This is a genomic window from Amycolatopsis kentuckyensis (assembly GCF_002155975.1).
In the GTDB taxonomy this organism is placed as follows: domain Bacteria; phylum Actinomycetota; class Actinomycetes; order Mycobacteriales; family Pseudonocardiaceae; genus Amycolatopsis; species Amycolatopsis kentuckyensis.
On record NZ_MUMI01000171.1, the window covers coordinates 1 to 56,019 of the forward strand.

Annotated in this window: 54 protein-coding genes and 1 riboswitch; of the genes, 38 read left to right on the top strand and 16 right to left on the bottom strand. The window is 70.9% G+C overall.

From position 1 onward, the window contains the following. The 10 genes from CCN39_RS17295 to CCN39_RS17340 form a co-directional block, all read right to left on the bottom strand. A partial coding sequence (locus CCN39_RS17295) for an MCE family protein (protein ID WP_086843203.1) occupies positions 1-1,093 on the bottom strand: 1,093 nt, incomplete at its 3' end. Continuing rightward, positions 1,093-2,172, bottom strand: coding sequence for an MCE family protein (locus tag CCN39_RS17300; protein WP_167455110.1), 1,080 nt, complete (start codon positions 2,170-2,172; stop codon positions 1,093-1,095). The genes CCN39_RS17295 and CCN39_RS17300, both read right to left, overlap by 1 nt. Next, entirely contained in the window at positions 2,169-3,203 is a 1,035-nt protein-coding gene (locus CCN39_RS17305) for an MCE family protein (RefSeq protein ID WP_086843205.1), read from the bottom strand. The genes CCN39_RS17300 and CCN39_RS17305 overlap by 4 nt, the downstream gene beginning before the upstream one ends. Further along, positions 3,200-4,192: an MCE family protein gene (locus CCN39_RS17310; protein WP_086843207.1), complete on the bottom strand. Its 993-nt coding sequence runs from the start codon at positions 4,190-4,192 to the stop codon at positions 3,200-3,202. Before CCN39_RS17310 ends, CCN39_RS17305 begins: the two co-directional genes overlap by 4 nt. After that, the gene (locus CCN39_RS17315; RefSeq protein WP_086843209.1) at positions 4,189-5,193 is read right to left on the bottom strand and encodes an MCE family protein; all 1,005 of its coding nucleotides are present in this window, start codon (positions 5,191-5,193) and stop codon (positions 4,189-4,191) included. The genes CCN39_RS17310 and CCN39_RS17315 overlap by 4 nt, the downstream gene beginning before the upstream one ends. After that, positions 5,190-6,464 (bottom strand): MCE family protein, encoded by a 1,275-nt coding sequence (locus CCN39_RS17320; protein WP_086843211.1) that lies wholly within the window; start codon positions 6,462-6,464, stop codon positions 5,190-5,192. Before CCN39_RS17320 ends, CCN39_RS17315 begins: the two co-directional genes overlap by 4 nt. Beyond that, positions 6,461-7,312, bottom strand: coding sequence for an MlaE family ABC transporter permease (locus CCN39_RS17325; RefSeq protein ID WP_086843213.1), 852 nt, complete (start codon positions 7,310-7,312; stop codon positions 6,461-6,463). Before CCN39_RS17325 ends, CCN39_RS17320 begins: the two co-directional genes overlap by 4 nt. Position 7,313: 1 nt before the next feature. Next, positions 7,314-8,108 carry an MlaE family ABC transporter permease gene (locus CCN39_RS17330; protein WP_086843216.1) on the bottom strand — a complete coding sequence of 265 codons (795 nt, stop codon included), beginning with the start codon at positions 8,106-8,108 and terminating at the stop codon, positions 7,314-7,316. Positions 8,109-8,583: 475 nt separating this feature from the next. After that, positions 8,584-9,576 carry an LLM class flavin-dependent oxidoreductase gene (locus CCN39_RS17335; RefSeq protein WP_208630255.1) on the bottom strand — a complete coding sequence of 331 codons (993 nt, stop codon included), beginning with the start codon at positions 9,574-9,576 and terminating at the stop codon, positions 8,584-8,586. A gap of 8 nt (positions 9,577-9,584) precedes the next feature. Then, a complete protein-coding gene (locus tag CCN39_RS17340; RefSeq protein WP_086843220.1) occupies positions 9,585-10,943 on the bottom strand; it encodes an FAD-dependent monooxygenase in 1,359 nt (452 codons plus the stop codon). A 58-nt stretch (positions 10,944-11,001) separates the two neighbouring features. Here CCN39_RS17340 and CCN39_RS17345 point away from each other — a divergent pair, with 58 nt between their 5' ends. From CCN39_RS17345 to CCN39_RS17355, 3 genes are read left to right on the top strand one after another with little or no spacing between them, the layout of a single operon-like run. Beyond that, a complete protein-coding gene (locus CCN39_RS17345) occupies positions 11,002-11,205 on the top strand; it encodes a hypothetical protein (RefSeq protein WP_086843223.1) in 204 nt (67 codons plus the stop codon). A gap of 1 nt (position 11,206) precedes the next feature. Then, positions 11,207-11,677, top strand: coding sequence for a Clp protease N-terminal domain-containing protein (locus CCN39_RS17350; RefSeq protein WP_086843224.1), 471 nt, complete (start codon positions 11,207-11,209; stop codon positions 11,675-11,677). A gap of 55 nt (positions 11,678-11,732) precedes the next feature. Next, complete coding sequence (locus tag CCN39_RS17355) at positions 11,733-15,524, top strand: nSTAND1 domain-containing NTPase (protein ID WP_434781110.1); 3,792 nt, start codon at positions 11,733-11,735, stop codon at positions 15,522-15,524. 184 nt (positions 15,525-15,708) lie between these two features. Here CCN39_RS17355 and CCN39_RS17360 read toward each other — a convergent pair whose 3' ends face one another. Continuing rightward, positions 15,709-17,823, bottom strand: coding sequence for a HelD family protein (locus CCN39_RS17360; RefSeq protein WP_086843228.1), 2,115 nt, complete (start codon positions 17,821-17,823; stop codon positions 15,709-15,711). A 123-nt stretch (positions 17,824-17,946) separates the two neighbouring features. Between CCN39_RS17360 and rsmD the strand changes: the two genes are divergently transcribed. From rsmD to CCN39_RS17430, 14 genes are all read left to right on the top strand, one after another. Beyond that, positions 17,947-18,507 (top strand): 16S rRNA (guanine(966)-N(2))-methyltransferase RsmD, encoded by a 561-nt coding sequence (rsmD, locus tag CCN39_RS17365; protein WP_208630256.1) that lies wholly within the window; start codon positions 17,947-17,949, stop codon positions 18,505-18,507. Between the two features lie 43 nt (positions 18,508-18,550). After that, on the top strand, positions 18,551-19,036 hold the full coding sequence (gene coaD, locus CCN39_RS17370) for a pantetheine-phosphate adenylyltransferase (protein ID WP_086843232.1): 486 nt from the start codon (positions 18,551-18,553) through the stop codon (positions 19,034-19,036). Between the two features lie 142 nt (positions 19,037-19,178). Beyond that, positions 19,179-19,880: a ribonuclease domain-containing protein gene (locus CCN39_RS17375; protein ID WP_086843234.1), complete on the top strand. Its 702-nt coding sequence runs from the start codon at positions 19,179-19,181 to the stop codon at positions 19,878-19,880. Between the two features lie 63 nt (positions 19,881-19,943). After that, positions 19,944-20,444 carry a SigE family RNA polymerase sigma factor gene (locus tag CCN39_RS17380; protein WP_086843236.1) on the top strand — a complete coding sequence of 167 codons (501 nt, stop codon included), beginning with the start codon at positions 19,944-19,946 and terminating at the stop codon, positions 20,442-20,444. Continuing rightward, positions 20,444-21,136, top strand: a complete 693-nt coding sequence (locus CCN39_RS17385) for a hypothetical protein (protein WP_086843238.1) — start codon at positions 20,444-20,446, stop codon at positions 21,134-21,136. Before CCN39_RS17380 ends, CCN39_RS17385 begins: the two co-directional genes overlap by 1 nt. A 113-nt stretch (positions 21,137-21,249) precedes the next feature. After that, positions 21,250-21,978 carry a DivIVA domain-containing protein gene (locus CCN39_RS17390; protein WP_013223687.1) on the top strand — a complete coding sequence of 243 codons (729 nt, stop codon included), beginning with the start codon at positions 21,250-21,252 and terminating at the stop codon, positions 21,976-21,978. Between the two features lie 78 nt (positions 21,979-22,056). Next, positions 22,057-22,644, top strand: a complete 588-nt coding sequence (locus tag CCN39_RS17395; protein WP_167455111.1) for a YceD family protein — start codon at positions 22,057-22,059, stop codon at positions 22,642-22,644. An 83-nt stretch (positions 22,645-22,727) separates the two neighbouring features. Further along, positions 22,728-22,910, top strand: a complete 183-nt coding sequence (gene rpmF, locus CCN39_RS17400) for a 50S ribosomal protein L32 (RefSeq protein ID WP_013223689.1) — start codon at positions 22,728-22,730, stop codon at positions 22,908-22,910. A gap of 13 nt (positions 22,911-22,923) precedes the next feature. Next, positions 22,924-23,673 carry a ribonuclease III gene (gene rnc, locus CCN39_RS17405; RefSeq protein WP_208630257.1) on the top strand — a complete coding sequence of 250 codons (750 nt, stop codon included), beginning with the start codon at positions 22,924-22,926 and terminating at the stop codon, positions 23,671-23,673. Between the two features lie 87 nt (positions 23,674-23,760). Then, positions 23,761-25,116 carry a polysaccharide lyase 6 family protein gene (locus tag CCN39_RS17410; RefSeq protein WP_086843243.1) on the top strand — a complete coding sequence of 452 codons (1,356 nt, stop codon included), beginning with the start codon at positions 23,761-23,763 and terminating at the stop codon, positions 25,114-25,116. Positions 25,117-25,161: 45 nt separating this feature from the next. Continuing rightward, positions 25,162-26,034 carry a bifunctional DNA-formamidopyrimidine glycosylase/DNA-(apurinic or apyrimidinic site) lyase gene (gene mutM, locus CCN39_RS17415; RefSeq protein WP_086843245.1) on the top strand — a complete coding sequence of 291 codons (873 nt, stop codon included), beginning with the start codon at positions 25,162-25,164 and terminating at the stop codon, positions 26,032-26,034. Positions 26,035-26,089: 55 nt separating this feature from the next. After that, a complete protein-coding gene (locus tag CCN39_RS17420) occupies positions 26,090-26,524 on the top strand; it encodes a helix-turn-helix domain-containing protein (protein WP_013223693.1) in 435 nt (144 codons plus the stop codon). 261 nt (positions 26,525-26,785) lie between these two features. After that, on the top strand, positions 26,786-27,271 hold the full coding sequence (locus CCN39_RS17425) for a hypothetical protein (RefSeq protein ID WP_086843246.1): 486 nt from the start codon (positions 26,786-26,788) through the stop codon (positions 27,269-27,271). Next, positions 27,268-28,446: an MAB_1171c family putative transporter gene (locus CCN39_RS17430; RefSeq protein WP_086843248.1), complete on the top strand. Its 1,179-nt coding sequence runs from the start codon at positions 27,268-27,270 to the stop codon at positions 28,444-28,446. The genes CCN39_RS17425 and CCN39_RS17430 overlap by 4 nt, the downstream gene beginning before the upstream one ends. A 242-nt stretch (positions 28,447-28,688) precedes the next feature. Here the strand turns inward: CCN39_RS17430 and CCN39_RS17435 are convergent, their stop codons facing one another. Beyond that, positions 28,689-29,591 carry an SMP-30/gluconolactonase/LRE family protein gene (locus CCN39_RS17435; RefSeq protein WP_086843250.1) on the bottom strand — a complete coding sequence of 301 codons (903 nt, stop codon included), beginning with the start codon at positions 29,589-29,591 and terminating at the stop codon, positions 28,689-28,691. Between the two features lie 61 nt (positions 29,592-29,652). Between CCN39_RS17435 and CCN39_RS17440 the strand changes: the two genes are divergently transcribed. The 4 genes from CCN39_RS17440 (at position 29,653) to CCN39_RS17455 (ending at position 32,737) form a co-directional block, all read left to right on the top strand. Further along, complete coding sequence (locus CCN39_RS17440) at positions 29,653-30,099, top strand: Lrp/AsnC family transcriptional regulator (protein ID WP_244210830.1); 447 nt, start codon at positions 29,653-29,655, stop codon at positions 30,097-30,099. 84 nt (positions 30,100-30,183) lie between these two features. Further along, entirely contained in the window at positions 30,184-30,507 is a 324-nt protein-coding gene (locus CCN39_RS17445; protein ID WP_086843254.1) for a PadR family transcriptional regulator, read from the top strand. Next, a complete protein-coding gene (locus tag CCN39_RS17450) occupies positions 30,504-31,700 on the top strand; it encodes a DUF1700 domain-containing protein (protein WP_086843255.1) in 1,197 nt (398 codons plus the stop codon). Before CCN39_RS17445 ends, CCN39_RS17450 begins: the two co-directional genes overlap by 4 nt. 74 nt (positions 31,701-31,774) lie before the next feature. Next, on the top strand, positions 31,775-32,737 hold the full coding sequence (locus CCN39_RS17455) for an alpha/beta fold hydrolase (RefSeq protein WP_086843257.1): 963 nt from the start codon (positions 31,775-31,777) through the stop codon (positions 32,735-32,737). A gap of 239 nt (positions 32,738-32,976) precedes the next feature. Here CCN39_RS17455 and CCN39_RS17460 read toward each other — a convergent pair whose 3' ends face one another. Beyond that, positions 32,977-33,498, bottom strand: coding sequence for a YflT domain-containing protein (locus CCN39_RS17460; protein WP_086843259.1), 522 nt, complete (start codon positions 33,496-33,498; stop codon positions 32,977-32,979). Between the two features lie 211 nt (positions 33,499-33,709). On the opposite strand from CCN39_RS17460, the gene CCN39_RS17465 reads away from it, so the two are divergent. Genes CCN39_RS17465 through CCN39_RS17480 form a run of 4 tightly spaced genes read left to right on the top strand, consistent with a single transcriptional unit; the run spans position 33,710 to position 37,986 of the window. Continuing rightward, entirely contained in the window at positions 33,710-35,074 is a 1,365-nt protein-coding gene (locus CCN39_RS17465; RefSeq protein ID WP_208630258.1) for a glutamine synthetase family protein, read from the top strand. Beyond that, on the top strand, positions 35,055-35,762 hold the full coding sequence (locus tag CCN39_RS17470) for a gamma-glutamyl-gamma-aminobutyrate hydrolase family protein (protein WP_086843262.1): 708 nt from the start codon (positions 35,055-35,057) through the stop codon (positions 35,760-35,762). The genes CCN39_RS17465 and CCN39_RS17470 overlap by 20 nt, the downstream gene beginning before the upstream one ends. 35 nt (positions 35,763-35,797) lie before the next feature. Further along, a complete protein-coding gene (locus CCN39_RS17475) occupies positions 35,798-37,219 on the top strand; it encodes an aldehyde dehydrogenase family protein (protein ID WP_434781111.1) in 1,422 nt (473 codons plus the stop codon). Continuing rightward, positions 37,219-37,986 (top strand): 3-oxoacyl-ACP reductase, encoded by a 768-nt coding sequence (locus CCN39_RS17480; protein WP_086843264.1) that lies wholly within the window; start codon positions 37,219-37,221, stop codon positions 37,984-37,986. The genes CCN39_RS17475 and CCN39_RS17480 overlap by 1 nt, the downstream gene beginning before the upstream one ends. Here the strand turns inward: CCN39_RS17480 and CCN39_RS17485 are convergent. Further along, positions 37,983-38,180 (bottom strand): hypothetical protein, encoded by a 198-nt coding sequence (locus tag CCN39_RS17485; protein WP_086843266.1) that lies wholly within the window; start codon positions 38,178-38,180, stop codon positions 37,983-37,985. The two genes, CCN39_RS17480 and CCN39_RS17485, sit on opposite strands and share 4 nt — an antisense overlap. Positions 38,181-38,252: 72 nt before the next feature. Between CCN39_RS17485 and CCN39_RS17490 the strand changes: the two genes are divergently transcribed. From CCN39_RS17490 to CCN39_RS52890, 9 genes are all read left to right on the top strand, one after another. Beyond that, the gene (locus tag CCN39_RS17490; protein ID WP_086843268.1) at positions 38,253-39,563 is read left to right on the top strand and encodes a helix-turn-helix domain-containing protein; all 1,311 of its coding nucleotides are present in this window, start codon (positions 38,253-38,255) and stop codon (positions 39,561-39,563) included. A 78-nt stretch (positions 39,564-39,641) separates the two neighbouring features. Continuing rightward, positions 39,642-39,735: riboswitch (glycine riboswitch) on the top strand. 134 nt (positions 39,736-39,869) lie between these two features. Beyond that, positions 39,870-42,701, top strand: a complete 2,832-nt coding sequence (gene gcvP / locus CCN39_RS17495; protein ID WP_086843310.1) for an aminomethyl-transferring glycine dehydrogenase — start codon at positions 39,870-39,872, stop codon at positions 42,699-42,701. A gap of 1 nt (position 42,702) precedes the next feature. Then, entirely contained in the window at positions 42,703-43,794 is a 1,092-nt protein-coding gene (gene gcvT / locus CCN39_RS17500; protein WP_086843270.1) for a glycine cleavage system aminomethyltransferase GcvT, read from the top strand. Positions 43,795-43,807: 13 nt separating this feature from the next. Continuing rightward, positions 43,808-44,185, top strand: a complete 378-nt coding sequence (gene gcvH / locus CCN39_RS17505; RefSeq protein ID WP_086843272.1) for a glycine cleavage system protein GcvH — start codon at positions 43,808-43,810, stop codon at positions 44,183-44,185. Beyond that, a complete protein-coding gene (gene glyA / locus CCN39_RS17510; protein ID WP_086843274.1) occupies positions 44,185-45,459 on the top strand; it encodes a serine hydroxymethyltransferase in 1,275 nt (424 codons plus the stop codon). The genes gcvH and glyA overlap by 1 nt, the downstream gene beginning before the upstream one ends. Continuing rightward, positions 45,456-46,457 carry a lipoyl synthase gene (gene lipA / locus CCN39_RS17515; RefSeq protein ID WP_086843276.1) on the top strand — a complete coding sequence of 334 codons (1,002 nt, stop codon included), beginning with the start codon at positions 45,456-45,458 and terminating at the stop codon, positions 46,455-46,457. The genes glyA and lipA overlap by 4 nt, the downstream gene beginning before the upstream one ends. Before the next feature lie 14 nt (positions 46,458-46,471). Beyond that, entirely contained in the window at positions 46,472-47,839 is a 1,368-nt protein-coding gene (locus tag CCN39_RS17520) for an L-serine ammonia-lyase (RefSeq protein WP_086843278.1), read from the top strand. A gap of 316 nt (positions 47,840-48,155) precedes the next feature. Beyond that, a complete protein-coding gene (locus tag CCN39_RS17525; RefSeq protein WP_086843280.1) occupies positions 48,156-49,265 on the top strand; it encodes a DUF262 domain-containing protein in 1,110 nt (369 codons plus the stop codon). A 2-nt stretch (positions 49,266-49,267) separates the two neighbouring features. Beyond that, positions 49,268-49,918 (top strand): MAE_28990/MAE_18760 family HEPN-like nuclease, encoded by a 651-nt coding sequence (locus CCN39_RS52890; protein WP_353526784.1) that lies wholly within the window; start codon positions 49,268-49,270, stop codon positions 49,916-49,918. Between the two features lie 248 nt (positions 49,919-50,166). Here the strand turns inward: CCN39_RS52890 and CCN39_RS17530 are convergent, their stop codons facing one another. After that, positions 50,167-50,355, bottom strand: coding sequence for a hypothetical protein (locus tag CCN39_RS17530; protein ID WP_244210832.1), 189 nt, complete (start codon positions 50,353-50,355; stop codon positions 50,167-50,169). Positions 50,356-50,481: 126 nt separating this feature from the next. Between CCN39_RS17530 and CCN39_RS17535 the strand changes: the two genes are divergently transcribed. Together CCN39_RS17535 and CCN39_RS17540 are read left to right on the top strand one after the other, a co-directional pair. Continuing rightward, positions 50,482-51,201: a FadR/GntR family transcriptional regulator gene (locus tag CCN39_RS17535; RefSeq protein WP_167455112.1), complete on the top strand. Its 720-nt coding sequence runs from the start codon at positions 50,482-50,484 to the stop codon at positions 51,199-51,201. 79 nt (positions 51,202-51,280) lie between these two features. Then, positions 51,281-53,137: a transglycosylase domain-containing protein gene (locus CCN39_RS17540; protein WP_167455113.1), complete on the top strand. Its 1,857-nt coding sequence runs from the start codon at positions 51,281-51,283 to the stop codon at positions 53,135-53,137. A gap of 15 nt (positions 53,138-53,152) precedes the next feature. On the opposite strand, the gene CCN39_RS17545 is transcribed toward CCN39_RS17540, so the two are convergent. Then, complete coding sequence (locus CCN39_RS17545; protein WP_086843285.1) at positions 53,153-53,809, bottom strand: O-methyltransferase; 657 nt, start codon at positions 53,807-53,809, stop codon at positions 53,153-53,155. Positions 53,810-53,879: 70 nt separating this feature from the next. On the opposite strand from CCN39_RS17545, the gene CCN39_RS17550 reads away from it, so the two are divergent. After that, positions 53,880-55,202: an aminotransferase-like domain-containing protein gene (locus CCN39_RS17550; protein WP_167455114.1), complete on the top strand. Its 1,323-nt coding sequence runs from the start codon at positions 53,880-53,882 to the stop codon at positions 55,200-55,202. 95 nt (positions 55,203-55,297) lie between these two features. Beyond that, positions 55,298-56,019: FAD-dependent oxidoreductase (locus CCN39_RS51755; RefSeq protein ID WP_341867708.1), on the top strand; the 722-nt coding region annotated here is incomplete at its 3' end.

Consider the following 56,019-nt stretch of genomic DNA (forward strand, 5'->3'; position numbering starts at 1 on the left):
TCTGCGCCCCGCGCACCGACGACGGGTTCCCGTACGGCAGCGTGCAGGCCGCGTCGGTGTTGAACGGCAACGGCGAGAGGTCGTTGCTCGGCCGGTGCGGCGTGTCCTCGTAGCCCTGGGTGCACGGCGGCGGGCCGTTGAAGTTCAGCACCAGCCCCATCCGCAGCGCGTCGCCGGAGTCGTTCAGCGCCGAACCCACCGCCGCCACCGCCCTCGGGGTGTCGGCGAAGAACTGCTGTTCCGCTTCGGTGCGGGTGCCGAACACGCGCGCCGTCGTCAGCAGGTTGGCCAGCAGGATCGGCAGGCCCGGGTCGTTCTCCTTGAGCAGCCCGCCGAGCTCGGACGCCGCCGGCGGGGCGGTCGCGATCAGGCGCCGCAGGTCGCCGTCGGAGTTCGCCAGCTGCTGGGCGAACACCTTGGCGTTGCTGCTGAACGAACGCCACTCCGCCGACGACCCGAGCTGCGTCCGCAGCACCGTCGCGCCGTCGTCGATCAGCTTCGACGTCTGCGGCAGGTGGCTGCCCGCCTCCTGGGTGAACGTCGTCGCCGAGTCCATCAGCGTCTGGAGGTCCGGGCCGGTGCCGCGCAGGGCGTCGTCGAGCTCGTTCACCACCGTGCGCAGGTCCTGGGTCGGCACCGACGCGGTGAACGAGTCCAGGTCCGTCAGCAGGTTGTTCACCGGCAGCGGCAGCGTCGTCGACTCGCGCCGGATGACCGAGCTGCCGTCGAGGTAGGGCGCGTTGGCCGTGCGCGGCTGCAGGTCGACGTACTGCTCGCCGACCGCCGAGCGGTTCGCCACCACGGCCCGCGAGTCCGCCGGGATCGGCGGGGCCGCGTCGTCGATCAGCAGGTCCGCCTCCATGCCGGTGACGGTGAGCCGCAGCTCGCCGACCCGGCCGACGGCGACCCCGCGGTAGGTCACCTCGCCGTTGGTGAACAGCCCGCCGCCCTCGGCGAGCTCGAGCTTCACCGTGTAGCTGCCGGAGCCGAACAGCCGGCCCAGCCCGGCGTAGTTGGCGCCGACGAACGCGGTCGTGGCCAGGGCGATCACGACGAACAGGACGACCTGGACGCGTACTCTGCGGCTCAGCATCAGCTGCCTCCGGAGACCCGGGTCCCGCTGCTCGGCAGCGGAAGCGTCGGCAGGCCGGGCGGGACACCCTGGCCGGGCGGGGGCAGCGGCACACCGGGTGCCGGGATCATCGAGGCGTAGGCGTTGACGTAGTCGCCCTTGATCGCGCCGAGCACCGAATCCGGGAACGGGAACGTCGGCAGCATCTGCAGCGACTGCGGCAGGTCCTGCCCGGCCGCGGCCAGCTGCCCCAGGATCGGGGCGAGCGCACGCAGGTCGGCGACCATGTCGTCGCGGGTGCGGTCGACGACGTCGGTGGCCACCGTGCCGAGCCGGTCCAGCGCCTGCAGCATCGACACCAGCTGCGTGCGCTGCTCGGTGAGCGTCTGCAACCCGGGCGTCAGGTCGGTCAGCGCCCCGGAGACCTGCTCGTGGCGGTTCGCCAGCGTGGCCGACAGGCGGTTCAGCCCGTCGAGCGCTTCGGTGATGTCCGAGCGGTGCGCGTCCAGGTCGGTCACCAGGGTGTTCACCCCGGAGAGGAACGACCGGATCTGTTCTTCGTTGCCGTCCATCACCTTCGACAGTTCACGGTTGATCGTCTGCAGCTGCCCGATCCCGCCGCCGTTGAGCAGCAGGGAAAGGGCGCCGAAGATCTCTTCGAACTCGGGGTTGCGGTTGGTGCGGTCCAGGGTGATCGTGGCGCCGTTCGCCAGCCGTCCGCTGCCCGCGGTCTTCGTGTCCGCGTCCGGTGGGGCCAGCTCGACGAACTTCTCGCCGAGGAGGCTGGACTGGCGCAGCCGCGCGACCGCGTTGGCGGGCAGCACGACGTCGCCGTTGACCTCCAGGACCGTTTCGGCCGTCCAGCCGTCCCCGCCCAGCCGGACTTCCCGCACCCGGCCGACCGGGACGTCCCCGACCTTCACCGCGGCCTGCGGCACCAGGTCGAGCACGTCGGCGAACTGCACGGTCACCGAGTACGGGTGGTCGCCGACGTCGGCGCCGCCCGGCAGGGGCAGGTCGTAGACGCCCTTGAACTCCCCCGCCGAGCAGCCGGCGAGCGTCAGGCACCCGACGGCCACGGCCGCGACGATGCGTTTCATCGGCCGCCTCCGTTCGTGTACACGTCGCCGGTGACCGGCAACGGCAGCGGCTGGAGGTAGTAGTCGAAGTTGCCGCGGCCGAGCAGCCGGCCGGTGGCCGGGTCGACCGCGTTGAGCACGTTGGTCACCGCGAGCGGGACGTCGTCGAGCGTTTCGGCCAGCGACGCGCGCTGCTCGACGAGGGTCCGCGTGGTCGTCACCAGGTTGTCCACATTGGCCTTGAGTGCGCCCCGGTTGTCGCGGATGAACGCCTGGACGTCGGCGAGCGCGCGGCCGAGGCCTTCGAGGGCCTTGGCCAGGTCGCCGCTGTTGGCGGCGAGGGTGCCGGAGATCTGCGCCAGCTGCTGGTTGACGTTGCTCACCTGGCCGTCGTTGGTGGCCAGCATGGTGGTGAACTGCTGGAGTTCGCTGACCGTGCCGAACAGGTCGCTCGAGTTGCCGGCCAGCGTGCGGGCCAGCTGGGCGAAGTTGCGGACGCTGTCGTTGAACGCGCGGCCGTTGCCCTGCAGGGTCTGCGCGCCGGTCTTCAGCAGGTCGGAAAGCGCGCCCTGGGAGTTGGCGCCGTTCGGGCCGAGTGCCTTCGAAATCGTGTCGAGGCTGGCGTAGAGCTGGTCGAGCTCCACCGGGGTGGCCGTCCGCTGGATCGGGATCGTCGCCCCGTCCGGCAGCCGCGGCCCGCCGCGGGCCGGCTTGGCGAACTGCAGGTACCGGTCGGCGACGACGCTGGGGGCGATCACCAGGAGCGTGGTGTCCTCGGCAACGCCGACCGAGCCGTCGACGCTCAGGTCCACCTGCACCTGGTCGCCGCGCGGGGTCACCTTGTCGACCTGGCCGATCCGGACGCCGAGCACGCGGACGTCCGAACCGGGGTAGACGCCGACCGCGCGCGTGAAGTACGCCGTGACGTGGTGCTGGCCGGAGCCGGAGAACACCCACCACAGCGCCGCCGAGACGACGAGGGCGAGCAGCAGGGCGGCGGCGACGAACCGGCTCGCCAGGACGCCGGCGCGGGTTGTGGTCAGCGCACTCACTTGGCCCCTCCCGGGTTCTTCGGCGGGGTGCAGGGGTCGTGGTTCTCGGGCAGCAGCCCGCAGAGGTAGGCGTCGATCCAGCGACCGTTGCCGGTCGTGTTGGTGAGCACCCGGAAGTACGGGCCGGCCAGCTGCAGGCCCCTGGTGAGGTTGGCGTCCTGCCGCTTGAGCAGGTCGGTGACCTGGTTGAGCGATTGCAGGGCCGGCTTCAGCGCGTCGGTGTTGTCCCGCACCAGCCCGCTGAGCTGGTCGGCCAGCCGCGCCGAGCCGTCGAGCAGGTCCCGGATCGCGTCGCGGCGGCTGTTCAGCTCGGTGAGCAGGAGGTTGCCGTCGCCGATCAGCTTCTCGAAGTCGTCGTTCGAGTTCGCCAGCGTCGTGGTCAGCTTCCGGGCGTTGGCGAGCAGTTCGGCGATCTGGCTGTCCCGGCTCGACACCGTCTTCGACAGCTGGGACAGCCCGTCGAGGGCGCTGCGCACGTGCTCGGGGGAATTGCGGAAGGTGTCCGACAGCGTGGTGAAGCTGTCCGCGAGCTGCTTGGTGTCGATCGCGCCCACGGTGTCGGCGAGGCCGTTGAAGGCGTCGGTGACGTCGTAGGGCGTGACCGTCCGGCTCCGGGGGATCGGCCGGTCCGGGTCCTGGACGGCGTCGCCGGTGGGGTTCAGCGCGAGGAACTTGCGGCCCAGCAACGTCTTGATCTTGATCTCGGCGGACGTGCGGTCGCCGATCCAGGCGTTCTTGACCCGGAAGGACACGAGGACGTGGTCGTCGGCCAGCTGCACCCGCCGGACCTCGCCGACCTTGATGCCGGCGATCCGGACCTCGTCGTCCTGCTGCAGGCCGGCGGCTTCGGAGAACTCGGCCTCGTAGGTGGTGCCGCCGCCGACGACCGGGAGGTTGTCGTAGTTGAGCGTCACGGTCAGCAGCGCGGCCAGCGCGACGCTGCCGATCACGCCCATGACGATCGGGTTGCGCTCCTTGAAGGACTTCACGATTCGCACCTCGGCGTGGGGACGAACACGCCGCGCGGGGGCGTGGTTTCGAGCGTGGCGCGGCAGAGGAAGAAGTTCATCCACGAGCCGTAGGTGGCGGTCCGGCCGATCTCGTTGAACTTCACCGGCAGGTTGGTCAGGAAGCTGTCCACATCGGACTGGTTCTGGGCCAGCGTGCCCGCGACGTCCTTCAGGCCGGCGATGCTGTCCTTCAGCGGCGGCCGGGCCTGCTCGAACAGCCCGGCGGTGGACTCGGTCAGCGCGCCGATCCCGCTGATCGCGTCGCCGATGGCCGCGCGGTCGCCGGCCAGCCCGGACACCAGCCGGCGCAGGGTGGAGACGAGGTTCGTGAGCGCGTCGCCCTTGCCGTTGACCGTCTTGAGCACGGTGTTGAGGTTCCCGATCACCTCGCCGATCACCTTGTCGCGTCCGGCGAGCGTGGTGGTCAGCGAACCGGTGTGCTGCAGGAGGCTCTCGACGGTGCCGCCTTCGCCCTGCAGCACCTGGACGATCTCGCCGGAGAGCTCGTTGACGTCGTTCGGCGACAGCGCCTGGAACAGCGGTTTGAAGCCGTTGAAGAGATCGGTGAGGTCCAGCGCGGGTGTCGTGCGGTCCAGCGGGATCTCGGCGCCCTCGGGCAGCTGCTCCCGGGTGGCGGTGTTCCCGCGTTCCAGGGCGACGTACCGCTGGCCGACCATGTTGCGGTACTTGATGACCGCGCGGACGTCGGCGGGCAGCCGCCGGCCCTGGTCGAGGGAGAACCCGACCACCGCCCGGTTGCGGTCGCCGATGTCGAGGGACTCGACCTGGCCGACGCGGACACCGGAGATGCGCACGTCGTCGCCGACGTTGAGCGAGGTGGCGTCGAGGAACTTGGCCGTGTAGCGCTCGGCGGCGCCGACGCCGGAGTTCGTGATGGAGATGGCCAGCAGGGCCGTCGCCAGTGCCGTGACGGCGATGAAGACGAGGCTCTTGATCAGCGGGGCGGCGATGTTCCTCACTTGAGCGTCACCTCCGTGCCGCGGAAGAGCGGGCCGACGAGCACGCTGCTCCAGGCCGGGACCTCGGCCGTCGGCACCCCGATCGACGGCGCGACCAGCGTGGACAGCAGCTGCTGCTCCTGCGGCGAGTTCGCGAGCCCGAGGTCACCCTGCCCGCCGGTGAGCAGGGGGTGCCCGGTGGTGCCCGGGGCCGCCGCGGCGGTGCCGATCGTCGGGGAAACACCCGAGGGGTAGCACCGCGGCTCGCCGCCGCCGGTGAAGCGCGGGTCGTCCCGGCCGGGCAGGTACTGGCCGCTGTCGGGGACGACCGCGACCTCGGCGTGCATGCCCGGTTCGTTCGTGCCCGCGCCGAGCACCTTGTCCATGGATTTCCTCAGTGCGTTGAGCGAGCCGATCGTGCAGGCGAAGCTGGGGGAGTACTTCGCCGCGATCTCCAGCGGCGCACGGCTGTCGGCGGCCAGGGAGATGAGGTTGTCCCGGTTGTTGGCCAGGAAGGTGGAAATCTCCTGCGACGACGACGTCACCTGCTGGTACACCCCGGCCAGGTCGGCCTGTTTCTCCTTGACCGTGCCGAGCGTGACCGCGGAGTCGGTGAGCGCGTCCAGCAGGTCGGGCGCGATGTCGCCGTAGAGCCGGGAAACTCCGGCCAGGTCCCGGATGTCCGAGGTGAGCTGCGGGAGGTCGGGGTTGAACTCCTTGAGGTAGTCCGAGGCGGCGCCGATGGTCTTCCCGAGCTGCTCGCCGCGTCCCTCCAGCGCCGTCGAGACCGCGGTCAGCGTCGTGGCCAGCTTCTGCGGCTGGACCGCCTGCAGGACCGGCAGCAGGTTGTCGAAGACCCGTTCCAGCTCGACCGCGTTGGCCGACCGGTCCTGCTCGATGACGTCGCCGGCGACCAGGTGCGGGGCCCGCTCGCCGTCCGGGATGGACAGCTGGACGTACCGTTCGCCGAACAGCGTCTTCGGCACGAGCAGCGCGGAGACGTTGCGGGGCAGCATGTCCACCTTGCCCGGTTCGAGAGCAAGCGCTATCTCGGCGCCCTGCGGCGTCGCCCGGACGTCGCGGATCTCGCCGACGAGCACGCCGCGGGCCTTGACCTGGCCGCCCGGGGAGAGCTGGTTGCCGATGCGGCTCGCCTTGAGCGTCACCGGGACCGTGGTGACGAAGTCCTTGTCGTACACCTTGATGGACAGCGTCACGAGGACGCCCATCACCACCAGGAACAGCACACCCGCGGTGCGGACCCCGGCCTTGTGGCGGGTTTCGCGTCTCATCCGGCCACCTGCACGGTCGTCGTCGCGCCCCAGATCGCCAGGGACAGGAAGAAGTCGAGGACGCTGATCGCGACGATCGCGGTGCGCACCGCGCGGCCCACCGCGACGCCGACACCGGCCGGGCCGCCGCTCGCGCGGAAGCCGTAGTAGCAGTGCGCCATGACCACCACGACGCTGAACACCAGGACCTTCCCGAACGACCACAGCACGTCGCCGGGCGGCAGGAACAGCAGGAAGTAGTGGTCGTAGGTGCCCGCGGACTGGCCGAAGAACAGCACCGTGACCTCACGCGAAGCGAGGTAGCTCGACAGCAGCCCGATCGCGTAGAGCGGGATGACGGCGAGGAAGCCGGCGATCACCCGGGTCGTCACCAGGTACGGGACGCTGGGGATGCCCATGACCTCGAGGGCGTCGATCTCCTCGGAGATCCGCATCGCGCCGAGCTGGGCGGTGAAGCCGCAGCCGACCGTGGCGCTCAGCGCGAGCCCGCTGACCAGCGGCGCGATTTCGCGCGTGTTGAAGTAGGCGGAGACGAACCCGGCGAACGCCGACGTCCCGACCTGGTTGAGCGCGGAGTAGCCCTGGAGGCCGACGACCGTTCCGGTGGCGACGGTCATCCCGATCATCACGCCGATCGTGCCGCCGATGACGGCCAGCGCGCCGCTGCCGAAGCTGACCTCGGCCAGCAGGCGGACGACCTCGCGCAGGTAGCGGTGCAGGGCCCGCGGGGTCCAGGCGATCGCGCGGAGGAAGAAGAGGATCTGGTCGCCGAGCGTGTCGAGGAAGCCGAACCGGCGGTCGACGGCCTCGCGTACCCGAGCTGTTCTCGGGAGGTCCGTGGTCGTCACTTCAGCTCCCCTTGGGCGGCACGAGTTGCAGGTAGACGGTGGTGAGGATCAGGTTCAGCACGAACAGCAGCAGGAACGTGATGACCACGGACTGGTTGACCGCGTCGCCGACACCCTTCGGGCCGCCCTTGGGGTTGAGGCCGCGGTAGGAGGCGACCACCCCGGCGACGAAGCCGAAGATGAGGGCCTTGATCTCGCTGATCCACAGGTCCGGCAGCTGGGCCAGCGCGGAGAAGCTGGCCAGGTAGGCGCCCGGGGTGCCGTGCTGCATGATCACGTTGAAGAAGTAGCCGCCGAGCACGCCGACGACGCTGACCATGCCGTTGAGGAAGACCGCGACCCCCATCGCGGCGAGCACCCGCGGCACGATGAGCCGCTGGACCGGCGAGACACCGAGCACCTCCATCGCGTCGATCTCTTCGCGGATGGTGCGGGAGCCGAGGTCGGCGCACATCGCGCTGCCGCCGGCGCCGGCGATGAGCAGCGCCGTCACGATCGGGCTGGCCTGCTGGATGATCGCCAGCACGCTCGCCGCGCCGGTGAACGACTGCGCGCCGATCTGCGTGGTCAGCGAGCCGATGTGCAGCGCGATCACCGCGCCGAACGGGATCGAGACCAGCGCGGTCGGCAGGATCGACACGCTCGCGATGAACCAGAACTGCTGGATCAGCTCGCGTACCTGGAACGGGCGGCGGAAGGTCAGCCGGACGACGTCGAAACCGAGCCCGTAGAGCCGGCCGGTCTGCCGCAGTGCGGCCGCCCCCGGGAACGACGCCGTCGTCGTCCGTTCGGCCATTCGTGTGCCTCCAGCGGTTTCGGCGGCACGACGAATACGCCCGAATTGACCAAGGGGAAATGGTCCGAATGGGGTAACAAATTCCGGCCATTCACGGTCTCGGGGGTACCGTGCCGTTTCCTACTGGTCGGTACGCTAACGACGGCCTTGCTGGGAGACAAGAACTTGAGCAGGATCACGGGGTCACGGGCTGGTAACCCCACATTTCTTGTCCGGCGCTGACAAACGGACCCGATCTTGTTGTCAGCGGAGGAAAAGAAACTTACCTCCCGGCCGCACCCCGGCTTGACGATGCCCGCCGGTTTGTCAATTCCCGCGCACCGGGCTCGCGTGCTGGAGGAGCCGGCACGCGTGATCGGGGAGCCGGCACGCGTGATTGCGGAGACGACACGCCGCGGAGCCTGGGCGGCGCCGTGTCGACCCTTCCATCACGCGTGCCGACCCTCGAATCACGCGTGCCGACCCTTCGGGCACGTCAGGACTTGAGGGCGGCGAGGAGTTCGTAGGAGCGGACGCGGTCGGCGTGGCCGTGGACCATCGTGGTGACCATCAGCTCGTCCGCGCCGGTGTCGGCGAGGAGCTGCTCTAGTCCCTTGTGGACGGTTTCCGGCGAGCCGATGATGCTGGAGCCGAAGCGCTCGGCCAGGAACGCGCGGTCCATCTCGGTGTACGGGTACTCCGCGGCCTCTTCCGGTGTCGGCATCGCGATCGGGCGGCCGCGGCGGAGGCTGAGGAACGTCAGCGCGCTCGGGCCGGCCAGGAAGCGGGCGCGCTCGTCCGTTTCGGCGGCGACCACGGACACGCCGAGCATCACATACGGCTCGTCGAGCACGCCGGGCCGGAAGTTCTCGCGGTACAGCTGCACGGCCGGGATCGTGTTCTCGGCGGCGAAGTGGTGCGCGAAGGAGAACGGCAGCCCGAGCCGTCCGGCCAGCTGGGCGCTGAAGCCGCTCGAGCCGAGCAGCCACACCGGCGGCTGGTTGCCCTCGGCCACCACCGCGTTGACCCCGCGGGCCTCCGAGTGGGTGAAGTAGCCGATCAGCTCCTGCAGGTGCTCCGGGAAGTTCTCCGCGGACAGCCCGCCCGGGCCGCGCAGCGCCAGCGCCGTTCGCTGGTCGGTGCCGGGCGCGCGGCCGATGCCGAGGTCGATCCGGCCGGGGTGGAACGCCTCCAGGGTGCCGAACTGCTCGGCGACCACCAGCGGCGCGTGGTTGGGCAGCATGATCCCGCCCGAGCCGACGCGGATGCGCTCGGTGGCGTCGGCGACGTGCCCGATCAGCACGACGGTGGCCGAGCTGGCGATGCCGGGCATGTTGTGGTGCTCGGCCAGCCAGTAGCGGTGGTAGCCCAGCCGTTCCGCGGCGCGGGCGAGGTCCAGGGTGTTGCGCAGTGTCTCGCCGACGGTGTTCCCCTCCGAAACGGGGGACAGGTCGAGCACGGACAGCGGCACGTCAGGCAGTGAGCTCACAACCGGGGTCAACGCCCCGGTGCCGCCATTGCTTCCCGCAGCGCCGCCGGATCACCGCCGCGGAAGGTCACGACGCCGTCCGGACGCACGAGCAGCGCGTCGGCCGGGGCGTCCGGGCAGGCGGCTGTGACGATCTTCACGCCCGGCGCCGCGGCTTCCCGCAGGTCGGCGCGGTCGGCGAAGTCGAACAGCACGGTCCGCGCGGCCCGCATGATCTCCGCCACCCGGGTCGGCTCGCCGCCGACCGTCAGCGGCAGGTCGGGCACGTACGGCAGTTCGTCGGCGTCCCGCAGGAGCTCGCCCAGGTGCCGGGTCGCCTCGGGAAACGCGGCCAGCTCGCCGAAGAGCGTCCGCAGGGCGTCGCCGTCCTCGCCGGTCAGGCGGTCGAGCAGGGCTTGGACGCGGGTCTGCGTCAACGTCCGCGCCGCCACCGGGCGCCGCTCGCTGTGGTAGCTGTCGAGGAGGCTTTCCGGCGCCGAACCGCGCACGACGGCGGCGAGCTTCCAGCCGAGGTTGACCGCGTCGAGCAGTCCGACGTTGAGCGAAGACCCGCCGGCGGGAAAGACGTGTGCGGCGTCGCCGGCCAGGAGCACGCGCCCGGCCCGGTACCGGTCGGCGAGCCGCGCCGAACTCGTCGTCCGCGACAGCCAGAGCGGTTCGCCGAGCGGCAGATCGGTGCCGAGCACCCGCTTCACGGCGTCGCGGAACTCCGCCAGCGTCGGTTCGCCGGCCGGCTCGGGGGCCACCTCGCGGACGCCGGCGATCACCACGCCGGGCGTCAGCGACGTCACCAGCACGCGGCCGCCGGGACGGCGGTTCCAGCCGCGCGCCAGCCCGGAGCCGAACAGCGGAAGGGTGCCGCGGAAGTGCCCGAGGCGCATCAGCTCGCCGTCGGTGGTGCCGGGGAACCCGATGCCGGCCAGCTCGCGGACCCGGCTGTGCGCGCCGTCGCAGCCGACGACGTACCGCGCGTCCAGGCGGTGTTCGCCGTCCGGGCCGCGCACGGTGCCGAGATCGACGAGTTCGTGCCCACGCCGGATTTCGGCGCCGAGTTCGCGGGCGCGCTCGGTCAGCAGCGCCTCCATCCGCGGCTGCTGCAGCATCAGCCCGGGCACGGGCGTGGTCAGCGGCACCGGCCCGAACGGGAGGCCGGGGAAGGGGCCGGTGAACGCGGCCTCGGCCCGGAACCGGTCCAGGAGCCCCCGGTGGTCGAGCTGCTCGACGATCCGGCCGACGAGCCCGTTCGCCCGCGGCCGCTCGTCCGGCGCGGCCCGCCGGTCGAACACCACCACCTCGGCCCCGCCGAGCCGCAGCTCCGCCGCCAGCATCAGGCCCACCGGGCCCGCTCCGATCACCGCGATCTCCATGACACTCTCCCCGCTGTCAGTTCAAACTGACGACCATGTCAGGCTAGACTGACACACCGTGGAAGCGGAAGAGCTTTCGGGACGCGTCTCGGAAACGGACCCGGCGGTGGCGTTGCGGGCGGTGGGGGCCCTGCACCGGCTCGCCGAGCAGGTCGAAGCGGCGGCCGTCGCGCACGCGCGCGGGCAAGGCTGGTCGTGGGAGCAGATCGGGGACGCGCTCGGCGTCGCCCGCCAGTCCGTGCACGCGAAGTACGGGAAATGAGGTGCTCGTGCTCGACCGGATGATCGCCAAGAGCCCGTTCGCCGCGGTGGTGACGGCGGCCCTGGCGGAGTCCCGCCGCCGCGGCGACCGGCGGCTCGGCACCGAACACCTGCTGCTCGGCCTGCTGCACGACCCGGACAGCGCGCGCTCGCTCGGCACCGGCCTGGCCGAAGCCCGCGCGGCCCTGGACCGCCTGGACCGGGCGGCCCTGGCGGCGCTCGGCATCGAGGTCGAAGGCCTCCGCCCGGCCGAAGTCCCGATGCGGCGCGGAAAGCTGACCCCGGGCGCGCTGACGTCCGGGGCCCGCGCGGTCGTCAACGAGGCGATCCGCGGGACACCGCGGCCACGGGATCCAGTGCGGCTGCTGCGGGTGCTCGTGAAGCTGACGCCGCCCGATCCGGCGGCCGATCTGCTGGTCGAACTGGGCGTGGATGCCGAAGCTGTTCGCCGGCAGCTGGATTCGCCTCCGTGAACTCGCGGGATTGGCTACGGTGGGCGAATCGGAAAATGAACAACAGGAGGACCGGTTGCCGCGTCCCGAGCGCCCCTTGGATCCCGGAGACGATCTGCTGATCGAATTCGCCGCCGATCTCCGGCGGTTGCGCGAGAGCGCCGGGAATCCGACCTACCGCGAGCTCGGGCGGCGGGCGCACTACTCGGCCGGGACGCTGTCGGAAGCCGCCGGTGGGCGGAAACTTCCCAGCCTGGCGGTCACCTTGGCCTACGTCCGGGCCTGTGGCGGGGTGCCGGGGGAATGGGAGGAACGCTGGCACGCCGTCGCCGAAGAGTCGCGCGCCGAGGGTGCCGATTCACCGCCGGAGCCGGAATCCGGCGAAATTCCGCCGTACGTCGGGCTCGCCGCTTTCACCCCGGCCGACGCGGGCCGATTCTTCGGCCGCGAACGGCTCGTCGAAAAACTTGTCGAACGACTCGCGAGACAACGTTTTCTCGCCGTACTCGGCGCGTCCGGCTCGGGGAAGTCGTCCCTGCTGCGGGCCGGTCTGCTGCCGTCGGTGAAGGGGCCGGTCGTGCTGCTCACCCCGGGGCACCGGCCGCTGCAGGAGTGCGCGGTCAAGTTCGCCGCCGCGCTCGGGGTCGCACCGGGCGCCCTGCTCGACGACTTCGCCGCGCACCCGCGCAACCTCGGGCTTGCCGGCCGTCAGCTGGCCGAGGGCGAGGACGAGGACGTCGTGCTGGTGGTCGACCAGTTCGAGGAGGTCTTCACCCTCTGCCAGGACGACCAGGAGCGGGCCCGCTTCCTCGACGCGCTCGTCACCGCGACCACCGAACCCGGCAGCCGCACCCGGGTGGTCCTCGGCATCCGCACCGACTTCTACACCCACTGCGCGCGGCACGCCGAGCTCGCCGAGGCCATGCAGGACGCCCAGATCCTGGTCGGCCCGATGACGACCGAGGAACTCCGGCAGGCGATCTCGCGGCCCGCCGTCGACACCGGGTACCGCGTCGAGACGGCCCTCGTCTCCCGGCTCGTCGCGGACGCCACCGGCCAGCCCGGCGTGCTGCCCCTGCTTTCGCACGCGCTGCTGGAGACGTGGCGGCGGCGCCGCGGCACCACGCTGACCCTCGCCGGGTACGAGTCGACCGGCGGCATCGAGCGGGCCATCGCGCAGACGTCCGAAGGCACCTTCGCGAAGCTCTCCCTGCGCCAGCAGCGGCTGGCGCGGCAGATCTTCCTGCGGATGACCGCGCTCGGCGAAGGGACCGAGGACACCAAGCGGCGCATCGGCCGCGCCGAGCTCGACGCCGACGACGAGGACACCACCGTCGTCCTCGGCGAGCTGGCCGCGGCCCGGCTGGTCACCCTCGACGAGACCGGCATCGACATCGCCCACGAAGCCCTCATCCGCGGCTGGCCGCGGCTGCGCGAGTGGCTCACCGAAGACCGCGAAGGCCTGCGCGTCCACCGGCAGCTCACCGAGGCGACCGGCGCCTGGGAGTCCGTCGACGAAGACCCCGGCTGGCTCTACCGCGGCACCCGGCTGGCCATCGCCCGGGAGTGGGCCGCGCGCCAGGACTCGGCGCTGTCCCAGCGGGAACGGCGGTTCCTCGACGCGAGCCTCGCCGTCGAACACGCCGAACAGGAACAGGACCGCCGCCGCACCCGCCGGCTGCGCCAGCTGGTCGCCCTGCTCGCGGTGCTGCTGGTCTTCGCCGTGGCCGCCACCGTCTACGCCGTGCGCGCCGAGTCCACGGCCACCGAGCAGCGCAACAACGCGCTCGCGCAGAAGGTCGCCGGCCAGGCGCTGGCCATGCGCGCCACCAACCCCGCGCTCGCCGCGCAGCTCGCGCTCGCCGCGTACCGCCTGGATCCCGGCGCCGAGGAGCGCAGCGGCCTGCTCGGCATGTTCGGCTCGCCGTACGCGACCCGGCTCACCGGGCACACCGGCCGGGTCAACACCGTCGCCCTCCGCCCGGACGGGCAGGTCATCGCCACGGCCAGCTGGGACGGGACGGCCCGGCTCTGGGACGTCCGCGACCCGCACCACCCGGTGCCGTTGGGCGTGCTCGCCGGGCACGAGGGCAACGTGAACAACGTCGCCTTCGCGGCCGACGGCCGGACAGTCGCCACCGCGGGCTTCGACGGCACCGTCCGCGTCTGGGACGTCGCCGACCCGGCGCGGCCGGGGCCCGGCACGACGATCGAGCGGCACGAGGGCAAGGCCTACGCGGTCGCCTTCAGCCCGGCCGGGCCGCTGCTGGCGACCGCCGACGTCAAGGGCACGATCCGGTTCTACGACACGACCGACCCCGCGCACCCGCGGCCGTCGGGGGAGCTGACCGGGCACACCTCCTACGTCAACAACCTCGCCTTCAGCGGCGACGGCCGGCTGCTCGCCTCCGCGTCGGCCGACAAGACCGCGCGCATCTGGGACGTCGCTTCGCGCACGCAGCTCGGCGTCGTGGCCGGGCACACCGACGTCGTGCACTCGGTCGCGTTCCGCCCCGGCGGGCCCGTCCTCGCCACGGCGAGCCAGGACCAGACCGCGCGGCTGTGGGACATCGCCGACCCGGCCCACCCGGCGCCGCTGGCGTCGCTCACCACGCACAAGGCGACCGTGCGCTCGGTGGCGTTCGCCGCCGACGGGCGCACCCTCGCGACCACCGGCTTCGACCGCACGGCCCGGCTGTGGGACGTCGCCGACCCGCGGCAGCCCCGCGAGCTGCAGTCCCTGCCCGGGCACACCGGCGCGGTCGTCTCCGCGGTGTTCACCCGCGACGGCCGCACCCTCGCCACGGCCAGCGACGACCAGTCCGCCCGGCTCTGGGACCTGCCCGGCCCCGGCATCCCCGCGCACACGGCCCAGACCTGCCACGTCGCCTTCGGCACCGGGGGCAAGCTGCTGGCCTCCGGCGGCTACGACGAAACCGTGCGGCTGCACGACCTCACCGACCCGCGCGCGCCGCGGGCGCTGGCCACGATCGGCGGCTTCGGCGACGCGGTCTGCGGCGTCGCCATCAGCCCGGACGGCCGCACCCTGGCCACCGGCAGCTGGGACCACACGATGACGCTGCGGGACATCACCGACCCGGCCGAGCCCGGGCCGCCGGTGGTGTTCAACCGGCTTCACGACGACGTCGACGCGGTCGCCTTCAGCCCGGACGGCCGGCTGCTCGCCACCGCGGGCGACGGCCACACGGCCCGGCTGTGGGACCTGACCGACCGCACCCGGCCGGTCGAGATCGCGAAGCTCGAGGGCCACGACGACGACGTCCACACCCTCGCCTTCAGCCCCGACGGCCGGACGCTCGCCACGGCGGGCTGGGACCACACCGCGCGGCTCTGGGACATCTCGGCGCCCCGGGCCCCGCGGCCGCTCGCGAAGCTGGCGGGGCACACGGACACGATCTTCTCGGTCGCCTACAGCCCCGACGGCAGGCACGTCGCCACGGCGAGCGCCGACCGCACGGTCCGCCTCTGGGACGTCACGGACCCGGCGCGCGTGCCGCCCCCGGCGGTCCTGGACGGCCACGCGGACGTCGCCATGTCGGTGTCCTTCAGCGGCGACGGCCGGACGCTGGCGTCCGGCAGCTACGACCGCACGATCCGGCTGTGGGACGTGGCCGCGGCGGCGCCGTACGCGGTGCTGCCGGAGCAACGCGACCGCGTCTACGTCGCGCAGTACGCGCCGAACGGCCACACCCTGGCCGGCGGCGGCGCGGACGGCTCGGTGCGCTTCTGGGAAGGTGATCCCGACCGGGCGGCCGAACGGATCTGCGCGGCGGTGTCACCCCGGATCAGCGAGACTGAGTGGAGCGAAAGCTTCCCGGACCTCGATTACACCCCGCCCTGCCCCTGACCGGGTTGTTCGGCGTTGTTGTTCGGTGCGCGAGCGCGGACACCGAACAACCCGGATCGACTAGACATGCCCTCGGACGATGTCGTCCCACGACGTTCATTTCACCGGGGGTCTGAAGGGCTCCTTCGAGGACACGGGAACCCGCCACCCGCTCCGCGAAGGGGCCCTTCAGCGTTTTTCCGGGTCAGGCGGCCGGGATCCAGTCCGGGTTCGAGGCGAGCACGATCAGCTGCTGCGTCGCCCGGGTCAGCGCCACGTACAGCACCCGCCGCCCGGTCGTCGACTCGGTGATCAGGTCGTTCGGCTCGACCAGGACCACCGCGTCGTACTCCAGGCCCTTCGAGTCCAGGCTGCCCACGACCTTCAGCCGCTCGTCCGCCTGCCCCGACAGCCAGCCCGCGACCTCCGGGACCCGGTCCATCGCCGTGATGACGCCGACCGTGCCCTCCACCGCGCCCAGCAGTTCCTTCACCGCCGCCTGCGTCGCGGCCGCCAAGCCCGCCGCCTCGACCGGGCGGACCTCCGGCTCCACCCCGGTGCGGCGGACCGCCACCGGCAGCTCGCCGGACTCCGCGTGCCCGGCCACGACCTTCGCGGCCAGGTCGAAGATCTCCGCCGAGTTCCGGTAGTTCGTGCGCAGCGTGAACCGGCGCCGGGCCGTCTTGACGCCGAACGCCTGGTCCCGCGCCGAAGCCGCCTCCGCCGGGTCCGGCCACGAGCTCTGCACCGGGTCGCCGACGACCGTCCAGCTCGCGTACTTGCCGCGCCGGCCGACCATCCGCCACTGCATCGGCGACAGGTCCTGCGACTCGTCGACGACCACGTGCGAGTACTCGTCGTAGTGCTCCGGCCGCGTCGGCGCCCCGCCCGAGCGCTGCGGCTCGACCTCGATCACCTGGCGCCGCTTGCGCTTCGGCTCCGGCCCGACCAGGACGCGCAGCTCGTCCAGCAGCGCCACGTCCGCGATCGACCAGCCCCGCGACCGGTCCGCGAAGTCCGCGGCCAGCATCGAGATCTCCTGGCGGTTCAGGACGCCCTTCGCCGACGAGGCCAGCCGCTTCTCGTCGCCCAGCCACTTGAGGATCTGCGCCGGGTACAGCACCGGCCACCAGACGACCAGGAAGCGGTGGAAGTCGATCCGCTCGCCCAGGTCGGTGACCAGCTCGGCGCGGTCGAGCTGCCTGCCGTCGTCCTTCGCGTGCTCCTCGGCCTTCGCGGCGAGGGCGTCCAGCAGCAGCTCGGCCGCCCGGATCCGCGACCGGTTCGGCGGCGCGCCCTGCGTGTGGGCCTTGCGGCGCACCTTCTCCAGCTCGCGCGCGTTCAGCTTGAGGACTTCGCCGCGGTAGACGATCCGCATCTCCTCGGGCGCCTCCGGCGGGGTGTCCCGCAGCGCCCGGAGCAGCACCTTCCGCATCCGCAGCGATCCCTTGACGGCGGCGAGCGGCGCCGCGTCCTGCCGCGTCGCCTCCAGGCCGTCGAGGACCTCGCCGAGCGCGCGCAGCTCGACGTTCGTCTCACCCATGGAGGGGAGGACCCGCGAGATGTAGCTGGTGAACACCCCGGACGGCCCGATGACCAGCACACCGGCCCCGCCGAGCTGACGCCGGTAGCGGTACAGCAGGTAGGCCGCGCGGTGCAGCGCGACCGCGGTCTTGCCGGTGCCCGGGCCGCCGGTGATCTCGGTGACCCCGCGCCACGGCGCCCGGATGACCTCGTCCTGTTCCTTCTGGATGGTCGCGACGATGTCGCGCATCTTCTCGCCGCGCGAACGCCCCAGCGCGGCCATCAGCGCGCCTTCGCCGACGATCTGCATGTCCTCGGGGACGGCGTCGGCGATCAGGACGTCGTCGTCGACGTCGAGGACGTTCTGGCCGGAGCAGCGGATCACGCGCCGCCGCACGACGTCCATCGGTTCCTCGGCCGTGGCCTGGTAGAACGCCGCCGCGGCGGGCGCGCGCCAGTCGGTCACGAGGTTGTCGAACTCGGCGTCCCGGATGCCCAGCCTGCCGACGTAGGTGCGTTCTCCCTCGCGGTCGTCGAGCCGGCCGAAGACGAGGCCTTCGTACTCGGCGTCGAGCGTCTGCAGCGTCTGGTTGGCGTGGTAGACCATCATGTCGCGCTCGAACAGCATCGACGCCTGCTCGAAGATCGCCTCGCGCTGCGCTCCCTGGCCGATCTCGTAGCCCTTCGTCCGCATGGCCTCGGCCTGGACCCGCAGTTCGTCCAGACGGGTGTACACGCGATCGACGTGGGCTTGCTCGATGGCGATCTCGGCCCGTCTGACCCGAGGTTCGGACACGCATGGCTCCTTGACAGCTTTGGGATCGCCTCCGAGGGCGAAGAACGACTCTACGCGGTGGCCCGGGCGGGGACACCCGTGTCCCGGTCATCCGGGCCGCGTGCCGTCCCCCACAATCGGGGGGTGACCAGGATCGTGGCCGGGACGGCGGGCGGACGGCGGCTGAAGGTGCCGCCGAAGGGCACCCGGCCGACGTCGGAACGCGTGCGGGAAGCCCTGTTCAACGCCCTGGAGACGGCGGGCGAGCTGGACGGCGCCCGCGTCCTCGACCTCTACGCCGGCTCCGGCGCGCTCGGCCTCGAAGCCCTCTCCCGGGGCGCGGCGGACGCGCTGTTCGTGGAGTCCGACCGGCGGGCGGTGGACGTCCTGCGCGGCAACGTCGCGGCGCTGGGCCTGGGCGGCACGGTCCGCGCCGGGCAGGTCGAAGCGGTCGTCGCGGCGCCCGCGCCCGCCGCGTACGACCTCGTGCTGGCCGACCCGCCGTACGCCGTGGACGCGGCCGCGCTCGGGTCCGTCCTGGCCGCGCTGGCCACGGGCGGCTGGCTGGGGCCGTCGGCCCTGGTGGTGATCGAGCGCGCCGCCCGCGACGGCGAGCCGGACTGGCCGCCGGGCTTCGAGCCGACGCGCGCGAAGAAGTACGGCGACACGGCCGTGTTCTGGGCGGAGTTCACGGCTGTGGCGTGAACCACGCGGCGGAGACCGGGTGCGGCACGGTAGCGTCCGCGCCATGCGGCGTGCGGTCTGTCCCGGTTCCTACGACCCGGCCACCAACGGCCACCTCGACATCATCGAACGGGCCAGCGTGCTGTTCGACGAGGTCGTCGTCGCGGTGGGGGTCAACCGGTCGAAGAAGGGGCTCTTCGAGGTCTCCGAACGGCTCGACATGCTTCGCGAGATCACCGCGAAGCTGCCGAACGTGCGGATCGACTCGTGGGAGGGCCTGCTGGTCGACTACTGCCGCGACAACGACATCGCGGCGGTCGCCAAGGGCCTGCGCTCGGTCAGCGACTTCGACTACGAGCTGCAGATGGCGCAGATGAACCGCGAGCTCACCGGCGTCGAGACGCTGCTGATGGCGAACAACCCGGCGTACGGCTTCGTGTCCAGCTCGCTGGTCAAGGAGGTCGCCGCGCTCGGGGGGGACATCGAGCACCTCGTCCCGCCGATCGTCTACGAGCGGCTTTCGCAGAAGTTCCCCAAGCTCGGGCGCTGACCTCCCACGGCGTCCACATCGGAGCCGCCGGTGTCCGGTTCCCGTCGTTCGGCCCCCTTCGATCGTCGGGACTTCGGCCCGGTGGTGCGGGAGTTCACGTCGACGTCTCCTGACGATCATTCGATCGGGTTACGGTCCGAAAATGACCAACTACCGATCACGCCTGGTCGCGGTCCTCTTCGCGCTCCTGGCCACGCTGTTCGCCGGGGTCACCGCCGCCTCCGCGGCTTCCTCGGCCTCCCCGGCGGTCGTCGCGCAGAACTCCTGCGGGAACCTGTCCGGCTTCTCGCACACGACGCTCTCGGCGCTCCCGGCCGAAGCGACGACGACGTACAACCTGATCCAGACGGGCGGGCCGTTCCCGTACCCGAAGAACGACGGCGTCGTCTTCGACAACCGTGAGGGCATCCTCCCGGCCTGCGCGTCGGGCTACTACCACGAGTACACGGTGCCGACGCCGGGCTCGAGCACGCGCGGCACGCGCCGCATCGTGACCGGCAGCGCGGGCGAGTACTTCTACACCGGCGACCACTACGCGACCTTCAAGGTCATCGACGTCGGCGGCGGCACGACGCACGCCTGCGGCGACCTGTCCGGCCTGGCGAAGATCGGCTACTCGCAGCTGTCGTCGGCGGCGAAGACCGTCGTGAACAACGTGCGGAACGGCGCTTCGACGGGGACGACGTACGAGAACCGCGAAGGCGTGCTCCCGGCCTGCGCGGCCGGCTATTACCAGCTGTTCGCCGTCGGCACCAACGACCGCGTGATCTCCGGCAAGGCGGGCGAGCTGGCCTACACGCCCGACCGCTACGCCACTTTCAAGCGGATCGACCTGAATTCCTGATCCGTGCAACGCGCCGCGCCCCCTCGTCCGTGAGGTACACGGGAAGACGGACGAGGAGGCGCGATGCGGGCTGCGGACGACGCGGACTTCCGGGAGTTCGCCCGGGCGCGCGCCCTCGTGCTGAGACGCACGGCGTACCTGCTCTGCGGCGACTGGCACCTCGCGGAGGACCTGGTCCAGAACGCCCTGGTCAAGCTGTACCGGGTCTGGCCGAAGATCACCCGGCGGGGGCCCGTCGACAACTACGCTCGCCAGGTCCTGCTGCGCTGCTGGCTCGACGAGTCCCGGCGGCCGTGGCGGCGTCGCGAACGCCGTGACGGCATCGTGCCGGACCGGCCGGCCGCGGCGCCCGAGACCGGGATTTCCGGCCCGCTCCTGCGCGCCCTCGCCGAAGTCCCGCCGAAGCAGCGCGCGGCCGTCGTCCTCCGGTACTGCGCCGACCTGCCGGCGGCGGAGGTCGCGGAAGTGCTGCGCTGCTCGGAGGGAACCGTCCGGAGCCAGGCCGCCCGCGGGCTCGAGACCCTCCGGGGCGTGCTCGAGCACAGCGCGGAGAGGAGCGTGTGATGACCGACCTCGAAACCCGCCTGCGCGAGGTGGAGGTCCCCGAACCGCCGCTCGGCTTCGACCCGGACGAGGTCGCCGACCGCGCGGCCCGGCACGTCCGGCACGTCCGGAAGCGCACGGCCGGGATCGCGATCGTGGCCGTCGCGGTCGCCTCCGTGGCGGCCGCGGCCCTCTTCGGCCCCGGACCGGCCCCGGCGCAGCCCGCGGCCCCGCTCCTGCCGCCGTCGCCCGCCGAACAGGCGCGGATCAACCGGGCGTTCGACGCTGCCCTCGTCCGGGTGGTGCCCGGGCGGCAGAGCCTGACCGTGGGCCAGTCGTACTCCGACGCCCTCACCCCGGACCGGATGAGCACGTCGGCCCAGCTCGTCGACGCGGCCGGCGTGCGGGGATTCCTGCAGCTGACGGTCCGCGGCCCACGGACCGCCCAGCAGGTCGTGCCGCCCGACCGGGCCTGCTCCGATTCCGTCACGCCGCTGCACTGCACCCGGCGGTCGCTGCCCGGCGGCCTGGAGCTGAGGATCTCCTGGCTGGGCTCCGAGACCAGCCCCGGCGTCATCGTGCAGTGGGTCGACCAGGGGTTCCTGTACCGCCCGGACGGCTCGACCGTGACGATCCGCGGCTATCCGGGGCTGTCGCTGACCGAGGAACAGTTCGTGCAGCTGATCACCGATCCGGCGTTCGTGCTGCGGTAGCGGCTCCGGCGCCGGGCGTGGTCCAGGGGGACACGCCCGGCGCCGGTCGCGTTCACCGCTTCCGCGCCCGATGCGGGCAGACTGGTCCACAGCGACAGGGGATTGGAGTTGCCGTGTACCGGGTTTTCGAGGCGCTCGACGAGCTCGTGACCATCGTCGAGGAGGCGCGCGGCGTCCCGATGACGGCCAGCTGCGTCGTGCCCCGGGGTGACGTGCTGGAACTCCTCGACGACGTCCGCGACGCACTGCCGGCGGAGATCGACGACGCCCAGGACGTCCTCGACAAGCGCGACGACCTGATCCACGCGGCCCGCAAGGAAGCGGGCGAAACGGTGGCGGGCGCGAACGCCGAGGCCGAGCGCGCGATCGCCGACGCGACGGACGAAGCGGAGCGCATCCTCGCCGACGCGCGCGCCCGGGCCGAGCAGATGCTCGCCGACGCGCACGACCAGGCCGACCGCACGGTGGCGGCGGGCCAGGCGGAGTACCAGAACCTCACCGACCGCTCCCGCGCTGAGTCCGAGCGCATGATCCAGGCGGGCCGCGACGCCTACGACCGGGCGATCGAGGACGGCCGGGCCGAGCAGGCCCGGCTGGTGGCCCAGACCGAGGTGGTCCAGGCGGCCCACGCGGAGTCGGCCCGGATCGTGGACGAGGCCCACGCGGAGGCGGACCGGCAGCGCGCGGACTGCGACGCGTACGTGGACGGGAAGCTGGCGGAGTTCTCGGAGCTGCTGGCCACGACGCTGCGGACGGTGGATTCGGGACGGAACCACCTGCGCTCGCCGGCGAACCTGCCGAGTTCGGGCGGGCGGCCGACGCTCTACGACTACCAGGTGTGACGAGCCTCTCGCCCTTCGGCCACCCCGCGCGCCGTCCCTGCTCAAAAGGGGTGGCGACCCGTGCGTACTCTGGACTGGATGTCCGAGAACAAGACCCCCCAGCTCGACGACCGCAGCCCCTGGGTGATCGACACCCGTGAGCTCGGCCGTCACGCCGGCCTCAGCCGCGCGATCACGCGCAGCGTGCCGGTGGAGACGCCGCTCGGCGTCCCCGACGTCATCACCATCGAAGCCGGCTCCGAGCTGGCACTGGACCTGCTCCTCGAGTCCGTCGTCGAAGGCGTCCTCGTCAGCGGCACCGCCACGGCCACCGCGAAGGGCACCTGCGCCCGCTGCCTCGACCCGCTGACCGAAGAGGTCGAGGTCGAGGTCCAGGAGCTGTTCGCCTACCCGGGGTCGGCCACCGAGGAGACCACCGACGAGGACGAGATCCCCCGGCTGGTCGACGACAAGATCGACCTCGAGCCCATCGTGCGCGACGCCGTCGTGCTGGCCCTGCCGCTGGCGCCGCTGTGCACCGAGGACTGCGCCGGGCTCTGCACGGAGTGCGGCGTCAAGTGGGCCGATCTCGAGCCCGGACACGGGCATGAGAAGATAGACCCTCGGTGGGCCGCACTCGTCGAGCGCTTCGACGAGAACGCGGGCGAAAAGCCCGGGCCCAGCTGAGCAAGCCTGACGAGCGTCCAGCTCGTTCCGGAGGAAAGTTCGCTCGCACGACCGCGAGCAGACCGTCATAAGGAGATCTACTCGTGGCCGTCCCGAAGCGGAAGATGTCGCGATCCAACACGCGCTCCCGCCGCAGCCAGTGGAAGGCGGCTCCGGTGCAGCTGGTGCCCTGCTCCAACCGCGCCTGCAAGCAGCCGAAGCTCCAGCACATCGCGTGCCCGTCGTGCGGCCAGCACAACGGTCGCCAGGTCGTCGAGCCCGCCTGATCGGGTAGCCGATATGGGGGGCAAGACGCCCGGGGGACCACCAGCCGATCCGGCGCCGTTGCTCGAAGCGCTCGGGGTCACCCTCGACCCCGAGCTGCTCCGGCTGTCGCTGACCCACCGCTCGTACGCGTACGAGAACGGCGGGCTGCCGCCGAACGAGCGTCTCGAGTTCCTGGGTGACGCCGTGCTCAGCGTCGTGGTCACCGATCACCTCTACACCACGCACCCCGACCTGCCCGAAGGGCAGCTCGCGAAGCTCCGCGCCAGCGTCGTCAACATGCACGCCCTGGCGCGGGTCGCCCGCGGGCTCGGCGAAGGCGGTCTCGGGGCACACCTGCTGCTGGGCAAGGGCGAAGAGCTCACCGGCGGCCGGGACAAGGCGAGCATCCTCGCCGACGGCCTGGAGGCGGTGATCGGTGCCGTCTACCTCGAGCACGGCATCGAGATCGCCCGCAAGCTCGTGCACCACCTCTTCGACGGCCTGCTCGCCGAAGCGCCGCTGCGCGGGGCGGGGCTCGACTGGAAGACGAGCCTGCAGGAGCTGACCGCGTCGGCCGGTCTCGGCGTGCCCGAGTACAAGGTCGAGGACACCGGGCCGGACCACCGCAAGGAGTTCACGGCCACCGTGCTGGTCGTCGGCCGTCCCCTCGGGCACGGCACCGGGTCGACGAAGAAGGAAGCCGAGCAGAAGGCCGCCGAGACGGCCTGGCGTTCGCTGTCCGCCGAACTCGAGGCCCAGAAGAAGGCCGAACCGGAGTCCTGATCAGCGGGAACCCTCGTTGACGTTTGCCCGGACCGCTCAGTAGCGTGTGGACAACCGCCGCCCCGTGCTCACTGAGAGGTCTGGCGGATGCGTCTGCTCTTCGTACCCCTGATCGCCGCGGCGCTCCTCGTCGTGCCCGGCTCGCCGGCGTCGGCCGCGCAGATCCGCGTCACCTCCCTCTCCGCGCTGCAGTCCGCGATGGACAAGGCGAACGCCGGTGACACGATCGTCCTCGCCGACGGCAGCTACTCCGCGGGCTCGACGCTCTCGATCAAGCGGTCCGGGACCGGCACGGCGCCGGTGACGATCGCCGCCGAGCACACCGGACAGGCCACCATCACCGGTTCGAAGACGTTCGCCTTCGCAAGCGGCGTCTCGAACGTGGTGCTGCGCGGGTTCAAGTTCCGGGGCGGCGCCTCGCTGAGCGTCCCCGCCGGCGCGCCGAACAACCGCCTGACCCGCAACGACTTCCAGCTCACGGCCGACGGCAACTGGGTCACCGTCAGTGGCGACGACACGGTCGTCGACCGCAACGTCTTCCAGAACCGCACCAGCCAGGGCGTCTTCCTGCAGATCCTCGGGCCGTCCGGCGCCATGGCGAAGCGCGTCCACGTGCACCACAACTACTTCTCCAACCACCAGTTCAGCGGCACGAACGGCGGCGAGTCGATCCGGCTCGGGCTCAGCGACCGCCAGTCGTACACCGCGAACGCGCTGATCGAGAACAACCTCTTCGAGAAGGCCGACGGCGACAGCGAGGCGATCTCGGTCAAGTCGTCCGACAACGTGGTGCGGTACAACACGATCCGGGACAGCAGGGGCTACATCGTGCTGCGCCACGGCAACCGCAGCACCGTCGAGGGCAACGTGCTCTTCGGCTCGGGCATCCGGTTCCACGGCAACGACCACAGGATCGTCGGCAACTACGTGGCGAACTCCGGTGACCGCGCCATCGTCTTCGGCTCCGGCGACGAAGCCGACAGCGGCCCGGCGAGCAAGCTCCACGACCGGCCGGACCGGGTCACCGTCGCGTACAACACGGTGCTCGGGTCCAGCAGCGTGATCGACGGCGACGGCGGGGACTTCAAGCCGAAGGACTGCGTGGTCGCGGACAACATCGTCAAGGGCACCTCGGGCACGCTGGTGACGCTGCCGAGCGGGTCGACGGTCAAGTACGAGGGCAACATCACCTTCGGCGGCACCGCGGGGATGCCGTCGCGGAACGTCGACCCGAAGCTGGTCAAGGACGCCGCCGGGCTCTACCGGCTGGCGTCGGGGAGCCCGGCGATCGGCACGGGCGTGGGGTCGTACCCGTACGCGGCGAAGGACTTCGACCTCCAGGCCCGCGCGGGCACCTTCGACGTCGGCGCCGACGAGTACTTCGCGTCCGGCACGACCCGGGTTCCGCTCACGAAGGCGGACGTCGGCCCGGCCGCTCCCTGAGGTGCCTTTTCGAAAAGTGTCGTACCCGCCGGGCACAATGGCCGCATGCCCGAACTTCCCGAGGTCGAAGTCGTCCGCCTGGGCCTGCAGGCGCACGTCGCGGGGCGGACCATCCGCGAGGCGGAGGTCCTGCACCCGCGCGCCATCCGCCGGCACGCCCTGGGCGCGGAGGACTTCACGCAGCGGCTCGCCGGCACCCGCGTCGAGGCGGCGCGGCGCCGGGGCAAGTACCTGTGGCTGGAGCTGTCCGACAAGGAGGCGCTGCTGGCTCACCTCGGCATGAGCGGGCAGATGCTCGTCCAGCCGGAGGGCGCGCCGGACGAGAAGCACCTGCGGGTGCGGCTGCGCTTCGACGACGACGGGCCGGAGCTGCGGTTCGTCGACCAGCGGACGTTCGGCGGCCTGGCGCTGGACGACCTCGGTGACATCGGCGGTGATGTCCTGTTGCCGGACACGATCGCGCACATCGCCCGCGACCCGATGGACCCGGAGTTCGACCTCGACACGGCGGTGCGCGCGCTGCGGTCGCGGCGCACCGAGGTCAAGCGGGCGCTGCTCGACCAGACGCTGGTTTCGGGGATCGGCAACATCTACGCGGACGAAGCGTTGTGGCGGGCGCGCCTGCACTGGGCCCGGCCGACCGAGAAGCTGACCATGGCGAAGGGCCGCGAGCTGCTGTCGGCGGCGTCGGACGTGATGAACGCGGCCCTGGGCGCGGGCGGGACGTCGTTCGACGCGCTGTACGTGAACGTCAACGGGCAGTCGGGGTACTTCGACCGGTCGCTGGACGCGTACGGCCAGGAGGGGATGCCGTGCCACCGGTGCGGCACGGCGATCCGCCGGGAGCCGTTCATGAACCGTTCGTCGTTCTCGTGCCCGCGGTGCCAGCCGCGGCCGAGGGCGAACTCGGGTAGATAAAGGAGGTTCGCTCTTCAGCTAGGATGAATATGCCTGGTAGCTGAGGGAGTGCATCGTGGTCAAGGAGCCCGGAAAGTCGACGCTGGCCGACAAGATCGACCGGCTGTTCCACGTGGTCCGCAGGCCCGATCGGGAGCCGTACAGCAACGAAGAGGTCGCCAAGGCCTGCCGCGAAGCGACGGGCGAGAGCTTTTCGACGACGTACTTGTGGCAGCTGCGCACGGGTCGCCGCGACAACCCGACCAAGCGGCACCTCGAGGCACTGGCGCAGTTCTTCGGAGTCCCACCGGCGTACTTCTTCGACGACGAGCAGAGCCGGAAGATCGCGGAGGAGCTGGCGTTGCTGGGCGCCCTGCGTGACGCGGGGGTGCGGGACCTGGCGCTGCGCGCGGTGACGTTGTCCTCGGACGGCCTGGACACGATCAGCGACATGATCGACGCGATCGCCCGGCGGGAGGCCGGCCGCGGCGGCCCGAAGAAGGAGAGCTGAGGGGGCCGGTGCGCTCGCTGGGGAAGCCGGGTACTGCCGCGAACCGCCGGTCCGGGTTCCGGTCCGGCCGTGTGGAACCATGTGCGGCGTCCGCGCGTCGGATTTTTCCCGACCGCGCAACCACCTGCGCTGCGCGGCGTTGAACCTGTCGAAGCCGTACGGCCGGGGCGTGGCGAGGGAGGCCTGACAGTGGCGCGACCATCCTTGCGGAGGCGACCGGCTCGATCGCTCTGGAAGCGGGCCCGCCAGGTCGCCGATGCCGTGAGCCTGCCCGAGCCGTTCGACGCCGAGGACTTCGTCGCCGCACTGGCCGCCGAGCGGGGGCGTCCGATCGAACTGATGCCCGTCAGCGCTCCCGAAGGCGCGCCGTGCGGGCTGCTGATGAGCACCGAACGCGCCGACTACATCCTCTACCCGACCAACACGACCGCCCTGCACCGGCGGCACATCCTGCTGCACGAGGTCGGGCACCTGCTGTGCGGCCACGTGGGCGCCGACGCCGGCGCGGACGGCGTCGCCATCGATGCCGCCGCCGGGCGGCAGCTCATGCCGAACCTCTCGGCCGAACTGGTCCGGCGCGTGCTCGGGCGCACCACGTACTCGGAGGTCGAAGAGCGCGAGGCCGAACTCGTCGCGAGCCTGCTCGCGCAGCGCGTCGTCAAACCCGCCGAGCCGCGCGAACCCGCGCCCGGCGTCCCGGACGGCGTGCGGCGCTTCGATTCCGTGTTCGGCCGCCGCACGCCGTGATCGAATCCCTCGCCTACTACCTCTGCCTCGCGGGCTTCGCCGGGTTCGGCTACAAGCTGATCGAGGCGCGCCGCAGCCAGCCGCCGCGCACGATGTGGTTCCTCGCCGGCTTCGGCATCTGCATCGCCACCGGCATCGTCGTGCTGACGCCGGCGATGTCGGCCCTCGCCGGCCCGGGCCCGGTGGCCGAATGGGTCCTGAGCCTGGCCGGCGACGAGCTGAAACTGGGCGCGATCGGGTTCGCGATGGCCTTCACCCAGTCGGTCTGGCGCGGCGACAGTGCCCGGCTCGCCCCGCACGCGCTGTTCACCGGGGCGACGATGGTGCTCCTGGCGGTGTGCTTCGCGCTGTCCGAACCGCGACGCGTGGGCGACGACACGGTCTTCCCGGACGCGGGTCTCCCGTTCGCCCTGGGCGACAAGGTGTTGTTCCTGCTCTACAGCCTGATCAGCCTCGGCCTGCTGTTCGCGGTGTTCGCCCGCAGCGCGTGGCACGCGGAGCCGGGACCGTTGCGGGCGGGGCTGTGGCTGCTGGTCGTCGGCGTGGGCGCGGCGACGGCGTGGACGTTCTGGGACGTCGACGACGTCCTCGAGCTCGCGCGGACGGCCCGGATCGGCGCGCGCGAAGACCTCCCGTCCTCGATCCTCGCGGCGGTGACGGTCGGTTTCGTGGCGATCGGGGCCACGCTCAGCGCCTGGTCACCGGCGGTCTCGTCGGTGATCGGCCGGATACGCGCGTACCGGGCGTACCGCCGCATCGAGCCACTGTGGACGGCGCTGCGCACGGCGGTCCCGGGCATCGCCCTCGACCCGGGCCGCGAGCTGGCGGGAGGAGCGGAGTTCGCGCTGTACCGCAGGGTCATCGAAATCCGCGACGGCCACCTGGCCCTCCGCGCCCACTTCGACCCGGACCTCCCGGCCCGCGCGGAGGCGGCGGCCCGCCGGGCGGGAGTCCGCGAGACGGAGGTGGCGGCAACGGTGGAAGCGATCACCCTGGCGGCGGCGATCGAGGCAGGCAGGCAGGGCCGCCGCTTCGACCGCGAACCCGACCAGCCCCCGGAACCGGACACGGAAGCAGACGTCTCGGCCGAGGCGGCATGGCTGGTCCGCGTGAGCCGAGCCTGGCGCCACCGCGACGCAGTGGCGGAACGAGTCGAGGCGGCCACGCCGGGATAGCCCCCGCGGCCGAGGTGATCGGCTGGGTGGTGCGCGCGGCAAGGCCCCGTGCCGCGGCCAGCCCGCGCGGCCGAGGTGGTCGGCTGGGTGGTGTGCGCGGCACCAGCCCCGAGTCGCTCGCCGGGGTAGCCCCTGCGGCCGAGGTGGTCGGCTGGGTGGTGTGCGCGGCAGCAGCCCCGCGCCGCTCGTCGTGGTCAGCGCGAGCGGTCGCCCTCCAACAACAGAACCCGCCACCCCGCTTCTCAGCGCGGGTACCGAGCCCCGTTCACCGTCACCCGCAGCGTGTACAGCGAACTCGAAGCCGTGATGAACAGCTCGTTCCCCCTTGCCCCGCCGAACGTGAAGTTCGAGCACACCTCCGGGATCCGCAGCTTCCCGATCCGCGTTCCATCCGCGGCGAAACAGTGCAGCCCGTCGTGCGCCGCCGCCCAGACCTGGCCCTCGCTGTCCACCCTCACGCCGTCGAAGCCGCCGCTGTCGCTCGTTGCGAAGATCTCGCCGCCCGTCAGCCGGCCGTCGGTGGTCACCGTGAACGCCCTGATGTGGCTCGGCTTCTGGCGGGTGTCCGCGATGTACAACCGCGTCTCGTCCGCCGAAAACGCCAGGCCGTTCGGCCGGCTGAAGTCGTCCGCCACGATCTCCACCGAGCCGTCCGGGGCCGCCCGGTACACGTGGCACGCGCCGATCTCGCTCTCCGCTCGATACCCCTCGTAGTCGCTGTCGATTCCGTAACTCGGGTCGGTGAACCAGATTGACCCGTCCGAGTGCTCGACCACGTCGTTCGGGCTGTTCAACCGCTTCCCCCGGTACTCCGCTGCCAGCACCGTGATCGAGCCGTCGTGCTCGGTGCGCGTCACGCGGCGGGGGCCCTGCTCGCAACTGATCAGGCGCCCCTGGCGGTCCACCGTGTGGCCGTTCGCGTACCCGGACGGCTGACGGAAGACGCCGACCTCACCCGTCGTCTCGTCCCAGCGCAGCGTGCGGTCGTTCGGGATGTCGCTGAACACCAGGTAGCGCCCCGCCGGGAAATACGCCGGTCCCTCCGTCCAGCGGCAGCCCGTGTGCAGGCGCTGCGTCCACTCGTCGCCGTTGACGCGCGCGAACCGCTCGTCCAGCACCTCGAAGTCCGTCTTGATCAGGTCCATCACCAGCTCCTCATGAGATTCTGCCAGAAGCATGGATCACCGAACCTGATATGGTCAACAGGTGGATGAAGTAGATCGCATGCTGCTCAGCGAACTCCAGCGCGACGCGACGCAGGCGTACGCCGCCCTCGGGAAGGCCGTCGGGCTCTCCGCGGGCGCCGCCCACGAACGCGTGCGCAAGCTCCGGGACCAGGACGTCATCCGGCGGACCACCGTGGATGTCGACCCGGCCGCCGTCGGGCGCGGGGTCGCGGCCTTCGTGCTCGTCGAAGCGAACGCCTGGATGGGTGACAGCTCCGTGCGCGAGGCCCTCGAAGTGCTCCCCGAAGTCGTGGAAGCCCACGTCATCGCCGGTCCGGCGACGCTGCTGGTCAAGGTGCGCACCGCGACGACCGAAGACCTCCAGGCGTCGCTGCGCCGGCTCTTCGCGATCGACGGCGTCACCGGCACGCAGACCATCGTGGTCCTCGAATCCTTCTTCGAGCGGCCCGTCGACACGCGGGGCTGAGCGCGCCGGCACTCGAACACCCTCCGCCGTGCACACTACTGCGCATTGCGTGGTACCTTCCCAAGCGTAAGACTGGAGGGTGCAGTGGAGATCAGTCAGCTGCTCAAGGGCGTGCTCGATCTCGCCGTCCTCGCGGTGCTCCGCGAGGAAGACGGCTACGGGTACGACGTACTGAGAAGACTCCGGGCCGCCGGCCTGGACGAGGTGGGGGACGCGTCGGTGTACGGGACGTTGCGCAGGCTCTACAAAGCCGGGCTGCTGACCTCGTACGTCGTGCCCAGCGAAGAGGGTCCCCACCGCAAGTACTACAGCCTGAACGAACCGGGCCGGGCGCGGCTGGCGGAGTCGGGCAAGACGTGGCAGAGCTTCGCATCGACGATGAACGTGCTTTTGGGAGAGGCAGCATGAGCGACAAGCCGACCGCCGTGCGGGTGTATCTGGCGCGGGTCCGGACCGCGCTCGCCGACCTGCCCGCGAGCGAGATCGAAGAGATCCTCGAGGACGTCCGCCCGCACCTGGCGGAACTGGAGGCCGAGCTGGGCGAAGGCGCCCGTGTCGAGGCCCTGATCGAACGGCTCGGCTCGCCGGAGAGCTACGCCGCCGAGCTGCGCGCGTCCGGCGGCTACCCGGCGCCGGGGGAGGGCGCCACGCAGGTGCTCACCACCACCGCCGCGCCCAGTCTGGTGAAACCCCGGATCGCGTTGTGGGGTCTGGTGTTCTGCACGCTGGGGCTCGGACTGCTCGCCTTCGGCGCCACCGTCTCCCGCAGTCCCGATGCCTTCATCGGCCTGTTCCTGTTCGCGCCGGTCTTCCTGCTCAGCCTGGTGCTGCTGCTGCGCGGCGGGGTCGAGCCGGTGCTGGCCCTGCCGGAAGTCGGGTGGCTGCGCGCCACCCTGGCCAAGGGCCGTGAGCAGGAGGACACCGGCAAGTTCCTGCGCTACCTCGGTTCGCTGAAGCCGGCGTGGTGGGTGCTGTGCGCCGTCGCGCTGGTCGCGCTCGGGCTGCTGTTCATGCTGCAGCGCCGGAGCGGCGTGCTGTTGCTGCCGTTCCTGATCCTGGCGGCCGTCGGGGCGCTGTGGGCCGGCCCGCGGGTGGGGAAGGACCGGCGGCTGCTGTGGGTGGCCGTGCCGATCTCGGCGTTCGTCATCGGCGGCGCGCTGGGTGGCTTCGGTGCCGCGATCGACCTCTTCGCCCGCGGAAGCTCCTATTCGGGCCCGTCGGCGTACTACCCGTCGTCGTCCGACAACTACGGCAACGACCAGCTGACCTACGGCGGCCGCGACGTGGAGAACGTCTACGTCTTCGACGCCGAGGGCAAGCCGCTGACCGAGGTCTACCTCTACGACGAAGAGGGCAGGCCGATCACGGTGACCCGCTACGGCTGCGAGCGGTCGAGCGGCAGCAAGCAGAAGATCGGCGAGGACAACCGGTTCCCGCGGCCGAAGATCGAGCAGGGCGTCACCGACGACCAGGGCAATTACAACGGCTACAACGGCTACCGCGGCGCCTGCCGCGAGCTGGCCGGTGTGCCGTTCAGCGCGGCGATCCCGAAGATGACGGTGCCGACCACGCCGTCGGCCTCACCGACCCCGACCAGGTAGGGGGCGCGGGCGCGTTCACCCGTTCCGAACGCGCCCGAAACGCCGGGCGAACGTGAGCGTGCTGAGCTGGACGGGTGACGCCACCCACGGACCGTTTCGCCCCGCGCACCCGGGTCGTCCACGGGTACGAGCGCGCCTACCGGATGGCCGGGCGCGGACCGGCCCTGCTCTTCCTGCACGGCATCGGCGACGACTCGTCGACCTGGCTGGACCTGCTGGCGTCGCTGTCGGACCGCTTCACGGTGATCGCGCCCGACCTGCTCGGCCACGGCTCGTCGGCCAAGCCGCGTGCGGACTACTCGGTCGCGGCCTACGCGTGCGGCATGCGCGACCTGCTGACCACGCTCGACGTCGACCGGGTGACGGTGGTCGGGCACTCGCTCGGCGGCGGCGTCGCGATGCAGTTCGCCTACCAGTTCCCGGAACGGTGCGAACGCCTCGTCCTGGTCGGCTCGGGTGGGGTGGGAGCGGGCGTCCACCCGCTGCTGCGCCTGGCCGCGGCGCCGGGGGCGGGGCTGCTGCTGCCGCTGCTGGGGACGCCGCCCGCGGTGGCGGCGCTGCGCGGGTTCGCCGGGCTGCTGCGGGTCATCGACGACGCCGACCTCGACTACGTGCTGACCCGGTACGCGCGGCTGGTCGAGCCGGGCACGCGCTCGGCGTTCCTGCGGACGCTGCGCTCGGTCGTCGACTGGCGCGGGCAGGTGGTCAACATGCTGGACCGGTGCTACCTGACCGCGGGCATCCCGACGCTGCTGGTGTGGGGCACGGAGGACAGGGTGGTGCCGAGCGGCCACGCGCTGCGCGCGCACCGGGCGATGCCGGGCAGCAGGCTGGTCCTCTTCGAGGGCGCCGGCCACTTCCCGCATCGGTCGGATCCGGAGCGGTTCCTGGAGATCCTGCGCGAGTTCTTGGCGAGCACGCCGCCGGCGGAGTACGACCGGGCAAGGTGGGGTGAGCTGCTGCGGGCGGGGCGGCTGGAGCGGTGGTCGGACCCGGCGGCGATCCCGGACGCGCCGACGGTGTCGTCGGGGACCTGAGCAGCCCCCGTTTCCACGCTACCGGCGGGCACCGACAGTTTCCGGGGCCGCCGGCAGAGCTGTCCCCAGGTACGGGGCAACCGACGGAGCTGTCCCCAGGCCCGAGGTGGCCGGCAGTGCTGTCCCCAGGCGCGGGGCAGTCGGCGGAGCTGTCCCCAGGCCCGAGACAGCCGGCAGAGCTGTCCCCAAGTACGGCGAAGGCCGCCTCCCGGGGGAGGCGGCCTTCGGGTCGACGGGCGTCAGTGGCCGAACGCGCTGCGCGCCGCGAGGTCGGCCAGCAGGGCGCGGCCCTTCTCGGCGTTGCGCGGCTGGGACAGGACGTCGTACCTGCGGGCCACCAGCTGGCTCTGCGAGATGAACCCGCGCTTGTTGCGGTTCACCGCGTAGCCCAGCGCGCCGAAGAGCAGGTTGAAGCCGAGACCGGCGACGAGGCCGATCACGATCGGGACCATGCCCGCACCCGGGTTCAGCAGGCTGAGCATCAGGCCGAGGAACAGGCCGAACAGCGCGCCGGACGTCGCCGCGCTGCCGAGGACCTTGCCCCACGACATCTTGCCCGCGACCCGCTCGACGAGCATCGGTTCCACACCGACGATGGTGACGTCGGTGACGGGGAAGTCCGTGCCCGCGAGGTGGTCGACCGCCCGCTGTGCCTGCTCGTAGGACTCGTACGAACCGATCGGCCAGCCGGTGGGCAGGGTCGGCAGCTGGGGCCGGGCCTGCTGCTGTCCGATCGTGGTCTGCGTGAATGCTGTGGTCATCGATCTCACCTCTCTTGCCCTGTTCAACGTGCGAGCACCCTGGTTTTCCTCCCGCTCGGGCGAATTCACAGACTCTTCTCAGCCGGGCAACCCGGACAAACCAGCCCCGATCGCAATGGCTCAGAAAAATACCTTTTCTCGGGTTGACCCAGCCTACCTCACCGGGTAGGAAGGACCGGCAAAGGATTCATACCAAACCTTTGGGGCGACGATGGCACGCAGGCGAGGCATGCTCACGCTCGACGAACTCCGGGCGCGAGTGGACGCGGGCACGATCGACACCGTGCTCGTCGCGCTCACCGACATGCAGGGCAGGCTGCAGGGCAAGCGCTGCTCGGCCGAGTACTTCCTGGACGAGGTCGTCGGCCACGCCACCGAGGCCTGCAACTACCTCCTCGCCGTCGACGTCGACATGAACACCGTCGACGGCTACGCGCTCTCCTCCTGGGACAGCGGCTACGGCGACTTCGTGCTACGCCCCGACCTCGAGACGCTGCGGGAGATCCCGTGGCAGGAGGGCACCGCGCTCGTCCTCGCCGACGTCGAGCGCGTGCAGGGTGGCCCGGTCTCGGTGTCGCCGCGCCAGATCCTCCGCCGCCAGCTCGACCGCCTCGCCGAGCGCGGGCTGGCCGCCTACGTCGGCACCGAGCTCGAGTTCATCGTCTTCGACGACACCTACGAAGCCGCCTGGGACAAGCGCTACCACGGCCTCAAGCCCGCCAACCAGTACAACGTCGACTACTCGATGCTCGGCACCGCGCGGCTGGAGCCGTTGCTGCGCCGCATCCGCAACGACATGGCCGGCGCCGGGCTCTACCCCGAGTCCGCCAAGGGCGAGTGCAACCCCGGTCAGCAGGAGATCGCCTTCCGCTACACCGATGCCCTGAGCACGTGCGACAACCACAGCGTCTACAAGAACGGTGCCAAGGAGATCGCCGCGCAGGAGGGCAAGAGCCTCACCTTCATGGCGAAGTACAACGAGCGCGAGGGCAACTCCTGTCACATCCACATCAGCCTGCGCTCCACCGAGGGCCGGGCCGTCCTCGCCGGCGAGAGTGAGCACGGCTTCTCGAAGCTGATGGAGCACTTCCTGGCCGGCCAGCTCGCCGGGTTGCACGAGCTGACGTTCTTCTTCGCGCCGAACGTCAACTCCTACAAGCGGTTCGTGCCCGGCAGCTTCGCGCCGACCGCGATCGCCTGGGGCACCGACAACCGCACCTGCGCGCTGCGTGTCGTCGGCCACGGCGAATCGCTGCGCGTCGAGAACCGGGTGCCGGGCGGGGACGTCAACCCGTACCTCGCCGTCGCCGCGCTCATCGCCGCCGGGCTCCACGGCATCGAGAACGAGCTGGAGCTCGAAGAGCCGTTCACCGGCAACGCCTACCACTCCGGCCGCGACACCGTGCCGACGACGCTGCCCGAGGCCGCGGCGGCCCTGGCCGGCAGCGACCTGGCGCGCGAAGCGTTCGGCGACGACGTCGTCGACCACTACCTGAACGCGGCGAAGATCGAGATCGACGCCTACAACGCCGCCGTCACCGACTGGGAGCTGATCCGTGGCTTCGAGCGCCTGTGAGCCCGTCATCGGGCTGACGTCCTACCTGGAACCCGCGAAGTTCCTGGTCTGGGACACCGAAGCCGTGCTGCTGCACCGGGTCTACGTCGACTGCGTCGTCGCCGCGGGCGGCATCCCGGTGCTGCTCCCGCCGGTGTCCGAAGCGTACGACCGGCTGGTGTCCACTATGGACGGCCTGGTGCTGACCGGCGGCGCCGACGTCGAGCCCGCGCGCTACGGCCACGAGCCGCACCCGGCCACCTACGTCCGGCCGGAGCGCGACGCCTTCGAGTTCGGGTTGTTCGGGGCCGCGCGCCGAGCGGGCAAGCCGGTGCTCGGCGTGTGCCGCGGCCTGCAGGTGATGAGCGTCGCTCTCGGCGGCACCCTGACCCAGCACTTGCCCGAAAGCGGCACCACCGAGCACCAGCCCGCCCCGGCGACCTTCGGCCGGGGCACCGTCACGCTGGCCGAGGGCAGCAGGGCGGCGTCGATCCTCGGGCCCGAGACGAAGACGCTCTGCTACCACCACCAGGCGATCGACCGGCTCGGCACCGGGCTGGAGGCCGTCGGCTGGGCGGCCGACGGCACGATCGAGGCCGCGGAAGTGCCCGGCGAGTTCACGCTGGGCGTCCAGTGGCACCCCGAGCAGGACACCGACGACGTCCGGCTGTTCCAGGCTCTCGTCGAAGCGAGCAAGGAGAACCGATGACCACCAGTGAGGATTGTTCAGCCGTCGGCCGCCACATGGCATCCGAGGAATCCGGCGGATCGAGCGCGGGGCGTGGCGGCCTAACCAGAACAAACCTCAGTTTCGACGTCCTGAACCCCGCCACCGAGGAGGTGGTGCGGAGCGTCCCGCTGACGAGCGCCGAGGAGACCGACGCGGCGATCGCCCGCGCCCACGCGGCCTTCCCGGCCTGGCGCGACGTCACCCCCGGCGACCGCGCGCGGCTGCTGCGCCGCTTCGCCGACGCCGTCGAGGCCGACATCGAGCACCTCGCGCGGCTGGAGGTCGAGAACTCCGGGCACACCATCGGCAACGCCCGCTGGGAGGCGGGCAACGTCCGCGACGTCCTCAACTACTACTCCGCCGCCCCGGAACGCCTGATCGGCCGGCAGATCCCGGTGCCGGGCGGCGTCAACGTGACCTTCCAGGAGCCCCTGGGCGTGGTCGGCGTGATCGTGCCGTGGAACTTCCCGATGCCGATCGCCGGCTGGGGGTTCGCGCCCGCCCTCGCCGCCGGGAACACCGTCGTCCTCAAGCCCGCCGAGCTGACGCCGCTGACCGCGATCCGGCTGGCCGAGCTGGCCCGCGAGGCCGGCATCCCGGAGGACGTCTTCCAGGTGCTGCCCGGCAAGGGGTCCGTGGTCGGGCAGCGGTTCGTCGACCACCCCGGAGTCCGCAAGGTCGTGTTCACCGGCTCGACCGAGGTCGGCAAGCAGATCATGGCGGGCTGCGCGGCGCAGGTGAAGCGCGTGACGCTGGAGCTGGGCGGCAAGAACGCGAACATCGTCTTCGCCGACTCCGACCTGGAGAAAGCCGCCGCGACCGCGCCCTACGGCGTCTTCGACAACGCCGGCCAGGACTGCTGCGCCCGCTCGCTGATCCTGGTGCAGGCGAGCGCGTACGACCGCTTCATGGAGCTGCTGGAGCCCGCGGTGCACGGCGTCGTCGTCGGCGACCCCGGTGACGAGAAGACCGAGATGGGCCCGCTGATCTCGGCCGCGCACCGGGACAAGGTCGCTTCCTACGTCCCGGACGACGCGCCCGTCGCGTTCCGCGGCACGGCCCCCGCCGGCCGCGGCTTCTGGTTCCCGCCGACCGTGCTCACCCCGCCCGACCTGCGGCACCCGGTCGCCGCGGAAGAGGTCTTCGGCCCGGTCGTCGCCGTCGTGCCGTTCGCGGAGGAAGCCGACGCCGTCCGCATGGCCAACGCGACCGAGTACGGCCTGTCCGGGTCGATCTGGACCCGCGACGCCGGCCGCGCGTTCCGAGTTGCGCGCGGCGTCGAATCCGGCAACCTCTCGGTGAACTCGCACTCGTCGGTGCGCTACTGGACGCCGTTCGGCGGCTTCAAGCAGTCCGGTCTCGGCCGCGAGCTCGGCCCGGACGCCGCCGCGGCGTTCACCGAAACCAAGAACGTCTTTCTGAGCACGGAGGAGTAATGGTCCAGCGTTTCGAAGGCCGCGTCGCGGTCATCACCGGCGGCGCCAGCGGCATCGGGCTCGCCTCGGCCCGGCGCCTGGCGAGCGAAGGCGCGAAGGTCGTCATCGCGGACCTCTCGCCGGCCGAGGGCAAGGCGGCCGCCGACGACATCGGCGGCGCGTTCATCCAGACCGACGTCACCGACGCCGAGCAGGTCGAGAACCTGTTCCACAGCACGGTGGAGCAGTTCGGCTCGGTCGACGTCGCCTTCAACAACGCCGGCATCTCGCCGCCGGAGGACGACTCGATCCTGACCACCGGCATCGAGGCGTGGGACCGCGTGCAGCGGGTCAACCTGACGTCGGTGTACCACTGCTGCAAGGCCGTCCTGCCGCACATGCAGCGCCAGGGCAAGGGGTCGATCATCAACACCGCGTCGTTCGTCGCGGTGATGGGCGCGGCGACGTCGCAGATCTCCTACACCGCGTCCAAGGGCGGCGTGCTCGCGATGAGCCGCGAGCTCGGGGTGCAGTTCGCGCGCGAGAACATCCGCGTCAACGCGCTGTGCCCGGGACCGGTGAACACCCCGCTGCTCAAGGAGCTGTTCGCCAAGGACCCGGAACGCGCGGCGCGGCGGCTGGTCCACGTGCCGGTCGGCCGGTTCGCCGAGCCGTCGGAGATCGCGGCCGCGGTCGCCTTCCTGGCCAGCGACGACGCCAGCTTCATCACGGCGTCGCAGTTCCTGGTCGACGGCGGCATCTCCGGCGCGTACGTCACCCCGCTCTAACGCCTGGTCTTCTTCTTGACGTCGTAGACCTCCCGCAGGTAGCGCCAGGCGGCGTTGAGCTTCTTGCGCTCTTCGGAGATCTCCTTCTCCCGGCGGCGCAGGATCCGGGTGGCGACCTCGGAGGCGAGGAACGCGCCGGCGGCGAAGGTCAGCGCGCCGACGATCAGGGTGAGGGCGATCACGGTGGTGGTCATGGTGACCAGCGTCGGCCGCGCCCGGGCGGGTTGTCCCTGCGCAAAGCTAGCCGGTTTCGTTAGCTTTGTGAGGTGACGCACTGGCGCGCCGACGAGTGGGCGGAAGCGGTCCGGGCCGGCATCCGCTCCCGCGGCCTGTCCCTGGACGAGGCCGCGCGGCGCATCGGCGTCCCGACGTCGACGTTGCGCAGCTGGATCGAGCACCGGCACGCGCCGAAGGTGACGGTGTTCGACCACTGGGCCGGAATCGCCGAGGTCACCGGGCTCGGGGAGGCCGAGCTGCTGCGCGTCGCCGGTGTCCTGCCCGGCTCGCTCGCCGGCCCGGTGCACGTCGCGCAGGCGGCGAAGGCGCTGCGGGAGGGCATCGACCGGGCCGGGCAGTTCCTCCGGCAGGCCACCGCGCTCGTCTACTCCTCGCCCGGCACGCAGGTGGCGAACGCGATCGCGGCGTCGCCGATCGACTGGGAGATGCGGATCCGCTCGGCCACCCGCGGCGACGAGGTCCGCGTCACCTACCACCACTACGTCGGGATCGTGCCGCCGCGGGACTTCCCGTACGCCGACGCCGAGGTCCGGCGGATCCTCGAGCACGACGTCCTCGGCGAGCTGTGGCGGCCGCTCGGGCTGTACTGGCGGGTCGCCGAGGTGCACGACTGGCACGAGCCGCCCCGGCTGGTCATCCAGGTGCCCGAGCAGGAGGCGACGCGGCCGCCCGTGCCGTCGCCGGTCGTCGCCGCGCCGCCGGTGGTCGTGCTGTCGCCGATCTGGGGGTACGGCGAGCTGCTGGCGTCCCTGGTCGCCGACGGGCTGGGCTTCGGCAACGTCGACTTCCGCTACTTCGGCCTCCCGGACACGATGGCCGACCGGGTCCGCCTCACCGCCCGTGAACTGGCCGAACCCGCGCCGCGGCTGGTGCACTCGGTACCGCCGATCATGCTGCTGCACGGCCTCGCCGTGCCGGACCTGACCGGCCGCCTCCCGGTCGTGGTCCGCTACGGGCCGCGGATGCGGGCACGGGCGGCCCGGATCTACCGCGAACCGCTGCTCGAGGCCGGGTTCGACGACCCGCTGGAGGGAGCGCGGGCGATCGAGGAGGCCATCGCGGTCCCGCCGGGGTGCGCGTACTTCGAGGTGACGCTCGCCGACGAGGACGTCTTCGACGGCGACCGCGTTTCGCTGGACCGGCTCAACGACTCGGTGGCCTGGCACGCCGAGCAGATCGTCGAGCAGGTCCTGCTGGGAGCGGGCCTGCCCCCGGTGCCCTTGGGCGGCCCGCTGAAGCGTCTGGTCCTGCCCTCGGGCCGGGTCCGGCGGCCGCCGGTGCTCGCCGGTCAGGTGGTCCGCCGGGCAGGCCGAGCGCAGCACCGGCCGGTCGGAGACTGATGTGGTGTTGCCCGGGTGAAGTAGACGGACCTCGAACCCGGCAGGTACCGTGGCCGTCACAACTGCAGATCGGGCCGTTGAGCCGAGGCGGGAGAGCCCTCACGAAGTCGGTGGGGCACCGAAGGAGCAAACTCCCCGGAATCTCTCAGGTACCTGCTACCGCTTCGCGCGAGGCCACTCTGGAAAGCAGGCGCACCCGCGCCTCACCCAAGGTGAAAGCCGTGTCGCCCACGGTGAAACTCTCAGGTGCCATGACAGAGGGGGAGTTCCAGCGCACAGCTGTGTGCCCGGCCCAAGGAGCTCCCGATCACTTCCACGCAGTTCGACGCCCGCCACATCGGCCCGTCCGAGGCCGAACGCGCGAAGATGCTGGCCGAGTGCGGTTACGGCAGCCTGGACGCCCTCGTCGGCGCCGCCGTCCCGAGCGCCATCCGCGCCACGCGTGACCTGGTCCTCCCGCCCGCCGCGTCCGAAGAGGACGCCACCGCGGAGCTGCGTGCTCTCGCCGCGCGCAACCGGCCGATGACGCAGATGATCGGCCTCGGCTACTCCGACACCGTGACGCCCGGCGTGATCCGCCGCAACGTTCTCGAAAACCCGGCCTGGTACACCGCGTACACGCCCTACCAGCCGGAAATCTCCCAGGGCCGCCTCGAAGCGCTCCTCAACTTCCAGACGATGGTCGCCGACCTGACCGGCCTGGCCACCGCGAACGCCTCGCTGCTGGACGAGTCGACCGCCGTCGCCGAGGCCGTCACGCTGATGCGCCGCGCGTCGAAGTCCAAGTCCAACAAGGTCGTGCTCGACGCCGAGTGCCTGCCGCAGACCATCGCCGTCGTGCGCACCCGCGTCGAGGCGCTGGGCATCGAGGTCGAGGTCCGCGACCTGCTCACCGGCCTGCCCGAGGACTTCTTCGGTGTCGTCGTCCAGTACCCGGGCGCGTCGGGCGTGCTGCGCGGCCGCGGCTTCTACCACGCGATTTCCGAGTCGGCGAAGGCCGCGGGCGCGCTGTTCACCGTCGCCGCCGACCTCCTCGCCCTGACGCTGATCACCGCGCCGGGCGAGTTCGGCGCCGACGTCGCCGCGGGCTCGACGCAGCGTTTCGGCGTCCCGCTCGGCTACGGCGGCCCGCACGCCGGGTACATGTCCGTCCGCGCCGGGCTCGAGCGCTCGCTGCCGGGCCGCTTGGTCGGCGTCTCGGTCGACGCCGACGGCAACTCCGCCTACCGCCTCGCGCTGCAGACCCGTGAGCAGCACATCCGCCGCGAGAAGGCGACGTCGAACATCTGCACCGCGCAGGTCCTGCCGGCCGTGCTGGCCGCGATGTACGCGGTCTACCACGGTCCGGACGGCCTGAAGAAGATCGCCCAGCGCGTCCACGGCCTCGCCGCGGGCTTCGCGGACGCCCTCCGGAAGACCGGTGTCGAGGTCGTGCACGAGTCGTTCTTCGACACGGTCGTCGCGCGCGTGCCCGGCCAGGCCGCCGAGGTCCACGCCGCCGCCCGCGAAGCCGGCATCAACCTCGGCCACGTCGACGCCGACCACGTCCGCGTCGCCTTCGACGAGGTCAGCACCCCGGCGATCACGGCGAAGGTGCTGCGCGCGTTCGGGATCGAAGAAGACGTCCACGACGGCGTCGCGCTGCCCAACGGCCTGGCCCGCGAGAGCGGGTTCATGGGCCACGAGGTCTTCGGCACCCACCGTTCCGAGACGGCGATGCTGCGCTACCTGCGCCGCCTGTCCGATCTGGACTACGCGCTCGACCGCGGCATGATCCCGCTCGGCTCCTGCACGATGAAGCTCAACGCCACCACCGAGATGGAGCCGATCAGCTGGCGCGAGTTCGCCGGCATCCACCCGTTCGCCCCGGCCGAGGACGCTTCGGGGTACCACACGCTGGTCGAGCAGCTGGCCGGGTGGCTGGCCGAGGTCACCGGCTACGACAAGGTGTCGCTGCAGCCGAACGCGGGCAGCCAGGGCGAGCTCGCCGGCCTCCTCGCGATCCGCGCCTACCACCGTGCGAACGGCGACGAAGCTCGCGACGTCTGCCTGATCCCGTCGTCCGCGCACGGCACCAACGCCGCGTCCGCGGTGCTGGCCGGGATGCGCGTGGTCGTCGTCAAGTGCACCGACGAGGGCAACGTCGACCTGGCCGACCTGCGGTCCAAGGTGGACGCCCACCGGGACACGCTCGCCGCGATCATGGTGACGTACCCGTCGACCCACGGCGTGTACGAGCACGACATCGACGAGCTCGCCAAGATCGTCCACGACGGCGGCGGCCAGGTGTACGTCGACGGCGCGAACCTCAACGCCCTGCTCGGGCTGGCCAAGCCGGGCGAGTTCGGCGGCGACGTCTCGCACCTGAACCTGCACAAGACCTTCTGCATCCCGCACGGCGGTGGCGGCCCGGGTGTCGGCCCGGTCGCGGTGCGCGCGCACCTGGCGCCGTACCTGCCGAACCACCCGCTGCTCGACGCCGCCGGTCCCGCGACCGGCGTCGGCCCGATCAGCGGCGCGCCCTACGGCTCGGCGTCGATCCTGCCGATCTCCTGGGCCTACGTCCGGATGATGGGCGCGCCCGGCCTGACCGCGGCCACCAAGGTCGCCGTGCTGGCCGCGAACTACGTCGCTTCGCGCCTCGCGCCGCACTACCCGGTGCTCTACACGGGCCAGGACGGCCTGGTCGCGCACGAGTGCATCCTCGACCTGCGGCAGCTCACCAAGGAGACCGGCGTGACGGTCGACGACGTCGCCAAGCGGCTCATCGACTACGGCTTCCACGCGCCGACCATGTCGTTCCCGGTCGCGGGCACCCTGATGGTCGAGCCGACCGAGTCCGAGGACCTGGGCGAGATCGACCGGTTCTGCGACGCGATGATCGCCATCCGCGCCGAGATCGACGAGGTGGCGTCCGGTCGCTGGAGTGCCGAGGAGTCGCCGCTGCGCGGGGCGCCGCACACCGCGGAGACGCTGGTCGGCGAGTGGGACAAGCGCTACGACCGCGAGCTGGCCGTGTACCCGGCGGGTGTTTCGCGCAAGAACAAGTACTGGCCCCCGGTGCGTCGCATCGACGGCGCCCGCGGCGACCGTAACCTCGTGTGCTCCTGCCCGCCCCTCAACGCTTACGAAGGCTGACGTGTCCAAGGAAACCTCCCTGCACGGAGTCCACAAGGGACTCGGTGCGCTGTTCACCGACTTCGCCGGCTGGTCGATGCCGGTCCGGTACGCCAGCGAGCTGGCCGAGCACAAGGCCGTCCGCGAGGCGGCCGGGCTGTTCGACCTCTCGCACATGGCCGAGATCCACGTCACCGGCAAGCAGGCGGCCGACGTCCTGGACTACGCGCTGGTCGGCAACCTGACCGGGGTCAAGCCGGGCCGGGCGCGGTACACGATGATCTGCAACGCCGAGGGCGGCGTGCTGGACGACCTGGTCGTCTACCGGCTGGCCGACGAGCACTACCTGGTCGTCGCCAACGCGGGCAACGCGAAGGTCGTCGCGGACGCCCTGGCCGAGCGGGTCGCGGGCTTCGACGCTCAGGTGGACGACCGCTCGGAGGCCACCGCGCTGATCGCCGTCCAGGGCCCGAACGCCGCGGCGATCCTGGGTTCGGTCACCGACGCCGACCTGGACGCGCTGAAGTACTACGCCAGCGTCCCGGCGTCGGTGAAGGGCCACGACGTCCTGCTCGCCCGCACCGGCTACACCGGCGAGGACGGCTTCGAGCTGTTCGCCGCCGCCGACGAGGCCCCGGCGCTGTGGCGCCTGCTGCTGGACGCCGGCGAGCCGCACGGCCTGGTCCCGGCGGGTCTCGCCTGCCGCGACACGCTGCGGCTGGAAGCCGGGATGCCGTTGTACGGCAACGAACTCACGCTCGACCAGAGCCCGTTCGAGGCCGGGCTCGGCCGCGTCGTCAAGTTCGAGAAGCCGGGCGACTTCGTCGGCCGCGCGGCGCTCGAGGAGCGGTCCAAGGCCGACGTCCCGCGCGTGCGCGTGGGGCTGAAAGGCGCCGGCCGGCGCGCCCCGCGGCACGGCTACAAGCTGCTGGCCGACGGGACCGAGATCGGCGAGGTCACCAGCGGCGCCCTGTCGCCCACGCTGGGTTACCCGATCGCCATGGCGTACGTCGATCGGGCGTACGCCGAGCCCGGCACCGAGCTCTCCGTCGACATCCGGGGCAGGATCGAGCCCGTCGAGGTCGTCGCCCTGCCCTTCTACTCCCGCGCGTAAAGGACTCCCAGCTGTGAGCATCCCCGAGAACCTGCAGTACACCAAGGAACATGAGTGGCTGAAGGTCGAGGACGGCATCGCCACCGTCGGCATCACCGCCTTCGCCGCCGAGTCGCTCGGTGACATCGTGTTCGTCCAGCTGCCCGACCCGGGCTCGGCCATCACCGCCGGCGAGGTGTTCGGCGAGGTCGAGTCGACCAAGTCGGTCAGCGAGCTGTATGCGCCGGTCTCCGGCGAGGTCGTCGAGGTGAACGGCACCACATCGGACACCCCCGAGGTCATCAACTCCGACCCGTACACCGAAGGATGGCTCCTGAAGGTGCGTCTGACCGGGGACGTGCCGGACCTGCTCGACGCCGCCGCGTACGCCGCGCTCACCCAGGAGAACTGATGACGACTTTCGACGCCTCCCTCGCCGACGTCGACCCCGAGGTCGCCGCGGCCGTCGCGGCCGAGCTGAACCGCCAGCAGTCGACCCTGGAGATGATCGCCTCCGAGAACTTCGCCCCGGTGGGCGTGCTCGAGGCGCAGGGCTCGGTGCTGACCAACAAGTACGCCGAGGGCTACCCGGGCCGCCGCTACTACGGCGGCTGCGAGCACGTCGACGTCGTCGAGCAGCTCGCCATCGACCGCGCGAAGGCCCTCTTCGGCGCCGAGCACGCCAACGTCCAGCCGCACTCGGGCGCGCAGGCCAACGCGGCCGCGATGTTCGCCGTGCTCAAGCCGGGCGACACGATCCTCGGCCTCGACCTGGCCCACGGCGGGCACCTGACGCACGGGATGAAGATCAATTTCTCGGGCAAGCTCTACAACGTCGTCGCCTACCACGTCGACAAAGAGACCGGGATCGTCGACCTCGCCGAGATCGAGCGCCTCGCCGTCGAGCACCAGCCGAAGCTGATCATCGCCGGCTGGTCGGCCTACCCGCGTCAGCTCGACTTCGCCGAGTTCCGCCGGATCGCGGACCAGGTCGGCGCGAAGCTGATGGTGGACATGGCGCACTTCGCCGGGCTGGTCGCGGCCGGGCTGCACCCGTCGCCGGTGCCGCACGCCGACATCGTCACCACGACCACGCACAAGACCCTCGGCGGCCCGCGCGGCGGCCTCATCCTGTCGCGCGAGGAACTGGCGAAGAAGATCAACTCGGCGGTGTTCCCCGGCCAGCAGGGCGGTCCGCTCGAGCACGTCATCGCGGCCAAGGCCGTCGCGCTGAAGATCGCCGCGAGCGAGGAGTTCAAGGAGCGTCAGGAGCGGACCCTCGAGGGCTCGCGGATCCTGGCCGCGCGGCTGTCGCAGGACGACTGCGCCGCGGCGGGGGTCCGGGTGCTGACCGGCGGCACCGACGTCCACCTGGTGCTCGTCGACCTCGTCCAGTCCACTCTGGACGGTCAGCAGGCCGAGGACCGGCTGCACGAGGTCGGCATCACGGTCAACCGCAACGCCGTCCCGTTCGACCCGCGGCCGCCGATGATCACCTCGGGCCTCCGGATCGGCACGCCGGCGCTGGCCACCCGCGGCTTCCGGGCCGAGGACTTCGCCGAGGTCGCCGACGTCATCGCCGAGGCGCTGAAGCCCGACTTCGACGACGCCCTGCGCTCCAAGCTCCGCGACCGCGTCGAGGCCCTCGCCGCGAAGCACCCGCTGTACGCGGACCTCGCGCGATGAGCGCCCAGCCCGAAGGCCGGAAGCTGCTGCGTCTCGAGGTTCGCAACAGTGAGACGCCGATCGAGAAGAAGCCGCCGTGGATCAAGACGCGGGTGCGGATGGGACCGGAGTTCACCGAACTCAAGGGCCTGGTGCGCCGCGAAGGCCTGCACACGGTCTGCGAAGAGGCCGGTTGTCCCAACATTTACGAGTGCTGGGAAGACCGTGAGGCCACGTTCCTGATCGGTGGCGATCAGTGCACGCGGCGGTGTGACTTCTGCCAGATCGACACGGGTAAGCCCGCCGAGCTGGATCGGACCGAGCCGCGGAAGGTCGCGGAGTCCGTGCAGGCCATGGGTTTGCGGTATTCGACGGTCACCGGGGTAGCCCGTGATGACCTGCCCGATGGCGGTGCCTGGCTGTACGCCGAGACCGTGCGGCAGATCCACGCGATGAACCCCGGTACCGGCGTCGAATTGCTGATTCCGGACTTCAACGCCGATCCTGCGCAATTGGCGGAGGTGTTCGGGTCGCGGCCGGAGGTTCTTGCGCACAACGTGGAAACAGTTCCGCGGATTTTCAAGCGCATTCGCCCGGGATTCCGTTACGCTCGGTCCCTGGAAGTCATCACGGCCGCGCGCGAAGCCGGTCTGGTGACCAAGTCCAATCTGATCCTCGGGATGGGTGAAACCCCGGACGAGGTGGCTCCGGCGATGCAGGACCTGGTGGATGCCGGGTGCGAGATCCTGACGATCACGCAGTACCTGCGTCCCTCGCCGCGGCACCACCCGGTCGACCGCTGGGTGAAGCCGGAGGAGTTCGTCGAGCACTCCCAGGCAGCCGAGGCGATGGGCTTTGCCGGGGTGATGGCGGGTCCGCTGGTGCGCTCGTCGTACCGCGCGGGACGGCTCTACGCCCAGACCAAGCGTTACCGTGGAGAAGAGCTGCCGGAGAACCTGGCCCACCTCGCCGACCAGGGCCCGGCTTCGCAAGAGGCCAGCTCGCTGCTGGCCCGATAGGAAGGGGCGGATCAATGGCGATCAGCGTCTTCGACCTGTTTTCCATCGGCATCGGCCCGTCGAGCTCCCACACCGTCGGGCCGATGCGGGCAGCACTGACCTTTGTGGACGGACTCGGCGACGACCTCGCGCGCACGTCCCGCGTCCAGGGTGAGCTGTTCGGCTCGCTCGGCGCGACCGGTTTCGGCCACGGCAGCGACAAAGCCGTCCTGCTCGGGCTGTCCGGGGAGCGGCCCGAAGAGATCGACACGGACACCGTGCCGGACCGCATCTCGTCGATCCGCGAATCGGGCCGCCTGCTGTTGGCCGGGACGCGCGAGATCGCGTTCGACGAGGACAACGACCTCACCATGCACCGCCGCAAGTCGTTGCCCGCACACCCGAACGGCATGGTTTTCCGGGCGTTCGACGCGTCCGGTGCGCTGCTGCGCGAGCGGACGTACTACTCGGTCGGCGGCGGCTTCGTCCGCGACGAGTCGTACGAGACGGACACGGTGTTCGTCGAGGACTCGACACCGGTGCCGTACCCGTTCCGCACGGGCGCCGACCTGCTCGGGCACTGCGCGTCGACCGGCCTGCCGATCAGCGAGATCATGCTGGCGAACGAGCTGTCCTGGCGTTCTCGTGAGGAGGTGCGCTCCGGGCTGCTCGACATCTGGGCGGTCATGGCGGAGTGCGTCCGCAACGGCTGCACCCACGAAGGCGTCCTGCCGGGCGGCCTGAAGGTGCCGCGGCGGGCCCGCGCGCTGCACGAGAAGCTGCTGGCCGAGGACGGCGCGGACGACCCGCTGTACGCGATGGACTGGGTGAGTCTGTACGCACTGGCGGTCAACGAGGAGAACGCGGCGGGCGGCCGGGTGGTGACGGCCCCGACCAACGGCGCGGCGGGCATCATCCCGGCGGTGCTCCACTACTACCAGCGCTTCATCCGCCACTCCTCGGACGACGGCATCGTCACGTTCCTGCTGACGGCGGGCGCGATCGGCTCGATCCTGAAGCAGACGGGCTCGATCTCGGGCGCGGAGGTCGGCTGCCAGGGCGAAGTGGGATCGGCCTCGGCGATGGCGGCGGCGGGTCTGACGGAAGTGCTCGGCGGCAGCCCGGCCCAGGTGGAGAACGCGGCGGAGATCGGGGTGGAGCACCACCTCGGCCTGACGTGCGACCCGGTGGGCGGCCTGGTCCAGATCCCGTGCATCGAGCGCAACGCGGTGGGAGCTTCGAAGGCGATCCACGCGGCCCGGATGGCGATGCGCGGCGACGGCAGTCACGTGGTGACGCTGGACAAGGCGATCAAGACGATGCGCGAGACGGGCGCGGACATGAGCGTGAAGTACAAGGAAACGGCCCGCGGCGGCCTGGCGGTGAACGTCATCGAGTGCTGACCGGTCGGCTGGGTTCCGTACCTGATTCGGTCCATGGGGTTTGATCGAGTCTCCATCCGCGCTGGCTTCCAATCAGCGGGGCTGGCATATACCGGCGTGAGTTCGGTCCTACGATGCCTGTGGCAGGCGCGGCTTGCTGGCCTGTCCCGCGCCTTGCGCTTTGGTGATCTAGGTCCGCCCAATATCGGCCATGAATGGTGGCACCGACCGGCAGTCGTACTGCGTTCAGCTTCAGCTCTGAGTTGGCTGCCCTCTGTGGAGGAAGGGCCCGGCATGGACTACGGTGGGTGCGACTGGCTGGCTCTAACGACTCCGGATGGTGCGTGTGGGACTCGAGGAACAGATTGCCGAGCGTGCGAAAGAAATCCGAACCGATGGGTATGCCATGTCCATCGGCGAGGTGATGTCTTTGTATCGAGACGAGGATATCGAGGTTCATCCGGAGTTTCAGCGAATCTTTCGCTGGACGGACAGTCAAAAGTCCCGCCTTATCGAGTCTTTGCTTCTGGGAATCCCGGTCCCTCCAATTTTTGTTTCTCAGCGGGAAGATGGGGTATGGGACGTTATCGATGGAGTGCAGCGACTATCTACAATTTTTGAGTTTGTCGGCATTTATCGCGACTACAAAGATGCCACCTTGGAGCCGTTGACTCTGGTTTCAACCGAATATCTTCCTGATCTGGACGGCTTTCGGTGGGAAGTCCCCGGCGTGCAGAACAAAGTCTTCACCGACTCTCTTAGGCGCGCGGTCAAGCGTGCTCGCCTGGAGTTTCGTATTGTGCAGAAAGAGTCGGATGCCAATGCTAAGTATGACCTGTTTCAGCGGCTGAACTCGGGCACGGATCTCTCGCCGCAAGAGGCTCGAAACTGTCTGCTCGTAATGCTAAATGCGCGCATGTTCGAGGCTGTTTTGGATATGTCGACGCTCGGTGTATTCGAGAATGTTGTCCCGCTGTCGGAGCGTAAGGAAAACGAAGCGTTCCGTCAGGAGTTGGTGCTCCGATTTTTCTGTCAGAACGCATTCCAAGGCGGCCCCTCCGATCTTCCGGCTGATCTCGGTGAGTACCTTACAACTTGGACTCGGCGAGCGGCAGAGCTATTCGAAACCGAAGATGATCTGATCGATCCAGAACTCTTCAATCGCGTATTTTCCCTGTTGAACGAGACGGTTGGCGAAGATGCCTTTAGAAGGTTTGATGGCAGCCGGCATCTTGGGTCGTTCTCCATTTCGGCTTTCGAGTTCATCAGTTCCGGCATTGCCGCGAATATTGATTTTTGGGAAGATCAGGGGGATAAGCTAGCCAAAAAAATCCAAAATATTTGGACGTACAGTCAGTTTCGCAACAATTCAGGTGTTGGAGTCAGTGCGCGGAGGAGGTTTCCAAGGCTCGTAGTGCCGGCTCGGAAATATTTCGCGCGAGTGTGATTGTGGCCGTCAAAACTATAGCAGATCTCGAGCAAGCGCTCGATGAGTCCATGGCTTGGCGAAGGATTGAGTTACACGCGCTCCGGGGCGAGATCGCCAAAGCTGAAAAGAACTTCCCTGGAAGACCCCTGACTCGTGTACTCGCTCGAAGTGGTGTTGCTATTCTGTATGCGCACTGGGAGGGGTATGTAAAGGACTCTTGTCAGACGTATGTCGATTACGTAGCTCGACGAAGGCTTCTTTATCGGGAGCTAAACGACGGCTTCTTGGCGGTCTCAGTTTCTGCGTTGTTGAAACGACTTGATTCCGGCAATGATGCCGCAAAGTCAGATCTTATCGATTTGATTCGCCGACCGGAAAATGCTAGAGCGAAGGTCCCGAAGAATCATATCGTTGACACGAAGTCGAATCTTCGATCCTCGGTTTTGTGTGAAATCCTGAGTTCCATTGGGTTTGCGGTCGACAAATTTGATACTAGCAGGAATCTGATCGATCTGTCTTTGTGTGACGCCAGAAACTCGATTGCGCACGGACGTGACCATTATCCGACACCCGGTTCATTTGAGGATCTGCACGCCGAAGTCTTGGAACTGATGGAGCGAATTCACGGTCTTATTATTGAAGCTGCTCGGTTGAGGACCTATCGGGTTTAAGGTCCTCGAGTGGCAGGTCCTGGTTATTGTTAGGTCGGCGGGAGCTCGAGCGTTGCGGCTTGGGCTTGCATGCTGCGGACGCGGCGCTTGCTGTGCTTGTGGCAGCTGCCGCGACCAGGTAAAACCTCGGCAGAGCTCGGTGGCGACGGATCCGGATGGGCAGCCTTGAAGTACATCCCAATTGCGGTTCGAGCGGCGTGTTGGTGGCTGGTGGAGCCGATCGGCAACGGTGGCGACCGGCGAGTGGGTCAGGATTCTCGGTCCTCCGGCTCCACGGCCAGCTTCAACCCCACCTCCACGAGCGTCCAGCCGAACTGCTGTTTCCTCGTGCCCGTGCGGCGGCTCGGCGTCGCACGGCCCGGTGGGCGGTTGCGCACGCCGCGGCGCAACTCGCCCTCTCGTTCGTGGACCAGATCTTCGGCCATCAGGAAGTGCACCGGATCGCCCCCTGCGTCGATGTTCGGTGTCGGTGGTCCCATCGTCGCCGAGAGTGCCCGCCGCGGCCACCGGTTTTCCGGACCGCGAACACAGGGTGATGGCCCGGCAGCGCCTAGACTCGCGGGATGGAGTCGACCTCGGTGGTGAATGCCGGCGAAGCGCTGTTCCGGCCGGTCCGCACCGGCAACGCCTTCGAGGAGACCGTCGAGCGGTTGCTGCAGGCGATCCGGCTGGGCGTCGTCGGCGCGGGGGAGCGGCTCCCCTCCGAACGCGAGCTCGCCGAACGGCTCGGCGTCAGCCGCGTCACGCTGCGCGAGGCCATCCGGGCGCTCTCCGACGCCGGTTACGTCGAGTCACGGCGGGGACGCTACGGCGGCACTTTCGTGCACGACACCCTGCCCGCCCCGCCCGAGCCCGGCGGCAAGGTCGACACCGTTTCGCTGGAAGACGCGCTGAGCCTCCGCTACGTCCTCGAGACCGGTGCCGCCGAGATGGCCGCCGCCCGGTCGCTGAGCCCGGCCGACCGGCAGCACCTCACCGGCACCCTCGCCGAGGCCGCCGGCGCGGACCTCGACGACTACCGCCGCAAGGACTCCCGGCTGCACCTGGCCATCGCCGAGGTGACCGCGTCCGGCTCGCTGACCACGGCGATGGCCGACGCCCGCAGCCGCGTCAACCAGCTGCTCGACCGGATCCCGCTGCTCCCGCCCAACCTCGAGCACTCGAACGCCCAGCACGAGGCGATCGTGGACGCGATCCTGGCCGGCGACGCGCCCGCCGCGCGCCGGGCGATGGCCGAGCACATCGAGGGCACCGCCTCGCTGCTGCGGGCCTTCCTGGCCTGAGCTTTCGACAGTTTCGATCTTCACAGGATTCGAACAACCCTCCGCAGAACCTTCTCACCCGTCCGGCCGTCATCCATTCGTGACCTTGCCGACCGAGGAAACCGCAGAGACCGAAGAAGATCAGCCCGGCAGCCCGGGGTGGCGCCGTGTCCGGCGGATCGCCGGCTGGACGCTCGGCGTCCTGCTCGGCGGCCCGCTGATCGCCTTCTGGATCGCCTACCTCGTGCTCGACGTCCGCAGTCCCCAGGAGGTCCTGGCCGGCCTCGACAAGACCGTCGTCCTGAAGTACGCCGACGGGTCCGAGCTGCTCAAGGTGATCCCGGCCGACGGCGACCGGATGTTCGTCCCCTACGCCCAGGTGCCCGCGAAGCTGCGGGACGCGATCATCGCCACCGAGGACCCGACCTTCTGGGACAACCAGGGCTTCGACCCGACCGGCATCGGCCGCGCGTTCCTCACCGGCGTCGGCGGCGGGTCCGGGATCACCCAGCAGTACATCAAGAAGTCCACCGGCGACGAAGACGCGACGCTCGGGCGCAAGTTCGCCGAGCTCGTGCTGGCCACGAAGATCACCCAGGAACAGGGCAAGGAACAGATCTTCGAAAGCTACGTCAACATCATCTCCTTCGGCCGCGGCACGTTCGGCCCCGCCGCGGCGATGAACGCCTACTTCGGCAGGAAGCTCGACGACACCATCACCTGGAGCGAAGCCGCCTTCCTGGCCGGGATGATCCAGTCCCCGTCGGTGCACGACCCCGCCGCCTCGGGCGAGACCCACGCCACCCGGCGCTGGCAGTACGTGCGCGACAAGCTCGTGAGCCGCGGGTACGTCAAGGACGGCGAACCGATGGCCTACCCCGGCACCGGGATCCAGCCGCCCTCGGAGACGCGCGCCGGCCGCGTCACCTACGACGAGTTCCACGTCAAGCAGCAGGTCCTCGCCGAACTGGAACAGGACGGCTTCCCGCTCGGCCGGCTCCAGCAGGGGAACCTGACGGTCGAGACGACGCTGGACCGCAGCCGGCAGGGCGCCGCGAAGAAAGCCCTGCGGGACAGGCTGAACGGCGAGTCGAAGGGGTTCCGCGGGGCCGTCGTCGCGATCGAACCGGCGACCGGGGCCGTCCGCGCCTACCACGGCGGTGACCAGGGCGTCCGCGACTACGCCGGTACCCCGCACGCGCTCGGCTCGGCGTTCCACCCGTTCACCCTCGCCGCGGCGCTGGGCCACGGCTACCGCGTGGACCAGCCGATCCCGTCGCCGTCGAAGCTGGACTTCCTCGGTGAGAGCTTCCAGTACCCGGACGTCTGCGGCCCGAAGTGCACCCTGCGCTCGGCGATGGAGACGCACGCGGACGGCCCCTTCATCGCGCTGGCGAAGAAGCTCGGCCCGGAGGCGCTGAGCGAGGCCGCGCGGCAGGCGGGCATCCCGGACGCCGTCGACGGCGTCCCGACCCTGCGCGAAAAGGACGGTTTCCTCATCGGGCCGGGCATCGCCATCGGCCGGTACCCGCTGCGGCCGCTGGACGTCGCCGGCGCCTACGGGACCTTCGCCGCCGGGGGCCGGCGCGCCACCCCGCACCTGGTCGCGAAGGTGCGCGACGAGAGCGGCGCGGTCGTCTGGGAAAACCCGGACACCGCGCGCCCCGCGTTCGGCGACGACGACACGAGCCGCCGCGTCGCCGCGGAGGTCACCGCGACCCTGGGCACGGGCGGCCCGGCGGCGCTGCGCACCGGCGAGGCCGAGCACGGCAACAGCCCGGACTACCAGGACGCCTGGGCCGTCGGCTACACCCCGCAGCTGGTGACGGCGGTCTGGATCGGCTCCGACGACGAGCGGCGCCTCAAGGACGCGAGCGGCCGGAAGCTGACCGGCGACATCGTCCCGGCCGACGTCTGGCGCGCCTTCACCGCGGCAGCCTCCCCACCGCCGCGGTGAATCGAAACGGGTGAGTCAGCGGACCAGGGCCAGCACGAACCCGTCGTGCCCCTTGCCGCCGACGGTCTGCACCGCGGTCGCGTCGATCCGGTCCTCGGCGGCCAGCAGCTCGAACATCTCGCGTGCGCCGCGGACGTTCGGGTCGCCGCTGCCCGCGTCGGCCACCCGGCCCTGCCGGACGACGTTGTCGACGACGATCGCCGTGCCCGGCCGCGCGAGTTCCAGCGAGGCACGCACGTAGTTGGCGAGGTTGACCTTGTCGGCGTCGATGAACACGAAGTCGAACGGCCCGGTCAGCGTCGGCAGCGTGTCGAGCGCGGCGCCGACCCGGATGTCGACGACGTCCTCGCCGAAGCCCGCCCGCGCCAGGTTGGCCTTCGCGACTTCGGCGTGCTTCGGCTCGTATTCGCAGGTCACGAGCTTGCCGCTGGCCGGCAGCGCGCGGGCGAGCCAGATCGTGCTGTACCCGCCGAGCGTGCCGATCTCCAGGATCGTGCGCGCTCCGGCGAGCCGGGCCAGCAGGTTGAGCAGCTTGCCCTGGTTGGGCGCGACGGCGATCTGCGGCAGCCCGGCGGCGTCCGCGTCGGCCAACGCCGCGTCGAGCACCGGGTCGGGGGCGAGCAGTGCGCCGGCGAGGTAGTCGTCGACTTCGGTCCAGGTCTGGTCGGTCATGGCACCTCCACCGCCAATCTAGCCCGGGTGGGATCATGCTCGCCGACAGTTTCCGGGTGGGAAGGTGACCATGGACGACTACCGCGTCGTCGCCGACGCCATCGCCGCCGACATCGAGGCCGGCCGCCTCCGGCCCGGCGACCGGCTCCCGCCCCAGCGCCGCTTCGCGCGGCAGCGCGGCATCGCCGGTTCCACGGCGGCCCGCGTCTACGGCGAGCTCGTCCGGCGCGGCCTGGCCGTCGGCGAGGTCGGGCGCGGCACGTTCGTCCGCGCGGCGAAACCGCCGCCCGAGCCCGCGCTCGCCGAGCCCGGCGGCGCCCGCGTCGACCTCGAACTCAACTTCGCCGTCCTGCCGGAGGAGTCGGCCGGGCTGGCGCGCGCACTGGAACCGTTGCTGCGCGAGGACGTCCTGACCGCGGCCCTGCACCCGATCGGCGCGGCCGGCACGCCGGTGGCCCGCGAGGCGGCGGCGGGGCTGCTCGCGCGCGGCGACTGGCGCCCGGACCCGGCGACGATCCTGTTCACCGGCAACGGCAGGCAGGCACTGGCGGCCTCGATCGCCGCGTTCGTGCCGGTGGGGGAGCGGCTCGCGGTCGAGTCGCTGACGTACCCGGTGGTGAAGGCCCTCGCGGCGCGCCTCGGCGTGGAGCTCGTGCCGATCGAGACCGACGAGTCCGGCCTGGTGCCGGACGCGCTCGCCGCGGCCGGGCCGGTGCGCGCGCTCTACGTCCAGCCGACGCTGCACAACCCGCTCGGCACGACGATGCCGCCGCAGCGCCGCGCCGAACTCGCCGCGGTCGCCGGCCGCCTGGACCTGCCGGTGATCGAAGACGGCATCTACACGTTCCTGCGGGACGACGTCCGCCCCTTCGCGGCGTACGCGCCGGAGCGCACGGTGTTCGTGGACAGCCTGTCCAAGCGGGTCGCGCCGGGCTTGACCGCGGGCTTCCTGGTGACGCCGCCGGCCTGGACGGCGCGGCTGGCGTCGTCGGTGCGATCGGGCGCCTGGGGGGCGTCCCGGTTCGCCGTCGAGGCGGCGACGCAGTGGATCGTGACCGGCACCCTGGCGGAGATCGAGGCGGCGAAACGCCGTGACGCGGCCGCGCGGGCCGCGGTGGTGGCGGCGAAGCTCCCGGGCCTGCGCGGCGACCCGGCCTCGTACCACCGCTGGTGGGAGCTGCCGGAGCAGTGGCGGGCGGAGACGTTCGTCGCGGCGGCGGCCCGCCGGGGCATCGCGCTCTCCCCGGCGGCGGCGTTCGCGGTGCTGCCGGGCCACGCGCCGAACGCGGTGCGGGTCGCGGTGTCGGCCCCGCCGGTGGCGACCCTCGAGTCGGCGCTCGGCGTCCTGGCGGGGCTGGCGAGCGGCAGCCCGGACGACCTGCTGGCCGACTGACAGGTCCTGCCAGCGGCGTGCCAGCTCCGTGTGCGGTCCGCGCCAGTGATCTTCGCCAGCCTTCGGGGGTCGCACTGAAACCCGAAGGAGCACGCATGCCCGTCACGATCATCGGCGCCGGCCTCGGTGGCCTCACCCTCGCCCGCGTCCTGCACGTCCACGGCATCCCGGCCGAGGTCTACGAAGCCGAGCCGTCCCCGATGGCGCGGATGCAGGGCGGGATGCTCGACATCCACGACTACAACGGGCAGCTCGCCGTCGAGGCGGCCGGGCTCACGGACGGGTTCCGCGACCTGGTCCTGGAGGGCAGGCAGGCGATGCGGGTGCTCCACCCGGACGGCACCGTGCTGGCCGAACGGCCCGACGACGGCTCGGGCGGCCGTCCCGAGGTGCAGCGCGGCGAACTGCGGCAGCTGCTGCTGGACGCGCTCCCGGACGGCACTGTCCACTGGGGACACAAGGCGACCGGCGCCCGCGCCCTGGGCGACGGCCGCCACGAGGTGACCTTCGCCGACGGTCGCACCGTCGTCACGAACCTGCTGGTCGGTGCTGACGGCGCGTGGTCGCGGATCCGGCCGCTGCTGTCGGCGGCGAAGCCCGAGTACGTCGGCGAAGCCTTCGTCGAGACCTACCTGTTCGACGCCGACACCCGCCACCCGGCCGCCGCGAAGACGGTCGGGGGCGGCTCGATGATGGCGCCCGCCCCGCGCGAGGGGATCCACGCCCACCGCGAGAGCGGGGAAACGCTGCACACGTACGTGTCGCTGACCCGGCCGATGGCGTGGTTCGACGCGATCGACTTCACCGACGCGGCCGC

What these genes read in the sequence shown, in the direction of transcription:
- CCN39_RS17385 (WP_086843238.1), top strand. Translation starts at nt 20,444, where the DNA reads ATGACCGACCTCGAAACCCGCCTGCGCGAGGTGGAGGTCCCCGAACCG.
- CCN39_RS17480 (WP_086843264.1), top strand. Translation starts at nt 37,219, where the DNA reads ATGGTCCAGCGTTTCGAAGGCCGCGTCGCGGTCATCACCGGCGGCGCC.
- CCN39_RS17525 (WP_086843280.1), top strand. Translation starts at nt 48,156, where the DNA reads ATGGTGCGTGTGGGACTCGAGGAACAGATTGCCGAGCGTGCGAAAGAA.
- CCN39_RS17475 (WP_434781111.1), top strand. Translation starts at nt 35,798, where the DNA reads ATGGCATCCGAGGAATCCGGCGGATCGAGCGCGGGGCGTGGCGGCCTA.
- CCN39_RS17340 (WP_086843220.1), bottom strand. Translation starts at nt 10,943, where the DNA reads ATGGAGATCGCGGTGATCGGAGCGGGCCCGGTGGGCCTGATGCTGGCG.
- CCN39_RS17330 (WP_086843216.1), bottom strand. Translation starts at nt 8,108, where the DNA reads ATGGCCGAACGGACGACGACGGCGTCGTTCCCGGGGGCGGCCGCACTG.
- CCN39_RS17465 (WP_208630258.1), top strand. Translation starts at nt 33,710, where the DNA reads ATGGCACGCAGGCGAGGCATGCTCACGCTCGACGAACTCCGGGCGCGA.
- CCN39_RS17320 (WP_086843211.1), bottom strand. Translation starts at nt 6,464, where the DNA reads ATGAGACGCGAAACCCGCCACAAGGCCGGGGTCCGCACCGCGGGTGTG.
- CCN39_RS17375 (WP_086843234.1), top strand. Translation starts at nt 19,179, where the DNA reads ATGACCAACTACCGATCACGCCTGGTCGCGGTCCTCTTCGCGCTCCTG.
- CCN39_RS17520 (WP_086843278.1), top strand. Translation starts at nt 46,472, where the DNA reads ATGGCGATCAGCGTCTTCGACCTGTTTTCCATCGGCATCGGCCCGTCG.
- CCN39_RS17535 (WP_167455112.1), top strand. Translation starts at nt 50,482, where the DNA reads ATGGAGTCGACCTCGGTGGTGAATGCCGGCGAAGCGCTGTTCCGGCCG.
- rnc (WP_208630257.1), top strand. Translation starts at nt 22,924, where the DNA reads ATGGGGGGCAAGACGCCCGGGGGACCACCAGCCGATCCGGCGCCGTTG.
- CCN39_RS17550 (WP_167455114.1), top strand. Translation starts at nt 53,880, where the DNA reads ATGGACGACTACCGCGTCGTCGCCGACGCCATCGCCGCCGACATCGAG.
- CCN39_RS17410 (WP_086843243.1), top strand. Translation starts at nt 23,761, where the DNA reads ATGCGTCTGCTCTTCGTACCCCTGATCGCCGCGGCGCTCCTCGTCGTG.
- lipA (WP_086843276.1), top strand. Translation starts at nt 45,456, where the DNA reads ATGAGCGCCCAGCCCGAAGGCCGGAAGCTGCTGCGTCTCGAGGTTCGC.
- coaD (WP_086843232.1), top strand. Translation starts at nt 18,551, where the DNA reads ATGCGGCGTGCGGTCTGTCCCGGTTCCTACGACCCGGCCACCAACGGC.
- mutM (WP_086843245.1), top strand. Translation starts at nt 25,162, where the DNA reads ATGCCCGAACTTCCCGAGGTCGAAGTCGTCCGCCTGGGCCTGCAGGCG.
- CCN39_RS17435 (WP_086843250.1), bottom strand. Translation starts at nt 29,591, where the DNA reads ATGGACCTGATCAAGACGGACTTCGAGGTGCTGGACGAGCGGTTCGCG.
- CCN39_RS17450 (WP_086843255.1), top strand. Translation starts at nt 30,504, where the DNA reads ATGAGCGACAAGCCGACCGCCGTGCGGGTGTATCTGGCGCGGGTCCGG.
- CCN39_RS17460 (WP_086843259.1), bottom strand. Translation starts at nt 33,498, where the DNA reads ATGACCACAGCATTCACGCAGACCACGATCGGACAGCAGCAGGCCCGG.
- CCN39_RS17545 (WP_086843285.1), bottom strand. Translation starts at nt 53,809, where the DNA reads ATGACCGACCAGACCTGGACCGAAGTCGACGACTACCTCGCCGGCGCA.
- glyA (WP_086843274.1), top strand. Translation starts at nt 44,185, where the DNA reads ATGACGACTTTCGACGCCTCCCTCGCCGACGTCGACCCCGAGGTCGCC.
- CCN39_RS17395 (WP_167455111.1), top strand. Translation starts at nt 22,057, where the DNA reads ATGTCCGAGAACAAGACCCCCCAGCTCGACGACCGCAGCCCCTGGGTG.
- CCN39_RS17300 (WP_167455110.1), bottom strand. Translation starts at nt 2,172, where the DNA reads ATGAAACGCATCGTCGCGGCCGTGGCCGTCGGGTGCCTGACGCTCGCC.
- CCN39_RS17380 (WP_086843236.1), top strand. Translation starts at nt 19,944, where the DNA reads ATGCGGGCTGCGGACGACGCGGACTTCCGGGAGTTCGCCCGGGCGCGC.
- CCN39_RS17485 (WP_086843266.1), bottom strand. Translation starts at nt 38,180, where the DNA reads ATGACCACCACCGTGATCGCCCTCACCCTGATCGTCGGCGCGCTGACC.